This window comes from Acidobacteriota bacterium (assembly GCA_012729555.1).
In the GTDB taxonomy this organism is placed as follows: domain Bacteria; phylum Acidobacteriota; class UBA6911; order UBA6911; family UBA6911; genus UBA6911.
On sequence record JAAYCX010000008.1, the window covers coordinates 1 to 57,671 of the forward strand.

Sequence of the window (57,671 nt, forward strand, 5' to 3'; positions counted from 1 at the left end):
AAAATGTGTTCCGAAAAGTACAGGCTGTGTGGTAGATTGAGTCATCAAAAAGCCTCTTTTGTGGTATGCAACTTGATTGGTCTCAAGTAGTTATACGCACGAAGGGGCTTTTTGTTTTATCTCTTCACGAATAATTTGGGTTAGTCCTCGGTCGGCTCCTTCTCAATGTGATCGATGATCAGCGTCTCGGTGGGCATGTTGCGCGGATCGAGCTTCAGGCCGAGCTTTTGCACCGCGCGGAACATGCCCGCGCCCGACGGGTCCGACGCGGCGACTCCGGCCAGACCGCTCCCGGGAGCGGCCTGGCCGGGGACGGCTCCGCCGCCGACCAGTCCTCCCAGTTCCGGCATCATCTTCTTCGCAAGCGCCATCAGTTCCTGCAGCGGGAGCTCCAAATCAATTTTGTAGGCACCGTTTAATTCGGTTTTGTCGACGACCTGGCGGTCGGTGAACTGCGACAGCAGTTCGGCAAATTCCGGCATCTTCATTTTCGACAATTCCATGCGCATCGATCCGTCCTGGCCCATGGTCATGCGCATTTTACCGGCTGCGCCGGCGTCGACAGTCATGCTGCCCTGTTCCGGTTTGATCTTTACTCCCCCTTCCGGCGTGGAAAACGACATCGCTTTGTCGGCGTCTTCCCCGCCCTCCGGCGGATTGCCGGCGGCGGTCCTGGGTTCCTCCTCTGCGACTTGCTCCAGCTTCGGCCCGTCTTTCTGCACGATCAGCGCATAGACCGGCTGTTCCCTGGTTTCAGCGTGAGAGGCGAGCTTGAATCGCTCCTGGAGAAGCGACTGCAGCATCTCCGGGATCTGTTCTTCGTTGCTCCCCTCCGGAAGCTTGGCCTGGATCTCGAACAGTTGCGAATCCATCCACTCCGGGCCGGTGATCTGGTGGGGCTTCATCTTGTACGCCATCCCGACCAGGGCCTTCAAAGAGACGAATTTGACGTCCATGCGGGCTCCGTCCATCCGCATCGCCCCGAGGTCGATCTTCCCGGTTCGGGCCTGCTCGATCAGGCTCGAAAGGGGAGGCGAGGGTTTCACCGATGCAACCTCGAACTCGAGTTTGGCCGGCGCCTGGGCAAACAGCCCCGCGGTCAGGCACACAAGAAGGCTGCACGCACACGCAATGCTGAAGATTTTCATATGACTGCTCCTGACTTCAGGGGATCAGCACCACAGGCGCCTGCCAGAAGGCTGCCTTCTGCCCCGTTGGATCGGTAATCGTGACCTGGCAATTGTATTGGCCGGGCAACAGGTTTTGCAAAGAAAGACTGAATTTCAGCGGCATGGTCCGGAGGCGGTTGTCCAGCGCCTCGGTCACCATGAGCGGCGGCGTTTCGAATGCCTTCACCTGCCCGCGGTAGAAGCTGACGAAGGCGACCAGCGGCCGCGCGCTTTCGACCCCCTGCTGATAGGCCTGCAGATACACGTACATGTCGCGGCCCTTGCTGAAAACTCGGGTGACACTGGGGATCAGCTTCTGGCCTTCCTGCACCAGCGGGTTTACGGATGCCGTCTTCCCCTTGTCTTTGGAAGCGTCATACAGGGCGTCGCGCAGATCCACCCTCTGGCTGCTCAGGACCACGGAACTGATCGGGATCCGTTTCTCTTCTTTGTTCAGGTTCGGGATCACAAAAGGCATTTCGTATGTCCCGATGCGGCCGGTCTCCGCATCCCGCGCGAGGAACTTCAGCCTGTACTTGCCCGGCAGCAGGGTGAACCCGGTGTCGTACTGGATCGGCCGCCCGGCGAGCTCCGCGGCTGTCGCGTCGCTCAGCCTGATGTCTACCTTGTCGCGGACGTTTGTCACCGTGATTCCGTATTCGTCTTTGATTTCCCCGATGAAATCGAGCCGCGTACGTTCGTGCCCGCCGCGCTTGGCCAGCACCAGCTCGCTGCCGGGGATTTTGACCACCAGCGGCACGTAATACTCGGCGCGGTTCAGCTGGAAGTAATCCAGTTCCATGGCGATCGTGAGGTCGGTGACCGGGTCTTCCAGCATCAGCGCCTCTTCCAGCTGGCGCTCCTTTTCCGCGTCGTTGAATTTCCCGAATTCCTTGCGGGCGTAATAGCCCTGCCGGTAATCCAGCTTCCCGGCCAGTTCGTTGTTCAGCGAGACCTTGATGCGCCGGAATTTGCCGTCGAGATTCTGGTTCGTGGTGTAGTAGCCGAGGATGTAATAGCTGGAGACCGCCTCCTGGGCCTGCCGGATGCCGCGCGTCAGGTCGTTGTAGTCGAGGAGCGCTTTTCCTCCGGTGTCGGCGGCGAGCGACCACATCGTGTCCTGCGAGCGCTGAAAACTCGTCATCATCCCCATGGCGATGGCGCCGGTATACATCCCCGCGCCGCCGGGAGAACTCCGGGTGGCATCGCCCAAGGGGGCCTGGGCCGTCAGCCCGCGCGCGTCGATCGGCCAGAAAGAGACCCCCGCACGGATTGCGGCGTTGATCGTCGCGCGCAGTTGCGCCTGGTGTAATCCTCCCCGAAATTCCTGACGATTTTCAGCGATAAATCAGTAGAGAAAATGGCTCCTCCGAAGTGAGCAGGGCGACCTGCAAAAGGAGGGGAGATGGACGAAGAGAGATGGGATAAGGAAGCCTGTGATCTCTCTGAAGGGACGGAGTCCGTCCCTTCAGAGAGATCAGTGGAGGATTGTGAGGGAGGAGGAAAACCGGAAGTAGAAGAGGGGAGCAACCAATGGGTGGGTGATGAGGAAGAGTGCGAACCTGACCGGGGAGGGATCAGGGAATCGGACGAGGTTTCGATGCCGAGGCTTCCGCTGCAGTCATGCCCTCCCAAGAGGCGGCGACTGACGAAAAAGGAGGACCACCCGCGGGTGGTCCTGACGGGGGCGCAGCGGCTGCTCCTGCTGGACACGTGGCGGCGGAGCCAGTTGCCGGCCGGCGATTTTGCGCCGCTTGTAGGGCTGACGAAGCATTCGTTGTATGCCTGGAAGCGACGTTTTGAGGATGAAGGACCGGCGGGGCTCGCGGACAAGCCGCGCGGCTCGCGGCGCGGGAGCCGGGTGCCGGAGGTGACGCGGCGCTCGATCCTGATGTTGAAAGAGGACAATCCCGACTGGGGCTGCCAGCGGATCACGGATGTATTGGCGCGCGGACCGGGATTGGGCGTAAGCGCGGGGTCGGTGGCGCGGGTTCTGCACGATGCCGGGTATGAACTGGAGGAACGGCAGCCGCGCATTCATCCAGACCGGATCCGGCGCTTTGAGCGGAGCAGGGCCAACGAGTTGTGGCAGACCGACCTGTTTACGTTCGTGCTCAAGCGGCAGAACCGGCGGGTGCACCTGGTGGGGTTCATGGACGATTACAGCCGCTTCATGGTGGGTTACGGGCTGCATGCGACAGCCTCGGCGGCGCTGGTGATCGAGGTGCTGCGGGCGGCGATCGCAAATTATCAGGCACCGGCGGAGCTGTTGACGGATAATGGGACTCAATACGTGACCTGGCGGGGAAAGAGCGCGTTTGCCCGGGAGTGCGAAGCGCGCGGGATACGGCAGATCGTGGCGACGCCTCGGCGACCGCAGACGCTGGGAAAGATCGAACGGTTCTGGGGGACACTGTGGCGCGAATGCGTGGGCACGGCGGTCTTTCTGGACCTCGAGGACGCGCGGCGGCGCATCGGGCACTTCATCGATCACTACAACTTTCAGCGGCCGCATCAGGGGATCGATGGCCTGGTCCCGGCGGACCGGTTCTTTCAAGCGGCGCCGGAAGTACTGAAGGTACTGAAAGAAAGGGTGGCAGCCAACGCGCTGGCGCTGGCCCGGAACGGGATTCCCAAGGATCCGTTCTACCTGACCGGACAGGTGGCGGGACGGAGCTTCAGCGTGCATGCGGAAGGCGAGCGGGTGATTTTGACGCGGGAGGAAGGAGAGCGTCGTGAAATCGAACTGGTGGGACCGCGGGAGAGAACGGCGGAGCCTGTGGGCATGCCGGACCCGATATGCCCGCAGGGAGTAATGCCGGGCGGTGACGGGAACGAGGAACCGCAGGCCCCGGGAGAGTCGGTGCTGGATGAGCTGACGGGAGGTCGCCATGAATGAAACTAGAAAAAAGAAAGGCGTGGGTCCGCGGTTGGACGGGGGAAGCGCCCTTGCCCGGCGATGGGCGGCGGCGATTCTCGAGGTGCTTGCGGGGGAATGGACCCCGGGGGATGGAGCTGCGGCGCTCGGAGTCACGTTGCCGCGTTATTACGCGCTGGAGACGCGGGCCATGAACGGGCTGGTGGCGGCCTGTGAACCGCGGACCGGAAGGCGCGGGGTTCGGGCCGAGAAGGAAGTGCTGGAACTGAAAAAGCAGGTCACGCGCCTCGAGCGGGAGTGCGCGCGCAAGCAGGCGCTGCTGCGCGCTTCGCAGCGCACGGCCGGCATCCAGGTTCCTGTGGCGAAAGCCAGAAAGAAAAGAAAACGGCGGCCCGTAGTCCGGGCGCTGAAGATGGCGGAGGCGCTGCGCAAAACGGAAGCGGCGGAGCCCCAGGAGAGTACGGCTGTAAACCAGTCATAGTCATGGAGGAGGGGCCATGAGAGGAAGACCTCCATCGGGAATCGATCTTGTCGGTGAAGTGGAAGGATCGGGACAGGCGCGTCGGCGGCTGAAGGTCATGCTGGAAACGCTTGCGGGGTCGAAGAAGATCTCCGAGGCCTGCGAAGAGCTGGGGATAGGAGAGGCTCAGTTTCACAAACTGCGGCACCGGATGATGGCGGGTGCGGTGGCGAGTCTGGAACCATCGCCCGCGGGGAGACCTGCGGCGGACAGAGGCGAGAGAGATGAGCGGCTTGCGGAGGTGCAGGAAGAGAACCGGCAGCTTCGGATCGAGCTCCGTGCGTCTCAGATCCGGGAGGAGATAGCGTTGTTGATGCCGCACCTGGTGAAGGTCCCGGAGGCGCCTAAAAAAAACAGGACAAGCAAGAGCCATCCGACGGCGGGAGCGGCGGCACGCAAGGTTGATCGGGAGGATCTGCGCGGTGAAAACCGAAGTGCGGATTCCGGCGAAGTTGGCCACCCATTCCGGTGATGTTGGCCACCCCCCGGAGCGAAGCGACGCTGGGTTGTTTTAATATTCACCTACATGGCCAACTTCCGTCAATCAAAACCCAGGCGGCACGGGCAACATCATTCCCTTTCTTCATAAAAGGCCTGCAACATAGTAGAACATCTACTATGTTGCAGGGCATCCCCGGTTCGGGATTTCTCAAGACAACTCCATGCCAGAAACGCCGGCATCTTCTTTTGGTTTCGAAGAGGACTGATTGCGTTGATGCTTCCACTCGTTTTCCATGCGCATGAGCCGGTAGCGCAGGTAGGCGCAATATTCCGAATCGGGCTTCATCGTCTGGACTTCTTCAAGAACCGGCGCGAAGTACTTCAGGCTGACGATCATGGTGCGTGTTTCGTTATTGCGCCAGGAAACGTATTTACGGACGCATCCGATCAGAATCGCCCACTCAATACATTCGAGGCCTATCCCACGATCAAACCAATCGCGCGCAAGAATCTCGTCTGCCGCGGAAGCCGTCGGTTTAACGCAGGCGCGATCCTGCAGCATCTTTCTGATTTTCGACATAAACTCGGCAAAATCGTTGGTCGCCGCCTCCTGTGTATGTCTTTGATAAGGCCAAAAGTCTTCCTCAACTTCAATCGCCCCGTTGCCCAGAGGGCTTTTGCCAAAACGGAACCGGCAGATACCGGCCGTTTGCATCTCACGAAGATAGAGCCGCACGGTGTGCTGTGCTCTATTGACGCTTTTTGCCAGTTGCGTGAGGCTACCTTCAAGCACTCCGGTGTCTCGTCGCGCGTTCAGGCAGAGGTAAATAAAGAGCCGGAAGGCTCCATCGCTGAGCAGATCCAGTGCCTTCTGCACTTCGGCTCCGGCCGCAAACCAACCTCGAGGATTCTTCAGGATAAGAGTCTCAGAGCTCATACACCCTCCTTCCCAGAAGCCTGCAGGGCCTTCTTGACCGGCCGCATGGTATCGCCGGAGAGCGTAAGTCTGTAACTGTTGGAAAGGATCCGCTCCATGACCGCATCCGCCAGCGTGGGGCTGCCAATCAGGTTATGCCAGTTCTCCACCGGAAACTGGCTGGTCAGCACGGTAGAGCGGGACCCACCCCGATCATCCATGACCTCCAGGAAGTGGCGTCGTTCCATTTCACTCAGCGGCGTAAGACCCCAGTCATCCAGGCCCAGAACATCGATTCGCGCCAACTTGGACAGAAGACGATCAAAGCTGCCATCAGCATAGCCGATGGCCAGCTGCCGGAAAAACTTGGGAGCCGAAGCATAATAGGCCGTGTACCCTTTGCGACAGGCCTGCTCCAGCAGCGCACAACACAGGTAGGTCTTGCCGAGACCGGAGGCGCCGCTAATGGTGATGTTGTGATGCTGCTTCACCCAATCGCACGAGGCCAGGCTGCGCATCAGCGACTTATCCAGCTGTCGCTGATGCCGGTAATTGATATCTTCCATGCATGCCGGCATCTTCAGCCGGGCCTTGCGGAGCCGCGAAGCCACGGCACGGTTTTCGCGCCAGAGCCACTGCGCGTCCACCAGCACGGCGAGGCGGTCTTCAAAGCTGAGTGAAGATGCTTCGGGATTCCGGATCTGCTCCTCAAGCGCTTGCGCCAGGCCGTGCAGTTTCAAACTGTAGAGCTTTTCGAATGTTTGTTCTCGCATCAGGCTTCAACCTCCTTCCCGTAGTAGGTCGCGCCGCGGACATTGGCGTGGGTCTCCTGATGGGCTGGGGGAATGTCGGGCTCTTCCAGCGGTTGGCGATCAAACCCGGTTGCGAGCATGGATTTTATGCTGCGGTAGGAACAAGCGTTCATGGCAACGGCACGGTGACAGGCAGCTTCGAGGCGCTCGTTCGTGTAGCGGCTGCCGAGGCGAAGCACTCCCAGGCAGGATCTATAACCGAGTTCGGGATGTCTCCGGGATTGAAGGATACGTTCGATCAGGACTGCGGTCGACGGTCCGACGGCCCGCCCCTTTTCCACAAAGCGCTCCATCGTCCACTCCAGGTCCTGATGCTTCGGAGGACGGTGTTCGGCCAAGGTGCTGTGCTTTCCGACAACATTGCTGCGAACATGTGTAGCGATGCGACGTCCTTTACGGACAATCTCAATGCTGGTCTCCAGGATGCGGGCTTCGAGCTCTTCGCGAACATATTGGTAAGGAACGCTGTAATAGTGACCATCGATATCGACGTGATAGTCCATGTTTACTCGGACGTTCTTATATCGGACAAAGCGGAACGGTTCCGGCGGCAGGGGCTTGAGCATCGGCTTTTCGAGCGTCTCAAACAGCTTGGCGCGCGTGGTGTCCAGTTTGCGAAACCTGCGGTTGTTCAGGCGGACGAGCAACTCGCGGATGGCCGCATTCAGCTCGCTGAGGGAAAAGAACGTGTGGTGACGCAGCGCCGCCAGGATCCATCGCTCCACAATCAGAACCCCCGCTTCCACTTTCGCCTTGTCCCGTGGTTTGCGAACCCGGGCCGGAATGACCACGGTGCCATAATGAGCCGCCCAGTCGGCATAGGTGGGATTAAGCTCGGGATCGTAGTAGCAGGCATCCTTGATGCCCGTTTTCCAGTTGTCGGGAACGGTGATGGTCGCTACACCCCCGTAAAACTCCGCGGTGCGGGTATGCGAACCGATCCAGGAGAACAGATCGCGCTTCCAGGTTGCCTCGGCGTACGTATAGTTGCTGGCGCCCAGCACAGAAACGAAGATGGAGGCGTTCCGAATCTGGCCGGTATCCTGATCGACAATAGGTACGGTCGGCCCGGCATGGTCCACGAACATCTTTTCGCCGGCGTGGTGCTCCTGGCGCAGGACAACATCGATCTTGCGGGCCCAGCGCCGGTAAAGCTCACAAAACTGGCTGTACTGATAACCGTCAGGATGCGCTTGTTTGTATTCGTCCCAAAGCAACTGCAGGGTCACATGCTTGTGGCGGCGGAGCTCCTCGTGCATCCAGGCAAAATCCGGAGTGACCGATTTTGGGGGGGCCACTTTAACGATCCCGGGCGGAAACAGGAGCTTTTCCAGTGCCTCGTCGTCCAGGTCGGGGACCAGGGGCCACGCGTTCAATCCGGCCTGGCTTGCCCTGTAAACGTAATTGGCGACACTACTTCGGGGAATGGAACAGCTGCGGGCGATCGCCCGGTCTTTTAAACCCAAACCGAACTTTAAACGTAAGACTTCTCGTATCTTGCGCATGGACAATCTCCGTGCTGGCATCGGATTCTTCCTCCTTTGGGAAGTACCCTACCAGCGGTTGTCCAGCGCCGCTTACGCTTTTCAAAGCATTCCGGGATGTTGGCCGTCTATTCCGGTGCGATGTTGGCCATCCATTCCGGAGTGACCTCCAAAATGGCCAACTTCCCACCGGAATGGGTGGCCAACTTCAGCGCGGAATCAGTGGCCAACTTGACTCCGGAATCGACGGCCAACATGGTCCGGAATACGCACCGAAGAGACTGAGGACCGGATAGTCCGTGGTTTTGCCGCCCAACAATCGCGGCGGATGCTGGAGAAGAGCGTGCGTTGGGAAACCGTCGCCTTCGTCCGTTGGATGCATCTGCAGCGGGTCGGCCGCCCTCAGGCAGCGCACTATGTAGGACTATCGGTCAGTACCGTGGGCAACTGGGAGGAGAACTGGAAAGCGGTCCACCTGGAAACCGAACCCCGAGGCCGGCCGGTGCACACGGCCGACCGGGAAACGCGCGAGACCGTCGACGCCATTTTCGACCTGATGGGTCCCGGAGTCGGGCTGGCGGTGTTGCAGGAGCTCTTCCCGGAAGTGGCGCGGCGGGAACTGGAGTATATGCAACACTTGTACCGCAACAGCCATTGGAAAAGGAGCCGGGCGCTGATCCATGCGCTGCGCTGGAAGCGCGTGGGCGCGGTCTGGGCGATGGATTATGCCGAACCCCCGGTTCCGGTGGATGGCATCTATCCCTGGATCCTGGTGGTGCGCGATCTCACCAGCGGCAAGCAGTTATTATCGCTGCCCGTTGAAAGGGCCGACGCTCCGACAACCATACTGGCCCTCAGGGCCCTGTTCCGGCAATACGGCGTTCCGCTGGTGATCAAATCGGACAACGGCAGCGCCTTTATCGCTGAGGAGATGGAGGATTTTTTGAAGCAACAAGAAGTAGATCATTTGCTATCGCCGCCGCGCATTCCGTCCTATAATGGAGCGTGCGAGGCCGGCATCGGCTCCCTGAAGACCCGGGCGCATCACGAATCCGCCCGGCACGACCGCCCGGGTGAATGGACATGCGATGACGTGGAGGCGGCGCGCCTCAGGTCCAATGAGACCAGCCGGCCCGGCGGCTTTCATGCACCTACACCAAATGAGCGCTGGAACCTTCGTCTTCTGATTTCAGCGGACGAAAGGCAGCAGTTCCGAGAACGAGTGGAAGCTTTTCGCGAGGAGGTTCGGGTTGAGCGTGGCTATGCGATCGGTGCCGATCTCGGCCGATCGATGCGCGCATCCATGAGCCGCCGCGCCATATCACGGGCCCTCGTGGCCCAGGGAATCCTGGAGTTCAGGTGGAGGCTAATTACTCTACCGATTTTGCATCAAAAATCGGCAACAATTTCGTAGAGGGCACACACCAGCGATCTGCGCCGTTGGGGCGCACTGAATTTTCTCGGGCTAAGAGGCTTGACATTGAAAGGAAACCGAGAAGCTCTTTAATAATTTAAAGGTAAACCCCCGCATAGCCGGGGGTTTACCTTTAAGCAATTATTGGACTTTTTAGACCTTGACATTCAAATTCGGCGGTATATACTCAATGGTATAGCTCACCGATTTGGAGGACAAAATGGATACTGCAAAATTATTTACTAACGGGCGAAGTCAGGCAGTGCGTTTGCCCAAGACTTATCGATTCGAAGGTAAGGAAGTATATATTAAAAAAGTTTCTCAAGGAATTTTAATAATACCTAAAGATAAATCAGTATGGGGTGTTTGGGAAGAAAATTTAAAAAAATATGACGAACCATTTATGACCGACAGGAATCAGCCTGATTCTCAACAGGATAGGGATGGTTTAAATGATCTATTTGATTGATACCAATATCTGTATTTATTTAATGAACCAAAAACCTTCCAAAGTAATTCAAAAATTTAAAAATACAGAAGTTGGACAAATCGGCATATCGACTATCACAGTATCCGAATTAAATTATGGTGTTGCAAAAAGCAATTTTAAAAAACAGAATGCTCAACGACTTGAAGAGTTTCTCACCCCATTTGAAATTTTGCCATATGATGAGGCTGCATCAAAATATTATGGAATGATTCGCACTGAGCTTGAATCACAGGGCAAAGTAATTGGCCCACTTGATATGCTTATTGCTGCTCATGCTCTAAGTAAGAATTTGGTATTAGTCACAAATAATGACAAAGAATTTCTAAGAATTAAATCATTAAAGGTTGAAAACTGGGCTGAATAGAAAGGAGGCGCTCCCGTTCCTTTTAATGTGGGGATTAACAGGACCCCCTACATATTGTGGTTCATCAATATCATGGCAAGGTGCTTTCAAGATTCGGATATTGATCGAAACCTCCGCAGTGGAAGTAGATCGCAAGGATAGGAAGGATCAGCTGCCGTATTCGTCAGGGCGCCGGTATTCCCTTCCCCCTCCCCTATTCCGATAAGTCTCCTTATGTCGACTCAGGCGGTATCATCTTGACTATGGGGGTATTGTAAAAAAATGGGATTGCTTCCCCTATTCACCTGCTGCCACTTTGCCCGGCACCGCATACATTTCTACCTTCTTTTCCGTCAGGACAGCAAGATATCGACCATCCGAGGATAATGCGCAACCTAGGATGCCTTCTTCTGCTTTTGTTTTTAAAAGGATTTTTTGAGTCACCAAGTCATAAACGACAATCCAATGTAATGGATTTTTATCGAGCAATAACCTAAGACCACTCAATTTCGAATATTCCATTGCAATCACAGAAGCCTGCCGAGCAGGCATGACTCTCATGATTCCTTCATGTTTCGACAAAATTACAGGCTCACTTCTCTTTCCTCCATTTATCGAAAACCAATAGCTACGAAATTCAGAAGTATTTGGTATCTGATAGGTAACCGCCATGCCTAGAGTAGTATATTGCACTTGAGAATATTGCCCCACCTTGATTCCGAAAGGTTCCCAGGGACCGCCAATACGTTTCTCCTTAAGAATGTAATTATCTGGTCCTTGTTTTTGAATTCCCAGAATATGGTCTCCCCAGATATCTTGAACATCCAGATCCGTGACATCTTCCTGCTCAACCGTCTTTGAAATGCGCGAGTCGATGACCTCTATTCTTGAGTTGTAGAGGGTATAACCTAGCTTCAATATAAAAAACGGCCCGGAACGAGGTGTAATTAATTCGTATGCCCAATATTGTCCTTTCGGTAGATCAAGGATCCTGTCACTAAGCATTTTTAGGTTGGAATCTAACACTTGCAGGTGGCCATTAATTATTCCCGCATATACACCTGATGAAAGAGGTTGGATTCGTGAACCATATCCAATTTGGGCTAAATATCCTGACTCACCTAAGACAGGCCACTCCGATTTCTTTATGAGCTTTCCGTCTGTCTTGTCTATAAACAGTGAAACAAAGTCAGAACCAGCTTTCTCAGGACTGCTCTTGGTTGCCAGTTCGATTTGCCTATTTTGCCGAAACCAACTGATTATGACTTCATCCGCGGCAGAAAATTGCAGACTTATACGCGAATATCGCGACTCCGATATATCCGAACGCCATATCCAATTTGGAGGGACATTAAGTGTACTTAAATCCAATGACCAAACCGGTTTATCTATAGCAAACAAAATGCCTTGATATCCCAATACAAAAAAGCCCAAGATGACAATATATCTACTCATTATCGTGGAAATCCCATAGGCGAAAATATTGTTTCTCCCAAACCTACATCGATTGCTCCATGAATAAGCCATAGTCCCATATCTTTCAATGAGCCATACCAGGGGTTCCCTCCTGATGCAGTATCCACGTGAAAATGATGAGATGGTTCACTATGCAAATGAAGGGAATTCCAACCGGGATACCGCTTATCTTTTGATACATTCACCATTTGCCGCAATCGGACGGGGGCATTTTCATTAAGTGTAAAGTTCCAGTTCCCTCCGGCAAGCCAAGGACTTCCTGTTTCGCCATAGCTTCCTTGATTTATCCATCCCAAAGCTTGATCAACAGAAGATCCCATCAAATTTGCAAGCTCTTGCGCGTTAAGATTAAGATGTTGCTCATAAGTTTTACTTGCGCGTTGTATATCATAGAACTGCTCATTCGTCAAAAACCTTCCATTCCATTCATTCAACATGGAAAGCGCCGAAAAGCTCGCATATGTCAGGGGTGTTTCCGCACCTACGATAAGCAGATTAAAGCTCTTTCCGTCATAAAAGCTAAGTGGCATATCAGCTGGAATTACTACTCCCGCACCAGCTGTCAGCCATGTATTGGTAGCATCACATGACATTGCTGCGCCATCTTGGTAACACCATTCAGAAAGCCCAAAGGGATCAACATATCTCAATGGATTATTAAGCACATATGAATATGCGTTCCAGCTCTGCGGATTGGCGACTCTGGCTCCGAAATTTGCCGGATCCGGGGATAGAAACCTGCCTTGTGCCCCAGAGTAATTTCTAAATAGAAAGTAATCCAGCCCGGTCTCATCCCGTTCTTTGCCGGTAAACTTCTGCGGGGCATTGCTATCGATCCAGGCATCAGGATTGGCCGGGAAATTCATATTCGCCCGGTTATAGTCCGAACTGCTCAGCATCCGGCCAAATGGTAGATAGTCGTAATTTTCCACCACCGTTCCGCTCGAATTCGTTATCGTCCGCACGCTTCCCAGCATATCCGCAAACAAATAGGATGTTCCAGCGCTTGCCGGCGCCTGACTGGAGTATTCCGCCGCCAATTTACCCAGCGCGTCATAGACATAATAGGTCGTCGTTGCCGCGCCGCCATAGGGCGTCCAGACCTTCTTTACCCGTTGGCCGTCGCCGTCGTAAGCAAACGCTCCGTTGCCGTTCCCCGTGCTCGTGACCGCTATGTTCCGGTTTTCGGCATCATAGGCCAGATCATAGGGAGTGTAAGTCGTCTGATTGCCAGCCGCATCAAACTGCGCTCCGGCGGTCGTGAGCCGATTTGTTGCGTTACTGAAATGACTCGGCAAGGTGGGTTCCCGTGAATCCGCATATGCCAGTCCCTGCGACGATGCTACCCAGCGGTTTCCGTAGCGGTCGTACCCGTATTCCCGACTCCAGCTGCCGCTCTCATTCGCCGTAAACAGCCGGTTCAGATTGTCATACGTGTAATTTTGCGTCCAGGTCCTTCCCGGGCGGTTGATCACCTGGCTGGCCACATTCCCATTATTCTCCGTGGCCCAAAAATTGTAACCGATTTCCACTACGTTTCCGCTTCCCAGGGTCGTTCCCAACCTGTAATGCGTCGTCGTCCCGGGCGCCTGGTAATCCATCGTCTCCCAGAGATTGTTGCCAAGTTTCATCTGGGCGACGCGGCCTCCGGCCGTAAAGGGATAGTTGATTCCCGCAGCCGTCATATCCGCATAATTCAATGCGCCAGAATAGACCTTGTTCGTCCTTCCCGCGTCATCCACATCATAATTCACTTCTCTTCCCGAAGGGTACTGCATCCCCCTAAGCGCGCCATTGAGATACCAGTCGTAGCTGAATATCAGGTCTCCCCCATATCCGCTGATACCATGGGCGCTGGCCGCAACATTGCCAAGAGAATTGTAAACGTAATAGGCCGATGCCACGCTCGAACTGGCGGACTTCAGGTTTCCGATGTCGGGAGCAGTCGATGTAGCGGAAGTGTGGTATTCATAGGTTACATCCGGCGTGCTGTCACTATAGTCCTTTGTCAGGAGTCGCTGCAGGGCATCGTAGGAATACGCGGCACTTATATTGCGCGCATCGGTCCTCGTCAGCAGATCTCCGCTTTCCATATAGGAGTAATTCGTATTCCCGCTCTCGGGGTTGCTCGCCTGCAGCAATCGGCCCAGTGTACTATAGGAATAATACCGATTTTGGACCCCCTGCGTCACCTGCAGGAGGTTATCCGTAACATCATAGGCGTAGGTGGTGCCATAATTGAGCGCGCCGGGATCCTCCACGACCTCGACCATCCGTCCCATGCCGTCAACCCTTTGCTTTCTTGCCTTTAGCGCAGGATCGGTCACCGTCGTCCATTCGGCGTCGTACTCCATGCGGGTAATTCCTGTGCGATTTGTGGTCTGTTCGCAGCTTGTGGGTTGTGCGGCACCCTTGAACGCAGCCGTTGCTATTATGCGCCCCAGCAGATCATATTGCGTGCAGGTCCACTCGAATCCCGGATCGCTCCTGTCCACGTTCCTGTATGGTGACGTGCTGAATACCCGGCGCCCGCCCGATGGATAGGAATATATCGCTGCGGTCTTTATTCCATCGCTGCTCCCCGTTATCGGGGATCCGTCCGATGTTTGGTTTAAGTAGGCTCTGCCCAATTGATCATAATGTGTAACCGATTCCAGTTTCCCGTCTGCAGGATAGGAAGGATCAGCTGCCGTATTCGTCAGGGCGCCGGTATTCCCTTCCCCCTCCCCTATTCCGATAAGTCTCCTTATGTCGACTCAGGCGGTATCATCTTGACTATGGGGGTATTGTAACCGAAGATCGGAGCGATCAATATTGGATTTTTGACACGGCGGTATTTATTGCAGGGGCGGATTGGCTGCCGGGGCGGGTCAAAAAAACAGCGATTCCGGGTCGGGCACGGCCGGGGCCACGGGTGGCGGGCGGATCGGGAGGCCCAGGCAGGCAAGGATTTTCGTGATGGCCTCCGGTGAGTCGATGGCGGCCATGATCCGCATTCTACCCCCGCAGCGGGGGCAGCAGAAGACGTCCAGTTCGAAGACCCGTGCCATCAGTTGAGCCCAGGAATAATTTCTCTTTTTTCCCTGCCCCCTGTTTTCGGCTTCCGGACTTGCCTGGCTCTCCGCGGAAGCCCTGAGGCTGCCCTGAGAGCCGTCCGGGGATTCATCCGATTCCGGTTTCGACCGCGGGACAATCCTCGGGCGGAAGGCGGACCGGGGAGCCAGCACCCCGTAATAACTGATGATGTTGTAGCGCGGCGGCGGCACCAGGGCCGCCAGGCGTTGCATCAGTTCCAGCGGATGATAGACGACGTGGCTCGTCCCGTCGCTCCAGCGCCTCTTGAGGCGGTAGAGCAGCCGGCCGTCCTCCAGGCGCGACAGCCTCCCGGTGGCGATCGGGGGACGCGCGGCGTAGCGTGCCAGTTGCTCCAAACGTTTGCGGTCATGGGCGGGAGCAGCGACGCCGGCATGAACACTGAACCCGCCGGAGGCCGCGCAACCGGCTTTGACGGGCTCGACCCCTTCACCCGGCTGCGCTCCCAGCATGATGACGCCTCTTCCGGCACGCGGTCCCGTGGCCACCCGCCCCGAAACCGAGGCGCTGTACAGTTCGGCCAGCAGAGGCTGCTCGTCCCACAGCTGGTCCACACCGTACGCATCGGCTTCTGAATCCAGTCCCCGGGCCTTCAGAAGTCTCCCGACCCGCTGCCGGACGCGCCGCGCCACGCGCGCCACTTCCCTGTCATCGGGCGCCAAAACGCGACGGAAGACGGGAACCTCTTCGCCGTTTTCCAGGTAGATGCCGTCCAGGGCAAGCATGTGGAAATGGGGGTCGAGATTGAGCGCATCGCTGAAGCGCTAGATGAAGAGGACGGCGCCCGAGCGGGCGCGGCGGTTCCGAGACCGCATCCCCGCCCGGCGGCGGATGGAGGCGAATACAGTCCGCTGGAAGATCCTGGCGACGGCAGTCACCAGCGAAGCGTCATAGGCGAGGCGGTAACGCAAGGGATAGGGAACGGACAGCACCCGTCGCCGGACCGGTTCCTCGGGAAAAACCCGGTCCGCGAGGTGCGCGGCCGTATCCGCCATGCGCCGGCCGCAGCAGGAGGGGCAGAAGCCGCGGCATTTGCAGGAATAGGGCACGATCCGGTCGATCCCGCAACCGTCGCAGTGCATGCGCAGAAATCCCCCGGCCGCCGCACCGCACTCGAGGAACTTGCGCAGTTCGCGCTCGACGAAGCGGGGTACCGGCCGGCTGCGCTCGCGCTGCCGGGCCAGGAAGGTTGCCAGGTGCCCGGCGACCGTTTCATGGAGCACGGTTTTCTCCGGCCGGCGCGGGAGATAGGCCTCGGCCGACTCGCGCACGGCACAGCAACGCCAGGCTTCGAGCACAGCGGCCGGACAACCCATAGGCCTGCCCTCCCGGCGGTGACCCTGCCGGACCTTCCGGCTATGTATCTAATGAGGCCAGGGGTGGTTTGAGCGAAGGATTCTGAATTCAGGGGCCCGGAGGAATTCTCCGGTGAGGGTTCTGCTTGAGATGGCTGGGGGTTCTGGTGAGCCGTGAAGGAATCGAACCTTCAACCTGCTGATTGGTCCGCTCCTCCCCTTCCGCTGTTGGTTCCACCCCGAGATTCGCCTGCGGGGATTATAAAACGGCGCCATCCACACCGTCAGCACAGGTATGATGGGGATAGAGGCTTCGTCCGGCTACGGTGCATGCCTTGAGCGAACTATGGAACCTGTTCAAGATCGACCTGGAGTCCGGCGAAATCTGTTGATGCGCGAGCGCTGATTTCCGAAAACGGCAGCAGATGCTTCCTGTAATATCCCTATGCTTCCTAGCGTTTGTACCGCGTCCCTCAACGTCCCGGATGCGATTCCTATTTCTTCATGGCGTTGTAGACATCATCCTGCGACTCTAGCAGGGATTGAACCGCAGGGGAGATCCGGAAGTCGGCAGATCCCGATGAGCCCTCGCGATCCTTGACCGATTGCAGGAGTACTGTTTTCTCACGGTCCGACGGCGTGGTTTCGGCATATTCGTCAGGAACATCAAAAAAGGAGCCGTCCGGATCCCCTGGAAGGACGCGGGTCGTTTTCTTTACGAACAGCCCGGTGAGGGTTCCTTCGGAATCGTATCTTCGCCCCTCCGCTTGAATGCACCAGCAGCCGAGGCCGGGAGCATACCACTCGGTGGCCTCCACCCTGCCGTCACCCAGCGGCGTTATGCGCTGGTATCGGAAGGTGTCGTACCCTTCGACCCTCCCGGTCCCCAGGAAGGAAACCGTGGCATCGGGGCGGCAGTCCGACAGCTTCGATCGTGAAGGAATGGCGATCCCAAGGTTGGAAAAATCGACCGTAGTCTTGAGCTTGTGAAAATCCGACAGCGTAACGTCGCGCATCCCTCGGATGTCTCGTATGTTGCGTTGCCCATGTCGCTCGTCGAGCCACCCCGTGGATATCGCTCCGTCGCTTCTGAGGGCCCAGTAAAGATTTTGCTTTTGCGCCGTGTGTCCCGTGGTCGGATCTGTGGATGTTTCATTGTAGAGAGCCGTAAAGGGCAAACTGGGTTCCTGCCCCCTTACCGTGGAGTTGAGCGCAAAAACAACCAGGACACATAAAGCCAGCGCAAATCCCGTATACAGTCCGATCCGTTTTCTGAGCTGATTCATGGTTTCCTCCCCTTTGCTGGAAACAACACTGCGACCAGAAGATGAGGCAATGCTACAGTCCGCACAGCCACCATGGACAGGGGCACCATATGTAGCCCATATTGCCAGGTCCACAACCGCTGAGGGTGTTGACTTCCGAACACAGCAAGCTGGCACTCCAGCACGGAGCTACCCAGCACACATAATACGGCGGCCCGATCTCTTCGCAGCCATGCGGATCGCAGTCGCATGAAGCAAACCACATGACTTGCCCGCTGTTGCATGCCCCATGCGGATTCATTGGGCAACTTTGCGACATCAATGGACTGCCCGGCAGCAAGACCGCTGCTAGAAGCATAAAGCTGACAATCAAACCTCTTTTTTGTTCAAACATGGTTTTTTCCTCAGCCAGATGGAGAAGAAACACAACTGAGTGAATGCATTTTAATTCCGTGCCGCGCAAGAATCAACTATTAAACAAATGGATTCGCAGCTGCCCGTTTCCGGAAAGCCTCATCGGGGTGCCGGGTCACGATGTGTTCGGTGAGCGGAGGGGGCGGACTTAGACCGGATCCGCATATGCAGCCCGGGCTCAGTAGCGGACTACATATGCAGGTCGGCGGTTAATCCATTGTCGGGCGGGGGCGATTCCCGGTAGAATGATCTTTCGGGCCCTTGGGCCCCGGGAGGAATCGCATGTATGTGTTGAGCCCCGTCACCGACCGCGTCGCCGCCATCCGGGAGAAGTACCGCACGGCGAAACCGAGCATCTGCACCGCCCGCTACCGGATCGTCACCGATTTCTACCGCGAGCACCCGCAGCTGCAGGGGATCCTTAAACGGGCCAGGAATTTCCGCAACATCTGCGAGAAGCTCCCGGTGCTCGTCAACCCCGGCGAGGTGATCGTCGGCTGGCAGGCCACGCGCTACCGCGCCTGCGCCCTCTACCCGGAGATCTCCTTCGGCTGGTTTCTCGACGAACTCGGCGCCGGCACCATCCCGAAGCGCGACACCGACCCCTACGACATCTCCGAGGAGGACACCCGCTACCTGCTCGAGACCGGCGACTACTGGCGCAAGGAGTGCCTGAGCGCCAAGGTGGACGAGTACATCCCCCCCGGCTACTTCGCCGCGGCCGGCAGCGGCGTGACCTATTTCGGGACGACGGGCACCTGCTCCTCCCCCACCGGCCATTTCGTCGCCAACTTCGAGACCGCCCTGCGCCGCGGCTTCGGCTCCATCCGGGCCGAAGCGGAGGAAAAAATGCGCGAGCTCGAGGGGCGGATGTACGGCACCGGGGCCGAGCGCTACAACTTCTACCGCGCCGTCACGATCGTATCGGACGGGATGATCACCCTCGCGCGCCGCTACGCGGCGGAGTGCGCGCGCCAGGCGGCGGCCGAAACCGACCCGGAGCGGAAGGCCGAGCTTCTGGAGATGGCCGACAGCTTGGGCTGGATCATGGCCAACCCCTGCCGGTCTTTTCACGACGCGATCCAGTGCATGTTCCTCTACCAGGTCGGACTCTGCCTCGACGCCCAGCAGCACGGCATCAGTTTCGGGCGGGTGGACCAGTACCTCGGGCCTTTTTACCAGGCCGACCTCGCCGAGGGCCGGATCACGGCCGCAAAAGCTCAAGAATTACTTGATCTTTTTTATCTTAAAGTCGCGGAAATGAACAAAATCTGGCCATACTTCGCGACCCTCTCGGGCCCCGGCTACACCAGCGGGCAGCTGATGACGCTCGGAGGGGTCACCCCGGACGGCCGGGACGCGACCAACCCCGTGACCTACATGATGCTGCAGTCCTCGGGCCGGCTCCTGCTTCACGACCCGCCGCAGTCGCTCCGGATCCACAAGGGGACGCCGCCGGAACTCTGGGACGCCGCCATCGAGACGACGCGCATCGCCGGGGGGGTGCCGACGTTCGAGAACGACGACGTCATCATTCCCGCCCTCATGGCGCGCGGGCTCCCCATCGAGAGCGCGCGCAACTACTGCCTGATCGGCTGCGTGGAGCCGCAGGGGTGCGGGGACGAGTGGGCGTGCCCGGGCGGCAACGGGACCGAGTCGTTCTTCAACCTGCTGAACGCCTTCCTGCTCGCCATCAACGACGGGCACAACCCGATGCCGGGCCCCGACGGCCGGCGCGGGGGCCGGGTGGGGCTGCCGACCGGGTACCTGTACGAGATGGAGACGTTCGACGAGGTCCTCGACGCGGTCAAACGGCAGATCGAGTACTTCGTCGGCTGGCACGTCAGTTTGGTCAACACCTGGGAGATGGTCGCCTCGGAGCAGATGCAGCTCCCGCTCCTTTCGGCCACCGTCGACGGCTGCATGGAATCGGGCCGGGACGTCATGAAGGGGGGCGCGCGGCACAACTCCACCGGCAACGCCGCCATCGCCATCGGCAACATCGCCGACAGCCTGGCCGTGGTCAAGCGCCTCGTCTACGACGAGCGGAGCGTCACCGCCCGGGAGCTGTACGACGCCGTCATGGCCGACTGGGAAGGGCACGAGGAGCTGCACCAGCGGATCCTGGGCGAGGGGCCCCATTACGGCAACGACGACCCCGACGCGGACCGCTTCGCCCGCTGGGCCACGGATGTCTACGGCGACGCGGTCAACGCCGCCACCGGCCCGCGCGGCCGCTGGGCCGCCGGCCTCTTCCCCGTCACCGCCCACGTCCTGTTCGGCATGTCGACGGCCGCCTCCCCCGACGGGCGCAAGGCGGGGACCCCGCTTTCGGACGGCATCTCGCCCGTGCAGCAGATGGACCGCTCGGGACCCACGGCCACCCTCCGGTCCGTGTCGGTCATCGACCAGAAGAAGTTCTCGAACGGGACGCTGCTCAACATGCGCTTTCACCCCACGGCGCTGGCGAGCGAAAGCGGCAAGGGGAAGCTCATCGCCCTGATCCGGACCTATTTCGCCCTGGGGGGGATGGAGATGCAGTTCAACATCGTCGGCGCCGACACCCTGCGCCGCGCGCAGGAGGTTCCCGAGGACTACCGCGACCTGGTGGTGCGGATCGCGGGCTTTTCCGCCTATTTCGTCGAGCTCTACCGGGCCAGCCAGGACGACATCATCCGGCGCACCGAGCTCAACCTATAGCCCATGGAAACGGAGCTCACGGGGAAGGTCTACGACATCCAGGGCTTTTCGATCCAGGACGGCCCGGGGATCCGCACCACCGTCTTTTTCAAGGGGTGCCCCCTCACCTGCCCCTGGTGCCACAGCCCCGAATCGCAATCGTTCGCCCCGCAGCTCAGCTGGCTGGCCGTGCGCTGCATCGGTATCGAAAAGTGCGGCCGCTGCCTCGCGGCCTGCCCCCGCGGGGCCCTCTCCCCCGGCGACACAACCCGGAACGCGGCGAGCGGGGAGGAGATCCGGCTGGTCCGGATCGACCGTTCCTCGTGCGACGCCTGCGGCGCATGCACCCGCGAGTGCTACCCGAAGGCGCTCGAGATCTGCGGGACGGACTACACCCTGGAAGAGCTCCTTGCGCGCGTCCTCAGGGACCGGCCGTTCTACGAGAATTCGGGCGGCGGCGTCACGGTTTCGGGGGGGGAGCCCCTCTGCCAGCCCGAATTCGTGCTCCGCTTCCTCGAGAAGCTGAAGGAGCAGGGGATCCACACCGCCCTCGACACGACCGGGCACGTGCCCGCGGGCGTCGTGGAGCGAGCGCTCGCCCACACCGACCTGTTTCTGTACGACCTCAAGCAGATGGACGCGCAGATCCACCGGGCGGCGACCGGGGTATCGAATACCCTGATCCTCCGCAACGCCCGGCTGATCGCCGCGCGGGGGGGGAAGATGCAGGTCCGTATCCCCGTCATCCCCGACTTCAACGACTCGGACGCCGCCATCCGGGAGATCGGCGTTTTCTGCCTCTCGCTCGGCGCGGCGGTCGAGGTGGTGCAGCTCCTCCCCTACCACAACCTCGGCGTCGTCAAGTACCAGCGGATCGAAAACCGGGGGAAGGTGCTCGAAGCCGTTCCCCCCTCCGAGGCCCGGATGCGTGCCCTCGTCGCCCTGCTGGAAGACCTGGGCCTCCCCACCACCCTCCACTGAAACCGGGGACGGCCATGCCCTTGGAATACCAGGTATTTACCAAGCCGGTGGGGACCTGGTGCAACCTCGACTGCGCCTATTGCTACGCCATCCCCCACGGGGACTCCCGCCGGATGCCCGAAGAGGTGCTCGAGGCGGCCATCCGGCAGCAGATCGACTGCGCCCCGGGCGGGGTGATCCCCTTTGCCTGGCACGGCGGCGAACCCGCCCTCTACGGCCTCGGCCGCTTCCGCCGGATCGTGGCGCTCGAGAAAAGGCATTGCCCCCCGGACCGGGAGATCCAAAACGGGATCCAGACCAACGGCCTGCTCCTCGACGGGGAGTGGTGCCGCTTCCTGGCCGACGAAGGGTTCCGCGTCGGCCTCAGCCTTGACGGGCCCGCGCGCTTTCACGACCTCTATCGTGTGGCTCCCGGCGGCGGCGCCACCCACGCCCTCGTCATGGGGGCGTGCGAGCGCCTCAGGCGCCGCGGGGTCCCGGTCGAGGCTTTGGCCGTCATCCATTCGGGCAACGCCCCTTTTCCCGTGGAGGTCTACGATTTTTTTGTGGACGCGGGGTTCGGGGACCTCTCCTTTCTGCCCCTGGTGGAGCCGGTTCCCGGAGGGGGGGTGAGCGGCCGCTCGGTCACCGCCGAAGGGTGGGGGGGGTTCCTGTGCGCGGTTTTCGACCGCTGGCTCGAGCGCGACATCGGGCGCGTCCGGGTACAGCTCTTCGAGGAGGCGGCGCGCGCGGCCTTCGGGCTCGGGCACACCCTCTGCGTCCTGCGCCCGGAGTGCAACGTGCCGGTGATCGACCCGCGCGGCGACGTCTACAGCTGCGACCACTTCGTCCGCCCCGACTGCCGGCTGGGGAACATCCTCGAGACGCCGCTCGGGGAGCTGATCGGCGGGGAGCGGCAGCGGCGCTTCGGCCGGGCCAAGACGGAGACGCTGCCCGGGGAATGCCGCCGCTGCCCGGTGCTCGACATGTGCGGCGGCGGCTGCCCGAAGGACCGGATCCTCCCCTCACGCGAGGGAAAGCGGAACTATCTCTGCGCCGGCTACCGGCGCTTTTTCACCCACTGCCGGCCGTTCGTGGACGCTCTCGCCACGCTTCACCGGGCCTGATCAGAGCTTCTCCTTGAAGAAGTCGACCGTCCGCTTCCAGGCCAGGGCCGCGGCTTCCTTGTGGTAGCGGGCCCCGGTGTCGTTGTTGAAGCCGTGCTCGGCCCCCTCGTAGACGTGGATCCGGCAGTCGATCCCCGCCTTTTTGAGCGCCGCCTCGAACCCCGGGATCCCCGCGTTGATCCGCTCGTCGTTGCCGGCATAGTGGCAGAGCATGGCGGCCCTGATCCTCGGCACGTCTTCATCGGCGGGGACGGTGCCGTAGTAGGGGACGGCGGCCGCGAGGTCCGGGGCGTGGACCGCCACCTGGTTGGTCATGGCCCCCCCCCAGCAGAAACCGGTGCAGCCCACGCTCCCGGTGGTCTTCGGGTGGGTTTTCAGATAGCGCACCGCGGCGGTGAAATTCCGCACGGTCTCCGCCTGGTCCAGCTGCCGCATCTTCGACATGATGTCCTGGGAGTTGGCCGCCGTTCCCCCCGAGGCGGTGAGCGCGTCGGGCGCGATCACGAAAAAGCCCTCCAGGGCCATCCGCCGCGCCACGTCTTCGATGTGGGCGTTCAGGCCGAAGATCTCGTGAATGACGATGACGGCGGGGAACTTCCTGTCCCCCTTGGGCCGGGCGAGATAGGCCTCCATTTCCCCCTCCCCCGCGGGGTAGCGCACCCGCTCCGTTTCCAGCCGCGGGTCGGAGGGGGCCACGCTATGCTCCCCCCCGCGCGCTTCCGGCCCCGTGCCCGAAAGAACCACGCAGCCGGCGACCCCTGCCCCGGCCAGCGTCATGCAGTGCTGGAGGAACTCCCTTCGGTCCGGCAGAATCGAATTCTCTCTCTCTTCCATGCCCCCCTCCCCCGCGTGAACGGGAGCGGCCCGGCGCGGCCGGACCGCCCCCGGCGTGTCAATACACGATCTGCAGCGCGTCGGAGATCCCCTGTTCGTAGGTGCTCCACCCCGAGTTCATCCCGAAGGCGGAGCGGTGGAACACGGCCTCGATGCGCCGGATCTGCCCCTTCTCGATCTTGAACAGCTCGGCCAGCTGCCAGGTCCAGTTGATGTCGTGGTGGTCGAAGAAACCGAAGGCGAAGACGATCCCGCGCTCCCGGTCGACGGCCACGAAACGGCGGTCGCGGATGCGCGAGACGAAATTGAGAAGCCCCGACTCGAACTGTTCCCGGCAGCTCCAGGTCGCCGAGTAGGTCTTGGCCGTCTTCGGGTCGGGCCGGGTCTCCCCCTCCCTGAGCGGGACGTTGGTCGAGGGGAGCCCGTTTTCGATCCGGTGGCAGTCGTCGCTGAAGGGATAGTAGCCCTTGCCGTCGTTCTTCTGCATCCCGGTGAAGTAGTAGTTCGCGGTCTTGATCATCTCCTCGCGCGACGGGCGCTCCGACTCGGGGATCACCTCCAGGTAGACCGGGTGCGGCGATCCCATTTTCTCGACGCTCTCCCCGGTGGGCGGGAAGGAGGGCGCCCCGGGCGCGCTCGGGGCCGCCCGCTCCGGCCGGATCACCAGCTGCTCGGCCTCGGAGATCCGGTCACCGGCGATCTTCAGCCGGATGGCCACGGCCACCATGTCGGCCCCCTCGCGCACCGTGCCGATGAAGGCCACCTGCTGCGTTTCGATGTCGGGGACGTAGAACCGGTAGGTCCCCTTCCCCGACATGTTCACCCAGAGGCCTTCGCCGCCAAGCGGGAGCCGGACGCCGTTTTCCGTAAAGCGGCAGTCGCGGGTGAACAGCTCGAGCGACGGCTTGTCCGCGTCCATCGCCTCCAGGTAACGGTCGATATAGCTCTCAAGGCAGGCGCGGTCGCACGCCGGCTTCGCGGCCGGCTGCGCCGCGGCCCAGGGCAATCCCGAAAACAGAACCATCGTCAAGACCAGCGGTATCCTCCGCATCAGCTCTCTCCTTTTTCCGTAGTCATCGTTGATTCAGATCTTCCCCAGCGCCCTCAGGACCCGGTCGGGGGTCAGGGGGTAATCGAGCGCCCACTTCCCCGTGGCGTTATGGACGGCCCCCGCGGTGATCCCCGAAAGCGACGCGCCGGTGTCCTCCCCGATGCCGCAGGCGCCGTAGGACGAATACCCGAGGTGGCTCTCGTTGAGGACGCAGCGGATGGCCGGGTAGTCGTTCATGCCGCCGATGTGGTAGCCGATGTTGTCGAAATTGAGCCCCACACCGGTGCGCGGGCAGTAAACCTTCTCCTCGGTGGCGCTCCGCCCCAGCCCCATGATCGCGCCGCCGTACTGCTGCGCCTCCGCCCCACGCCGGTTGAACAGGTGCCCGACGTCGTTGACGCAGACGAGGTCGAGGACCTCCACTTCCCCCGTTTCCGTGTCGACCGCCACCTCCATGAAGTGCGCCTGCCGGCTCATGATGTACATCTCCGGGTGGGGCTTGCCCCGGAAGGTGAGGCCCGTCACCGACGCGGCCGTGGGATGCACGATGGCCGGGTCGTCGCCCCAGAAGGGGGAGGCGACCGACCGTACGCTCCTGCGGTTGGCGGGGTCCGCCCGTTCGAAGACGAAGCCGTCCCTGACGTCGAGTTCCTCCTCCTTCCTGCCCGCGAAGAAAGCGGGCGCCGGGGGGCCGAACATACCCGGGCGCGCCCGCACGGCGTAGGAGAGGATCTTGCGCTTCAGTTCCCGGGCCGCCACCACCAGCTGCGGCGTGGTCTGGCTGATGCCCATGGAGCCGCCCGGCACCCAGAACCGGTACGCCCCGGCGTCCGCCCGCTGCTGCTGGATGACGGTGTCCTCGTAGCGGAGCCCCGCCTCGGCCGCCACCGCGTGGCGGAAGGCGGACTCGGTGTCCATGCCGAAGTCGGCCCGCAGCCCGATGATCGTGAGTTTCCCCTCCTGGAGGGTGAGGCAGGCGAACTGTCGCCCGGCGATCCAGCTCCATTCGTTGATCGAAACGAAGCCGAGGCCGTGCATCCTCCCGTCCGGGAGGCGGCGCGCCCCCGGTGCGTGCCATTTCCCGTCCCACCCGATCGCTTTTTTGCCGAGCGCGATGACTTCCGCGAGGCTGTGGCGGGCGGGGAAACCGTTTTCCTTCTGGTATTCGGTCACCCATTCCCAGTCGTGCCCCTTGCAGCCGTCGTTGCGGAGCGCCACCTCCGTCGGGTCGAGCCCGAATTCGGCGGCCACCCGGTCGAACATCACGTTGTGCGGCACGCAGCAGTGGGCGCCGTGGCGGAAGCAGATGTGGTGCCCGTGGTTGACGAGGGCCCAGCGCTGGGTGTTGCGATAGTTGGGGATGCGGGTCGATTCGTGGGTCTTGTCCACGTGCAGTTCGCCGAAGGGACCGGTCACGTCCCAGTCGCAGGCGGTGATCGTCCCGTCCTTCTTCGCCCCGACGCGGCAGCGGTAGACCCCGGCGTCGTCCCCGTTGACGTAGAAGTTGCTTTCGTCGTACAGCAGCTTCACCGGCCGCCCTTTCGCCCTGCGGGCCAGGATGGCGGCCATGCGGATGAAGGCGGTGGAATAGCCCAGCCAGGCGATCCCGCCGTACCACGCCCCCTGGAAGGGGACGGTCACCGTGATCTTGTTGTGTTCGGCCATCGGCTCGAGGCGCTTGAACCGCCCCGTCGCCGAAGGGTCGTCGGGAATATCGGGAACACCGTAACCGAGCGCGACCCCCGAAAGCCCCCTGGCCGGGGTGCTCGGGCTCGCCAGTACCGGCTGCATGTGGGCCGTGTGGTGAGGCCAGATGTCCAAAAACTCCCCCCGCCAGCGCACGACGCACGCCATCGCCTCGACGCCCGCGACCGTGTTGGGCGCCCGGGTAATGGTGTATTCCAGGATCCGGTCCGCCTCGGCGAACCCCCGCTCGACGTCGCCGATTTCGGTCGTCTGCGTCCGGAGCGTGTTCGGCTCCTTCGCCCCCCGGTCCATCCTCACGACCTCGGGCATGAGGGGAGAAGCGGAGGGCTCGAGCGCCTCCTCCATGTCGAGGATGAAGGGGAGTTCCTCCCACTCGATCTCGACGAGCCGGAGCGCCCGGTCGCAGATCTCCTCGCTGTCGGCCACCACCACCGCCCCCATCGGGTGCTGGTAGAAATCGCCGGTGCGCGGGAGCGCCAGGATGTTGTAGGCGGCGGAGCAGTAGCCCCCGGTCGAATTCTCGAACTCGATGTCGGGATCGTCGAATTTCAGGATGTCGCGCACCCCCGGAAGCGCCGCGGCCCTGACGGTGTCCATCCTCAGGATCCGGGCATGGGCGTAGGGGGAGACCAGGATCTTGGCGTAGAGCATCCCCGGCAGGCTCACGTCGCGGGTGAAGACGGCTTCTCCCGACACCCTCTCATACCCGTCCTGGCGCCCCGCGCCGTAGTCGACCGCCGACGCGCCCTCGGGCGGCTTCCATGTCCATGGCCTGAAATCCATCGCATCCCCCTGTCGCCGTCCGGATCGGAGCCCCGGACCTTCGCTCCACTCTAAAACGGATGGCGCGGGAAGCGCAACAGATTAAGCGTCGGGGGATGGGACGTCAGCGGAGGAAATAGACGACGGCCAGGACGAGGCCGAGGGTCACCACGGTCCAGCGCAGGCGATCGGGTCGGATGCGACCGGCCAGCCGCCCCCCCACCGTGCCCCCCGCGAGCGCCCCCAGGGCCATGACCGCCGCCAGGGTCCAGTTCACCCGGCCCGAGAAGAGGAACAGGACGGCGGCCGCGCCGTTGGCGCCGAAAGCCACGGTCTGCTTGATCGCGTTGAGGCGCGTGAGCCCCTCGTCGATCATCAGGCAGAGGACGGGGAGCACCAGCACGCTCATGGCCACCCCGAAATAGCCCCCGTAGATCGACAGGAGCCCCACGATCAGGAGCGCCCAGAACTCCGGCCTGCGGCGGGCCTCCAGCGTCAGGGAGCGGCGCACCAGCCAGGCGCGGACGGCCCCCTGGAACGCCAGCAGGCAGGAGGCGGTGAGGATGAGCCACGGGACCATTCCCATGAATGCCCGCTCCCCCGTATTGAGGAGCACCAGGGCGCCGGCCACCCCGCCCGTGGCGCTGGCCGCCAGGAAGGTCCAGAAGCGCCGCCGCTGGCCCGCCAGGTCCCGGATCTGCCCCAGGATCCCCCCGATGAACCCGGGGCAGAGGGCGATGGTGTTGGTCACGTTGGCCGAGATCGGCGGTACCCCCAGCCCCAGCAGGAGCGGGAAGGTGATCAGCGTTCCCCCGCCCGCCAGCGCGTTGATCCCCCCGGCCGCCGCCGCCGCCAACCCTGTCAGTGCGTAATCCGCCCCGTTCAGCATCCGTGTATTATAGGGGACAGTCACCACCGTCCTCATCAAGTTCTTGGCTTTCCGATCGACATCCAAAGGGGGACACTGGTGACTGTCCCCTGTTCGTTTTTTGGAGATATTGCCGGTTCGACCGAAACTACCCGCGCATGGGACGCACGGCCCGCATCGTAGTCCCCGGCTGGCCGCACCATGTCACCCAGCGCGGGAACCGGAGGCAGACGGTCTTTTTCAAGGACCGGGACCGGGCCGTGTACCTGGACATGCTGGCCAGGTACCTCGACCTGTACCATCTCACCCTTCCCGGGTACTGCCTGATGACCAATCACGCCCACGACGCCCTGATCCCCGAATACGGCGATTCGCTGGCAAAGGGGGTCGGCCGCACCCACAACGATTACTCCCGCTGGCAGAACATCCAGTGCCGCCAATCGGGCCACCTCTGGCAGGAGCGTTTCTATTCCTGTCCGGTGGACTTCGATTCGTTTGCCGAGGTGCTCGCCTATATCGAGCTGAACCCGGTACGCGCGCGCCTGGTCCAGCGGCCGGAGGACTATCCTTGGTCGAGCGCCCGGGCCCATCTCAGCGGGGTGGACGAAACCGGGCTTCTGGACATGACGTGGTGGCGGGAGAATTTCACCCCGGAATCCTGGGCCCGTTTCCTCCAGGAGAGGCTCGAGGACGATCGCCAGCTCCACCGGATCCGCCGCGCCACGGCGACGGGCAAGCCGCTGGCGACCGAATCGTCGATCCTGGAACTCGAGCGCCGGTTCAGGAGGCGCCTGAGATTACGGGGACGGTGGTGACTGTCCCCCTCACGAGAGGAGGCGCAGGGTGAAGGGATAGGGCCGGAATTCACCCTTGCTGGCCGCGACGGCGCCCATGATCAGGTTGATGAGGGCGTACAGGCCGAGGAGCGGCAGCAGGATCAGGCCGATGACGATGAAGGCCAGCAGCGAACATACGACCCCGGCCAGCGTCATCGTAATGCAGAAATTGAGGACCTCGATGCCGTGCCTGGCCACTTCCCGGGACTGGTCCTTCTTCAGCAGCCAGATGACCAGGGGTCCCACGAAGTAGGTGAAGATCGCCAGGATGTGAATGAGCACGCACAGATTCCTGTCGTCCTGGCTCATCCCGCCCGAGGATTCCGTTTGTCCGGCCGGTGTCTGATCGATATCCGACATCGTATATCTCCCTTGATGGTGGGTTGAAAAGTTGGTTCCAGTCTGGCCCCGCTTCCCGGGAAAGTCAAGCAAACCCCGCCGGGGGGACAGTCACCACTGTCCCCCTTGACCCCGGCGGCCCGCCCCGTCGATAATATGTTCCATCCGTAGAGTCCGTTGCCCCGAATCCGTCCCCGGCCGAGACACGCACGCCAACCGGGCCGGGCGAGCAAGGGAGGATTCACCAAGATGAGGACCACGCGTCGGGCATTCATCCGTTCGGGCCTGGCCCTGCCGGCGGCCGGATTCCGGCTTTCGGCGGGGTCGGCGAAGACCGCCGTCTGGCACCCCGGGAGCCCGGGGGGCGAAGGAGCGACCATGGAAGCGTTCAAGCCGGAATATATCATCACCGAAATGAAGAAAAGCGTGGTTCTCGCCTGGGGGGTTCCGGGCAGGCCGCTGGAGCCCTACTCCCCCGGAGAGAACCGTTCGATGGAGCACGTGCTCTACATCGACGGCGAAGTCGGGCCGGGTACGCTCTACTCCGAGTGCCTGTGGTTTTTTCCACCGTCGATGGTCAGCCCCAGGGCGGCCGCGGAGGCGGCCGCGGTGATGAAGGGGCTCGCCCCCGGAGTCAGGCTTGGACCCCGGCCGCACATGCATCCCTTCGACGAGCTCTTCACCTTTTTCGGCAGCGACTTCGACGATCCTTCCGACCTGGGCGCCGAAATGGAGTTCTGGCTGGAGGACCGCCCCGTGGCGTTCAACAGGAGCTCGATCGTCCATATCCCCGCGGGGATGAAACATTGCCCCCTGAACATGGGGGAGCTGACGCGCCCGGTGTTTCATTTCAGCATGGGATTCACCCCCTCCTACACCCACACGGTCCTGGACGACGGCCCGGGCAAATACGCCGGGGAGAGGGACGTCGGCAAATACTTCGTCTTCGGCAACGGGGCGCGGCACCCGCTGCCCCCCTACCGCAGGGAGATGCCGGAATCGATCCTTCACCCCGTGGCTCATCTCGATGCGGACGTGGTGCCCGGGTCGGGTTTCCGGGCGGAAACCTGGTGGATCCGGCCGGAGAAGGATTCCGGGACGCAGGAGCGGGACCTCGTCCTGGCGGACCCGCACTCGCACCCCTGCCCACAGGTCATCGGCTTTTTCGGCTCCGATTTCGGCGACATTCACCGGCTTCACGGCGAGGTCGAATTGCGGGTGGCGGGGAAGCCCTACATCCTGAACCGAAGCTTCGCCGCCTTCATCCCCGAAGGGGTGGAGCATGGACCGCTGACGGTCAGAAAGGTGAGCAGGCCGATCTTCCACTACACCGTGGGGCGCGGGTAGGGGCGACGGCGCTCCCACTGGAGGAAGGAGAGGGAGAGCACGAGGCTGAGGATGTCCGAGGCCGGCATGGCCATCCAGACCCCCGTCAGCCCGAACAGCTGCCGCAGCAGCAGGACCAGGGGGACGAAGAGGAGGAACTGGCGCGCCAGCGACAGGAAGAGGGCGACCCCCCCCTTGCCGAGCCCCTGGAAGGTCGCCACCGCCATCACCCCGGGCCCGATGAAGACCAGGGTGGAGAGCATGATGCGCATGGCCGGGACCGTGGCCGCGAGCACCTCCGGGTCGCGGCTGAACAGGCCGACGATCCCGGGCGCGAAGATCTCGACCAGGAGGGTGCAGACCCCGAGCAGCAGCGCCAGGCCGAGGGAGCAGAGTTTGACCGCCCGCCAGAGCCGGGCGCGGTCGCCCGAGCCGAAGTTGTAGCCCACCACCGGCAGGAGCGCGTGCGACACCCCGATGATGGGCATGAACATCAAATCCGCCACCCGCAGCGTCAGCCCGGCGGCCGCTATCGCCACCGATCCGTAACCCGACACCATCCGGTTGAAAATGACGAAAGCGAAGCTTTCCGTCATTTCCTGCACGGACGCCGGGGCGCCGATGCGATAGATCTCGCGCACCAGGAGCCGGTCGGGGAGGACGTATCCCCGATCGATCCGGTACGCCGTGCGCCCGCCCAGGAGATAGTAGAGCGCGATGGCGGCGCCGCAGACCTGCGCCATGACGGTCGCCAGGGCGGCCCCGCGGATCCCCAGCTCCGGAAACGGGCCGACGCCGAAGATCAGCAGGGGGTCGAGCACGATGTTGAGCGCGCTGGCGGCGCCGATGATGACCATCGGTTTGACGGCGTCGCCCGAACCGCGGATGAGCTGGCTCGCGAGCATGGAAAAAATGAACAGCGGTGCGCCGCAGGCGGTGATCACCAGGTAGTCCGATGCGAATTCGACGACGTCGGGGGTGGCCCCGAAGGCGGCGACGATGCGGCCGGAGCCGAGCCGGGCGATGAGGGCGAAGAGGAGGCCCCAGAAGAGGCTCAGCGAGAAGACCTGCCCGGCGATCCGGTTGGCGGCCTCGAGCTTTCGCTCCCCGAAGCGCCGCGATACCAGGGCGCTCATCCCGACCCCGGTGCCGATGCCGACGGCGATGGTCAGTACCTGGTACGGGAAAACGATGGTGAGCGCGGCGATCGCCTCATGCCCCAGCCGGGCGACCCAGAAGGTGTCCACGATATTGTAGATGCTCGTGGCCACCATCGCCCCCATCCCGGGGAGACTCAGCTTCACCAGCAGCGCCGTGAGCGGCGCACTTCCCAGTCGTTCCGTATGCTTTGCCAAATCGTGCTCCGCGCCTCCACCGCAACCTCCCGGGCGCGGCACACCGCTGCGCAGGGCCCGCCGGCGCCTCCCGCCCCTAGAGGGAGCCGCTTACGTGCGGTATGGTTTCCATGGGTTGTCCGCCGCCGACGCTGACCTCCACGGGGGACTCCGGGAGCTCCCCGGCGTCGAGCGCGAAGCGCACCTGGCGGCTCTCGCCCGCCCGCAGGTGAATGCGCTGAAATCCGCGCAGGCTTCGTATCGGAGCTTCTGTTCCGGGCCCGCCGGCGACATAGAGCTGAACCACCTCATCCCCGTCCAGTGGCGAGGTGTTCCTGACCTGCGCCCTGATTTCGGCCCCGTTCGATGTCCGCCGCGCGCTCAGGCCTGAATAGGCGAATTGCGAATAGCTCAACCCGAAGCCGAAGGGGTACAGGCTCTCCCCCTTGAAGTACCGGTAGGTGCGCCCTTTCATCGAGTAATCGGTAAAAGGGGGGAGTTGATCAGCGCTTTTATAAAAGGTGACCGGAAGCCGGCCCGCCGGGTTGTTGGCCCCCGCCAGGGTCTCCGCGATCGCGGTGCCGGACTCTTCGCCGCCGTACCAGGCCACAAGCAGCCCCGCCGCGTTGCTGGCCGCGTAATTCGCGGCAATCGCGCTGCCGCTTGTCAGGACGACCACCACGGGGGTTCCCGCCGCGATGGCCCCCCTTACCAGATTTTCCTGCGGCTCCGGCAGGTCCAGGCTGGTACGGTCGCCGCCGGAAAAACCGGGGATGTTCACCCCCGGCATTTCTTCTCCCTCCAACTCGGAGTTCAAACCTACAAAAACCAGGGCGACATCGGAATCCTTTACGAGGGTCACGGCCTCGTCGAGCGTGGCGGCCGCAGGCGGGATCCATCCGAGTTGCGCGGTACCGCCGGAACCCGGTTGCCTGTATTCCAGGCGCATTGCGTACTTCCGCCCCCCCTCCAACCGCACCCTGCCGCTTCCGCCCATCCGAGGCCCCGCCGCCGCCTGCGTCGAAGTCATCCGGGTGGATGGCCCTCTCCCCGAGGAGAGCTCCTCCCCGTCGAGGAACAATCGGGCGTTCGCGGTGCGCTCCCACATGCCGGTGCGAACGGTCATGGCATACTCGCCCGTCGCGGTCGGAGTCAGCGTGCCCGTCCAGCGAACCGAATAGTTTTCGTGGCCGATGGCCGCTTCGACGGCGGGGTCTTCCATGCCCATGTCCATATAGGCTCGCGCCTCCACCCGGCGGAGCCTGGGTTCCCCTCGAAGATCCGGATTATCGAAGTATTCGGCCAACACCCCGCCGCTCCCCCCGGGAGACGTCAGGAATGTGCTCGAAACCAGCGCGTGCGTGCCGGCCGTATAGGTCGCGCCGAGCGCGTGCCTCACCTGTACACCCGGAAATTGCCGCACGATGCCCTCGAGCGGAGTCACCTGCCTGGAGGAGATGCCGTTATAATTCCCCAGCAGCGCGACCGGGTCGTCGGCCGACGGGCCGATGACGGCGATCCTGCGCACCGACCGGCCCAGAGGCAGGATGCCTCCCTCATTCTTCAGGAGCACGATCGCTTTCCGCTGCGCCTCCCGCGCGACCTCCCGGTGCGCGTCCGAATCGTTCACCTCGATCGAAATCCTCGAATAGGGCACCCTCTCCGGAGGATCCAACATGCCCAGACGGAAGCGCGCAACGAAGAGCCGCTCGAGGGAGCGATCGATTTCCGCTTCCGTTATGCGCCCGGAGTTCACCTCCTCCACCAGGGTTCGATACTCCGTGCCGCAGGTCAGGTCCGTGCCCGCCTTGACGGCCGCTACGGCTGCGCCGCCGAGCGTGGATGTGTATTGGTGATTCCTGAAGATGTCATTCACCGCGCCGCAATCGCTTACCACGTATCCCTGGAACCCCCACTGCTCCCGCAGCCGTTTTTGCAGCAGGTCCGTGCTGGCGCACCCGGGGACCCCGGCCACGGCGTTGTAGACGCACATGACCGAATCGGCCTTCCCCTCGACGACGGCGTCCCGGAACGCAGGCAGGTAGGTGTGCGTCATGTCGTATTCGCTGATCCTGGCATCGAAAACGTGCCGTTGCGGCTCGGGGCCGCTGTGCACCGCATAATGCTTCGGGGTGGAGACGACCTTGAGATAGCGGGGGTCGTTTCCCTGCATCCCGGTGACGAACGCGACACCCATTCGGCCGGTCAGGTGGGGATCTTCACCGTAGGTTTCCTGCCCGCGTCCCCACCGGGGATCCCTGAAAATGTTGATATTCGGAGACCAATAGGTCAGCCCGGCGGTGCGTCCGGGCAGGACGGCGCCAGCCCCGGGTCCCGGGACGGCCGGACGCGTCAAAGCATGATGGTATTTCGCGCGCGCCTCGGTGGAGATGACATCCGCCACCCGGTACATCAGAGCGGTATCCCAGGTGGCGGCAAGCCCGATGGCCTGGGGGAAAACCGTTGCGCGTCCCTGGGCGATGCCGTGCAGGGCTTCATTCCACCAGTTGTATCCGGGCACGCCGAGGCGCGCAATGGCGGGGGCGGTGCTCTGCATCTGGAGCACCTTTTCCTCCAGCGTCATCCGGGAAACGATGTCCGCGGCACGGCGCTCGGGAGAGAGTTCCGGATCCAGGTACGGCACGTCCGCCGGCGGCCGTCCGAACGACATCGATCCCAGCAACCCGATCAAAGCCAACAGGAATCCTTTAGGCTTCATCCTGACATCCCCCATGGGGCAACCGGCCCGCCCCCCGCCCCCCGGAACTTCATACTAAGACGCCTGCGCGGATTCTGGCGATTTCCAGGGCCTCCGGGTCCAGTTCCATCTGAAGCGGCACGAGGCGCGGACTCCGCCTGAGCCCAACCGGCACCTGGTTCAGCGCGCCGGGAGACACCAGGACGCGGTCATAGCAGGCCCCCTTCAGGAGGCTCGGGAAGTCCGTGACCTTGTGGACATCCATCCAGGCGATCTTCCGTTCCTCCCCCTTCATCCATTTTCGCAGGTGCTCCACGATGAAGCGGGCGCTCGCCAGGGCAGGCCTGGGAAGGAGCACAAGCAGCGTCGACGCCCTGATTTTCGACAGTACCCGGATCGTCTGCGCCGTGTAGACTATTTCGATCGGGATGACATCGATTTCGCTTCCCCACCGGGCGCGCCGGACGCTGTCGAAGGTGAGATGGTTGACCAGAACCTTGCGGATCCCGCCGCCATGGGCCAGCGCACGCTTGCATTCATCAATCGTCAATCCGATCACCGAAGCGTGCCACATCCCGGAAACCTGTTCCGCCCTTCGACACGCAATTTCCTTATCCGAATCCACGTAGGCTATGAACGGAGCCCTCCGTTCCTCTTCCCGCGCATACTGGCTGAGATACCTGGCAAAAGCGATCGGGGACACTCCGATCCCCCGGGCCCTCCTGAGGGTGTTGCGGGTCAGCCCCAGACACTGCTCGTTGACGGAATCCGACGCCGCAGCGGATATGGCGACCGCAATTCTCTTGCCCGGAGCGGGAGCGAGCAGCCCGGACCGATGCAGGGCCAGGTAGGCCCTGTGAACCCGACCCCGATTGACCCCCGTTTGTTTCTCCACTTCACGGATCGAGGGCAGGATGTCGCCCCTTTTGAGCGCGCCCATGGCGATGGAAAGTTTGATCTGTTCCTGGATCTGTTTGATGACGGGAACGGGGCTGTTCTTCTCGATTCGAAATTCCATGGAATCCGCCAGCAATCAAAAGCGTGTCGGTCCGCACGGGACGCGATGCCGGGTGACGGCGTCCCCCCGGGCGCCGCGTTCCGCGCGCGATTGCGTCCGTTATGGTCAAGGCACCGCGACAGGCACAGAGAAGTCCTGTTTTTGAGAGACGCATGCTGCCACACAAATACGTCCAAAGTCAATCGCGGTCCGGACCCGATGATGGGTCCGCAGGCGCGACGCCCCGCCGACGGAACCCTTTCCGCGCCGTGGACGGCACCGGGAGGGAGCCCGACTCCCCGCTGTCACACATTTGTGTCCGCGTTCTTGACAAGGGACAAAGGGGTCGGATAGTTTGGTGCTCGCGGCCCTGCGCTCCCGTCTCGTTCCCGTTCCATCGGGAGGTCCGCCGGGGGTGCGGCACGGGGCGTCCTTCCGCCCGGCTGGGCGGGAGCAGCCACAAACCGGCACGGCACGGGCGGGCGGGGCACCACAACCGGAGGTTCCGATGCAGGGAGATGCGCCGAAATCAGGCCGTGTCGGCCGTCGTGAGTTCATCAGGGCAACGACCCTGGCCGGTATGCTCGGGGCTCTTCCCGGGGCAAGCCTTCCGGCCCGGGATGCTCCGATCCCCTCGAGACCGGGGAACACCGGGAAGACCCGGAAGGTGCTTTTCGTAAGCGATTCGCCCTCGAGCCACGAAAAGCTGATCGACGCGATCCGGGCCATCCGGGAATATGAATTCCAGGTGATCCCCGTCCAGGAGAGCGTGCAACGGAACCCGCAGGAAGTGTCCCGGCTCGTGCGGGAACACGGCCCGGATATTCTCCTGGTCCGGCCGACCGTGAGGACAGCGGTTGGAAATATCGGCAATATTCCCGTATCCATGGGGGCCCTGGACATCCCCGTCGTCCTTCTTCCCGTAAATCTCGACCTGATCATGATGGATACGGATCTGGTGGCCGCAATGCGGACCAGGGGCGCCAATGCCATCCTGGCGAATTCGGAAGCGCACGCCGTCGAACTGCTGAAAATTCTGGCCGTCCCGCGCATTCTCGCCGGCCGGCAGGCCCTCATTTTCGGCAGACCCTTCGACTCGACCAGCGTGCCCATGGGCCATCTGAACGCCGATCGGGTTTACGCCAGGACCGGCCTCCGGATCCGGTACCGGCCGGTGGACGATTTGATGCCGTTGCTGGAAACAGTCGACGATGCCGCGGCCCTGAAAGAGATGGAGCGCTGGAAAAAGGAAGCGGCCCGGGTCCTCGAGCCTTCCGACAGGACGGTACTCGACGCAGCCCGGCTCTATCTCCTGCTGCGCTCCCTCGTGGAAAAGGAACGCCTGGCGGCCGTCTCCATCGACTGCCTGAGTTTTTCGTTCAGCGGCGATCCCCCGCTGCCTCTCCCGTGCCTCGCCTTCACCAGGCTGCGGGACGAAGGGGTCACGGCGCCTTGTGAGGCCGACGTGTGCGCGCTGCTGACCTCCATGGTCTTGCAGGAAATCAGCCGGAAGCCGGCCTATCAGTGTAACGTGTCCGAGGTGGATTTTCGGAAATCGACGGCGGTTCTCCGTCATTGCGTCGCGCCGGTGCGGTGGATGGGGGCGGAGGCCCCGCCCCTCGAGTACAATCTCCGGGATTATCACGGGATGGGAAAAGGGGCGACCGTGGAAGTACAGTTCCCGGCAGGATTCGACGTCACGCTGGGATTGTTCAGCAAGGACCTGGAGAGCTTCGTCCTTTGGCCGGGAAGGACCCAGGCCAGAGTCAGCGATATCGAGAGTTCTCCCGTTCCCAATGCGCCGGCTTCTTCCGCCGGGATACGCAAATACTGCTCCAACCAACTGGCGGTGAAGTTCAAGGATATCGAACAACTCCAGCAGCGTCTCGCGGGCTGCCATCACGTGCTGATCGCCGGTACCTATGAAAAAGCGATCCGCGAAGAAATGACGCGGATGGGGGTCGGCGTCATCGGGCCGTCTGACATGTCGTCACCGTCCTAAGGACGCGGCTGCTTCCCGCCTTCCTCCCCGTTCCGGGCGGCCTTTAGGGTCTCGATTCCCCGCAGCACGGCGAGATCGACGGCATCGGCCATCGCCTGGTAGCCGGCCGCGCTCGGGTGCAGATGGTCGCCGGAGTGATACCCGTCACGAAAACGCGTTGGATGCCCGGGATCGCGCACTGCCTGGTCGAAATCGAAGCAGCCGTCAGCCGCTCCGCCGGTCCGGATCCACTCGTTGACCGCCGAGCGAATGGTTTCCCCTTCCCCGGTGTAGTAGTCCGCGCCTTCATAGGGGAGCAGGGTCGCCAGGAACACCCTGATCCCGTGCTGGTGGGCGCGTTCGATGATCTGCCGGTACCCGGCGATGATATCCTGCGCGGTCACCAGCTCCCCGGCGAACGGGGATGCGGCCGGCGCGGAGCCCGCGGCCGCATCGCCCGGACCGGGCGCGGGAAGCTTCATGCGGGGCCAGCCGATGTCGTTGATCCCCTCGAGCAGGATGACGCCGGCTATGCCGGGTTGCGCCAGAACGTCCCTGTCGAACCGGGCAAGGGCGCTCGGGCCGGCGCCGTCGTGAAGAACGCGATTGCCGCCGATCCCCGAATTGACCACCGCCATCGGGGGCAGGGATTCCTGGGCGGCCAGCCGGTTGGCCAGGAGATTGGGCCAGTCACGGTAGTCTCCCTGCCTGGCGCCGACCCCGTCGGTGATCGAATCCCCCAGGGCCAGAATCGTCACGGTCTTGTCAGGCGCATGGACCTCCAGGCCGGACAGAAAGAACCACGAGGGTCTCGTCGTCGCGTTCGGGATGTCCACCGCCGCGGTGAAATCTCCCGGCTCCGAAATATAGGTCGGCCGCTGTCCCGCCAGGTGAAAGGTGACATCCCTCACGTGCGCCGGAAGGAAGACGCTGACCGCAATTTCCGCGAAGGGCTGAAATTGCAGGTCCACCGGATCGCTCAGCATCGGAGCGCCCGGAGGAATGCGGACCGAGCCCCTGCCCGAAAATGTCAGGGGACGATCCGACGCCGCCAGGATCCTGTCGTCCCCGGACACCAGCGCGATGCGGGCGGCGCCTATGTCCAGCGGCCGAGTCCCGCAGGCGTTGGAGAAACGAAGGCGCACGCGCCCGCCGCCGATTGTCGGGCGCACGATCATGCGCAGCGTCCGGTTTTCCAGGACGGGAACGGCCTGCTCCGGCATGAATGCCAGGGGCGCGTGCACGGCGCTGCTCCAGGCGCTCACCCAGTGATTCTCATTCCCCGGGGTCCGGGAGCAGGCGGCCGAGGTCAACAGGATCGCCGCGAGGGCGGCGAGCGTCCAATTCAAGGATCGGGTTCTTGTCACCTTTCTTCTCCTTACCTGTCCCGCACCCTAATCGATCTTTTCATGACCGATGAATTGCATGTACCCCGTCTGGTAGTACCCGTTAAAGTAGGGGGCCAGATGCAGCGGCATGAACAGCAACGGCTTCCCCACCCTCCTGATATCCATGGGGTTGTGCTCGAATCCTCTGGGGATATAGAGGATGCAGGGTTTGGTGATGATGTGCCTTTCGTACTCCGGGCCCAGGAATATCTCGATTTCCGCATCGAAGTTGGCGGTCAGATCGGGCAGCTGGGCGCCCAGGAAAAAGATATATTCGTCGACATCATGGTGATGGGATTGCAGTTCCATCTTGTAGGGTTTGACATAATAGCGGAATCCCATGTTGATCCCGGCTCCGGGAAGGTCGCTCGCGCCGCGGAAGCTGATCGTCGGGCTGAGGATGGTGTCCGTCAGCGGTTTCTCTTTCAGCCTGGTGCAGAACAGGTGGTCGTATTTGTTGCCCGTGGTTCCCTTGGGCCAGGGGGGAACGTCGGGCGGCACCCCCAGGCTGTCGAGGGGCTTCTTCGGCTCCTGCGCCGCCGCCGGCGAGCCCAGTTGGGCCATGGCCAGCGCGGCCAGAGCGCCGGAGGCGGTCACGTCACTGAAAAACGCCCTGCGGGTTTGATTCCTCTTGCTGTTTTTGGACCTCATCGGCTCTCTCCCTTCAGTTTGTTCCCCGGGACCCCGGGCGCCGGTTGAAGAACCGGACCATTTCCGGCATGCCCTCCCCCTTCCCTGCAGTGGACCGTATTCGTGCTCTCCCCGCCGGGCCTCTGGCCGCTTTTACGACAGCAGGATCCTGCGCACTTCCCCTTCCGGATCGTCGACCATCCGGCAGTGGTCGTCAAACACCATCGTCTGGCAGCGCGCCGGATCGAAGGCATCCCAGGCGAGCCCCGGCTGGCTGGGGTTGCCGGTGCGCGCGAATCGGGCCCAGGCCGTGGCCATCTTCCTGGCCAGCGCCTGCGCCCGGGGCCCGTTGCCCGTCCCCTGTTCACACCGCTTCGTGTTGTCGAAACAGAAGGCGAGTTCCGCCGTGTGCCACGCTCCCGCGTCTTCCAGCATCGGCGACTGCCAGGTGAAATACCACAGGAACACCGGCGCGCCCTGCTGGCGATGTTTCATGCCGGCCATGCGTATGGCGTTGTTGCAGATGTTGAAGGTGTTCAGCCCGCTGCCGTTGCACATGTAGGACAGGGTGCGGATGCTCTTCTCCGGGTGCGTTTTCTTCATCGCCGCGATCAGCGCCGTGGCCTTGGCCTCGCCGTAGCTTCGGGCCAGGGAGGCCCGCCACTCGGCCTCCGTCGGCCGGGACAGCATGGAATTCCCTTCCTCGCTCACCGACCCGAACAGCATCGGTATGTCCCTGGAGGTTTCGGGGGCGGCGTCGAAGAAGGACTTCAGGGTAACCACGCGGCCGTCGACCGTCGGCCCCCAGCCAACGCGCGGCTTCTCCGTGCCCGGGGGCGCGATCGGCCCGTACACCCCCATCGGGGGGTTCATCGCGGCCGCCACGGCACCGCCCACCCGGTCGAGCCTGGACCATTCCATTGCCTGGAGCGCCGCGATGTCCCGGACGCCGAGTTCGGCGAGGACGCGCCGGGCGTATTCCCCGGACTGCCCGGCGTCGGGAGCGTCGCCGCCGCCGCCCGACTGCGCCGACGCACGGTGAATCAGTCCCGCCGCCGAGGGCATTCCCAGCAGCGTCGTCACCTTGGAGCCGCCGCCCGACTGGCCGTAAATCATGACGCAATCGGGATCGCCGCCGAAAGAGGCGATGTTGTCCCGAACCCAGCGGAGCGCGGCCACGAGGTCCGTCATCCCCACGTTGGCCGAATCGGCATAGGCCGGACCGCCGATCGAGGAGACATCCAGAAATCCAAGGATGTTGAGACGGTGATTGACCGTCACCGAAACGACGTCGTGATGCCGCGCCATCTGCGCCCCGTCCTGCGAGGCCAGTTCGTAGGCCGAGCCGAAGGCGTAGCCGCCCCCGTGGATGTAGAACATCACCGGACGCTTTCCGGTCAGGCCCGGCGTCCATATGTTCACCTTGAGCATGTCCTCGCCCTGCCACCCGTCGGTCCACTGCTGCAGGAAAGTCTGCTCGCTCGACCAGGTGTGCAGGTTCTGCGGACAATTGGGGCCGTAGGTCAGGGCCGGGTATTCGCCCTCCCACGGCGTGGGCGGCTTGGCTGCGAGCCACCGGTTCGCCCCCCCGGTGTCGGCTCCGTACGGGACGCCCTTGAAGGTCAGGACGCCCTCCTCGACATACCCGCGCACCTTTCCGTATTGCGTGCGGGCCACCGCCGTCCGCGGCGTGCTGCAGCTCGCCGCCGCGGCCGGAGGCGCGGCCTTCCCGGCGCCGCCTCCCGGATGGCAGGAGGACCCCGCCAGCGCCGCCAGACCCGCCGAAGCGGTCAGCATCATGGCCTGCCGACGATTGAGCCCGGCACCCCTTTTCGATTTCGTCCTGGACATTTTGCCTCCTCCCGGTTTCCCGCCGGGATTTCGTCATGAACCGGCAGATGGCCCCGCGCCCCGCCGGCTCGAAGGATGGACGGGGGGACGGGCCAACAGAAGCGCGGCCAGCCCGATCGCCAGGATGAGAATCGCGAGTTCCCACGCCCCCCTGTAGCTGCCCGTGACGTCGCGGATCCATCCCGCGAGCGGCGAGCCCGTGCTCCCGAGAATGGTGGAAAACGGCAGGGCGATGCCCATGATGCGGGGATAATGGGTCCTGCCGAAATAGAGCGGCATGAGGTTCATGATCGCCACATAGGTGCCGCCCAGGCCCAATCCTATGAGGGTATTGTAGAGGAAGATGACGGGCAGCGTTTCGGCCTGCAGGAGGATCACCATTCCCGAAATCATCAACAGCATGGACAGGGTTGCCAGCGGCCGGGTCGGATATCGCGTTCCCAGAAAGCCCATTCCCAGGCGGCCGGCGGCGCTGACTCCCACGAACAGGCTGTAGGCGCCGGCGGCGACGGCTGAGGAGATCCGGATGTCCAGGAGAAAGGCCACCTGGTGGAGCATGAATCCCTGGATGCCCATCATGAAGGCGGTGGCGAGGACCGTCAGGTACCAGAATGCCGGAGTCCGGATCGCCTCGCCGGCGGTGAAATCCACCGGGGTCCCGTACAGCTTCTGCCTTTCCGGCGCAGCGGCGGGAGCGTCCCCGGCCGGGACCCCGTCGGGCGCCTGGCCCACGTCTTCAGGCCGGTTGACCAGCAGCCGGGCCGGCAGGAGGACGAGCAGGAGGAGGATCAGGGCCGCGATCACCAGGTAGGCGCTGCGCCATCCGAACCGGTTGATGAGGGCCATGATGAAGGAAACCATGACCAGGCCGCCCAGGCCGCCCGCGGTCAGGAGGATGCTGAGGGCCAGGGGCCGCTTTCTCACGAACCAGTTGTTGACGACCGTGGTCAGCGCGAGCATGCCGCAGAGACTCCCGCCCAGTCCGAACAGGAAGCCATAGGCCAGGTAGAGCTGCCACAGCTGATTATGGAAGCTGGCGGCCACAAAACAGAGGACGCACAAAATACCGCCGGAGGCGATGGATTTCCTGGCCCCGTAGCGCGCGACCGCCATTCCGGCAATGGGGCTGGCGAGCCCGGTGACGATCATGGCCAGGGAATTCGCCCAGGACACCGAGGCCCGGCTCCATCCGAATTCCGTGCAGAGGAAAGGAAGGAATACGGGAAAGGAATAGAGCAGGAGGCCCGTCAGCGCGAAATACATGACCGCGGCGACCACCAGGGCTTTCCAGCCGAAAAAACTCTCGGCCGCCTTCAGGGCAGAAACCATGTCTCCTCCCAACCCGCGCCGGCCGCACTCCCGCCGGACCGCGGATCAGAACATCGGGGGCTCGTAGACGGCCACGGGCCCCGCCGCGCTTTTCTCGTATCCGGCGGGACAGGCGCCCGGCAGCGGCACATTCTGAGCCGTCAACCGCCTCCGCAACGAAGGGTACTCCAGATTACGGACGCTCACCCCCTGCTGGACGCTGAGGGCGGCCGCGGTCCCGGCGGCTTCGCCGAAAGCGACGCAATGGGGGATGAGGTTGAAGAAATTGTTCACCTCCTGGTCGGAGGAGAAAGCGCGGCAGGCCACCAGCATGTTCTCGACCCCTTTCGGCACCAGCGAACGATAGGGGATGAACAGGTGCGGATGCGCCAGCGACGCTTCGCCCCGGTCCAGGTCGGGGAATATGGCGACGGTGTCTTCAGGAGGCTCCCCGGACAGCAGGTCGCTGGAAGTCACCATGTACTCGCCGTGGACTCTCCGGGCGCCGCGCGTGCCCAGCTGCGGGCCGGAAAGAACGATGAAGCTCTCCTCGAATCCGGGAATATGCTTCTTGTAGAACTCATGGGTGAGGAGCATCTTCTCCCGGCCTAGGAATTCGACCCGGGTGAGTTCCTCGACGTCGGTCTGGCTCGAGGCGGCGTAGCGCGGATGTACCCAGACGATGTTCTCCTGGCCCTTGAGGTTGCTCCTCATGAAAAACGGATGCCCCCCCCGGCCCGCCAGTTCGCGCATCAGGCCGTCCCACTCCGCGGGCCGGGTCTTGCGGAAATCGTCCACCTTGAGGAAATGGACGTTGTCGATCCAGTAGCTCAGCGAAAGGTTGGCGATCCGGAGGCCGGGGTCGATATCCGCATCGAATCGGGCGCCGGCGCCGGGGAGCAGGTCCCCGTCGCCGGTGGAGTCGATAACGACCTTGGCCATGATCGCCCGCCGCCCCGATTTGCTTTCGAACACGACTCCCGTCGCCCGGTTCCCGTCCATGATCGGCAGGGTTCCCCAGGAGTGGAGGTACGTCTTCACCCCGGCTTCGGAGACCATGTCGTTGAGCACGCACTTGGAAATCTCGGCATCGATGATGGAGGCATACACGATATGCCCCTGGCGGACGGTGAAAAAGGACCGGTCGTTCCAGTAGGCGAGCAATCGCCTGTCGGTCGACCCCCAGGTTTCCCTGGGCGGATGCGTCTCCGCTTCCCGGAGGGTGAGGCGCTCGATCCACTCCTGGTTGATCCCGCCGATCTGCAGGGTGCCGTCGAAATCGGACAGACAGGGGATGATGGTCACCAGCCCGCCGGTACCCATCCCCCCAAGGCATCCGTAGCGCTCCACGAGGACCGTATCCGCGCCGTTACGGGCCGCGCTGACAGCGGCGCCGACCCCCCCCGGACCGCCGCCGACCACGACGACGTCACATTCACGCACCACGCCCACCGTCCGGTTCGGTTCAGGGATGGTTCTGATTATGTTTGTCACTGCGCCCCCCTGGATGGCGGGCGGGCGCAGGCAGTGCACGGGCCCCATGCCACCCTTTTTTCGGCCATGCTATTTCAAAAGGCAATTTTATGTCAACGTGTTTATATGACTGTTTAATATTATATGTAATGCCTTTTGCACGGCGGCCCCAATCAAGTTGGCTATCCATTTCATTAAATAAGTATTGACATATGGGAAAACATGCTGCTATTGATGGGCCCGCAGGTCCAGGATGGGAATGTTCCCGCACCGCGGCGGCATTATTCCGGAAGCGTTCCGAATTTCCGGGAGCGCCATGGCTCACCCGAGAGAGCGATCATGAAGAATCAGGTCCAGCTCATCGCCTATGTCGACCGCCTGTCGGGCGGGGGTTTTCGCGAACTCCACCGCCTGCTGCAGGGTGAACTGGCCGGCCTGTTCGGTGGAGCCCACCTCCTCCCGTTTTACACCCCCATCGACGGCGCCGACGCGGGGTTCGACCCGATCGACCACACGGAGGTGGACCCGCGCCTGGGTACGTGGGATGACGTGCGGGCCCTGGGCGGAACGATGGAACTCGTCGCGGACCTCATCGTGAACCACGTTTCCTCGTCGTCCCCGCAGTTCCTCGACTTTTCCCGGAACGGCCCGGCCTCGGAATACGCGGACATGTTTCTCACCTTCGGCCGCGTCTTCCCGCAGGGCGCCCTGGAATCGGATATTCTCGGCATCTACCGGCCGAGGCCCACCCTTCCCTTCACCCCCGTGACGCTGCGGTCGGGCGAGAGGAGACTCTTGTGGACCACCTTCAACCCGGAGCAGGTGGACATCGATGTCCGTCACCCCCGGGCCGAAGCCTACCTGGATGCGATCCTCCGCAGGTTCGAGGCCTCGGGCATCAGGATGATGCGTCTCGACGCCGTCGGCTACGCGATCAAAAAGCCGGGAACGAGCTGTTTCATGATCCCGGAAACCTTCGAATACATCGCCGGGCTGACCTCCAAGGCGCGTACCCGGGGGATCGAGGTCCTGGTGGAGATCCACAGCCATTACCGGAAGCAGATCGAAATCGCCCGCCGGGTCGATCGGGTCTACGACTTCGCGCTGCCGCCGCTGGTGCTTCATGCGCTCTTCAGCCGCGACGCGCGTCCGCTGGCGCGCTGGCTGTCCATCAGTCCCCGCAACGCCGTCACGGTCCTCGACACCCACGACGGCATCGGGGTGATCGATGCGGGCGCCGACGCCGACGGGAGTCCCGGCCTGCTGTCGCCGCGGGAGATCGATGACCTCGTGGAAACCATCCACAGGAGAAGCCGGGGCCAGAGCCGGCGGGCGACCGGGGCGGCCGCCAGCAACCTGGATCTCTACCAGGTCAACTGCACCTTCCTGGACGCCCTGGGAGGCCGGGAAACCGATTACCTGATCGCCCGCGCCCTCCAGCTTTTCGCGCCCGGAATCCCCCAGGTCTATTACGTCGGCCTGCTGGGGGGGACCAACGACATGGAACTCCTCGCCCGGACGGCGGTCGGGCGCGACATCAACCGTCATTTTTACACCGCCGCCGAAATCGCCGCCGCGCTCCGGCGCCCCGTGGTACAAAAACAGCTGCAGCTGATCCGACTCCGGAACAACCACCCCGCATTCGCCGGCGAGTTCCGGGTCGAAGCTCCGGCCGATAGCCTGATCGAGCTTCGGTGGAAGCTGCAGGAACATTGGGTCAGACTCCACGTGGATCTGTCCGGCCCGTGCGCCTCCATCACGGGCACGGACCTGGCCGGGACGGCGGCGGAGGCGGTTTTCATGTGACGCCACGGGGCCCGGGGCGTCCGGGTTTTTGCAGGAGGAGCACCGATGAGCAGAGAGGCCGCGCCCGGGCATCATTTGAGGGCCATCAAGTGGCTCACCTATCTGATGTTCCTGATGTTCGCCATGACCACGGATTCCGTCGGCGTCATCATCCCGGAAGTCATCAGGGAATTCCGTTTGAGCATGGTCGCCGCCGGGGCCTTTCACTATGCTCCCATGCTGGCGATTGCAATGGCCGCCATATTCCTGGGCTACCTGGCCGACAAGCTGGGCCGCAAAAGGACCATCGTTCTCGGCCTGGTGCTTTTCGCGCTCAACTCGTACCTCTTTGCGGTGGGGAACGCCTTTTTCTTCTTCCTGCTGCTGCTCGTCATCTCCGGCGCGGCCATCGGGATCTTCAAGACCGGGGCGCTGGCCCTCGTCGGCGACATCTCGCGCTCCACCGCGGAACATACCGCCACCATGAACACGGTCGAGGGATTCTTCGGGGTGGGTGCCATCATCGGCCCGGCCGTCGTGGCCAGACTCCTCGCGACAGGGTTTTCCTGGAAGTGGCTCTACCTGATCGCGGGGACCGTCTGCGTCCTGCTGATCGTGACCGCTTCCATGGTACGCTATCCGAAGACGGTGAGGTCCGTGGAGGAACCGATCGACTTCAGGCGCACCCTGCGCATGATGAAAGACCCCTATGCCCTGGGGTTTTCGCTCGGCATCTTCCTCTACGTCGCGGCGGAATGCGCCGTCTATGTCTGGATGCCCACCCTCCTGGAGGGTTATTCGGGATCCTTCGCCCTCCTGGCCGCCTACGCCACCTCCGTCTTCTTCATCCTGCGCGCCCTCGGCCGTTTCCTGGGAGCGTGGATCCTCGCGCGCTACCCGTGGACCTCCGTCATGGCCCTCTTCAGCCTGGCCATCCTCCTCTGCTTCGCCGGTTCCGTCGCGGGAGGCCTGTCCTGTGCCGTCTGGCTCCTTCCGCTGTCGGGCCTCTTCATGTCCATGATCTATCCGACTCTCAATTCCAAGGGCATCAGCTGCTTTCCGAAGACGGAGCACGGCACCGTGGCCGGCGTCATCCTGTTTTTCACCTGCACGGCGGCCGCCGTCGGGCCCCTCGCCATGGGCGGCTTGAGCGACCTTTTCGGTCACGCCAGGTACGGCTTCGTCCTGGCAACGGTCTTTGCCGCCCTCCTCTTTGCCGGGCTCCTGCTCAACTGGATCTACGATCCGGCGCGCCAACGCCTGGCTGCGCTGGATGCAAGCGAATACGACGCCGAAGCCTCGCTCTGAACGGGGAGCAGGCGCCATTGCCGGGAGATAAAAATGAAAACCGCAAGAATCCTCCTTTGGACCCTTCTGACCGCCCTTCTCCCCTGTGCCGCACGGGCGCAAGCCCCGGTGCACTCCTTCCGGGCGGGGGCGGCAAAGGTCGACATCACGCCCGCCCTGTTGCCCAAAAACAGCGAGGGAATTCTCGACCGGATCTACGCCCGGGCGATCGTGGTCGATAACGGCGTCACCAGCGCCGCCCTGGTTTCCGCGGATACGGGCATGCTGGGGGAACAGGTGTGGAAGACGGTGTCGCAGAGAATCGAGCGGGAGCTCGGCGTCCCGGCCCGGAACCTCATCCTGAACCCGACGCACACGCACAGCGCCTTTGCGGGCTCGGCCGATCAGATATTCGAGGCCGTCAGGGCGGCCAAGGAAAACCTCCGGCCCGCGCGCATCGGGTACGGGACGGGCGTGTCCTACATCAACGTCAACCGCAACATCATCGACCGCGGGACCCGCAAATGGTGGGAAGGCCCCAACTACGAGGGCCCGTCGGACAAGACCGTGGCGGTGATCAAGTTCGAAACGACCGCCGGCGAGCCGATCGCGGTCTACTACAATTACGCCTGCCACGCGGTCGTCACCGGCAACACCGACATGATCAGCGGCGATTATCCCGGCGCCGCCTCCCGCTATATCGAAGACTCCTTCGATGACGGGCTGGTGGCGGTTTTCTCCACCGGCGCCCAGGGGGACCAGAACCCGCTCTACTTTCAGCAGACCTTCGACCTGAGGGATATCCGTATCAGGGATTTCGCCCGGCGCGGGGAGGACATCAGCAACGCCATGCCTCCGGGAGGGCAAGGGCTCGACAAGCAGGACCCCACGGTCAGGAAGCTGCTCGACCAGCAGAAGCGGATGATCCTGTCCATGGGCCAGTTCCTGGGGGAGGAGGTCAAGCGCGTGATGCGCGAGACGACGCGGATGTCGGCCGACGGCGGGATCTACGCCGCGCAGCGGATGATCAGCTTCCCCGGGCGGGACCGGATCGGGCAGGGGCGTGCGGGGGTCGAGGCCGCCTACAGGGACGGACCCGACGTCCAGCTGCGCCTAAGCCTGCTGATGATCGACGACATCGCGATCGCGGGAACCAATGCGGAAATCTTCAGCCTGATCGCCCGGCGATTCAAGCGGGAGTCGCCCGTCGGCCGATCGATCTTCGTGTCGATGGCCAACGGCAGCGGCAATTCCGGATATGTTCCGAACGATGCGGCCTTCGGCACCCAGACTTTCGAGGTGCTGTCGTCGCGCTGCCGGCCCGGCTATGCGGAAAGCGCCATCGTCAACGGGTTGCTCGACCTGCTGGCGGACGTCAAACGCATGCGCTGAGGGTCACCTGAGGCCCGAGCCACAGGACTGCCGCACGATGAGGGTCGGCTGCGCGAGAATATCGCGGGGGGGAGACGCCGGGTTTTTTATGCGCTCCAGCATCGCCTGCATGGCGATGGTGCCGATATCGGCGCAGGGCTGGTGGATCGTGGTCAGGGGGGGACGCAGCAGTTCCGCATAGCGGACATCGTCAAACCCGGCCACCCGTACCTGCTCGGGAACCGGACAGCCCAGCCGATCGAGGGTGCGCATCAGATTGGCCGCGGTCAGGTCGTTGGCGCAGATGACGGCATTCGCTCCCCCGGCCACCATCCGCTCGACCGACCGCTCGTCCGCGGGCTCGCCGGTGTGGACCCATCCCGGGTCGGGCGTGATTCCGCGGTTCAGCAGGGCCTCCCGGTATCCCGCGATACGCAACATCACGGTGGGCGCGGAGCCCGGTCGGGCCAGGAAGTCGATCCGCCTGCACCCCAGCCCGATCAAATGCTCCGTGATCAGAAAGCCGGCGCGCCGGTTGTCGATGCCGACGAGGTCGAAATGGCTCCGCTGGGGGAAAGGCACGCTGTCGCGGTCCAGCAGGACGATGGGAATCCCAGCCGCCTCCAGGGCACCGATGACGGATTGGTTGATCCGGTCCTTGTCTTCGGTCAATTCCAGGGGGGCGAAAAAGACCCCCGCGACCGTCTGCCGGATGTAACTCTGCGAGACCTGTTCGATCCATTCCCGATCCGCCTCGCCCCGCCTGCCGCCGAAATCGCCCCAGAGAAGCGTATGGTGCTGCCGCTGGGCCAGAAAGGCTAGCTGGCCGCAGATCGGCTCGAAGATCTCGGTCCCCCCCAACCCGGGGATCAGCAACCCGAAGCGCCACGAATCGGCCGCAGTCCGGCTTCTGCGCACGTAGGTGCCGGAACCGATCTTGCGCTCCACCAGCCCCAGGTTCTGCAGATCGCGCAATGCGCGGGCGATCGTGGGGCGGGAGGTGGCGAACTGCTTCACCATGGCCATCTCGGACGGAAGGCGTTCCCCCTCCTTGAGTCTTCCCGACTCGATCTCCGCCCGGACATGCTCGAAAACCTGGCGATGCTTGGTCTGCCGCGCCGCCGGTTTTTCCTGCCCGCTCACTCCCCTGGCCCCATGGTCGCTCACCGGTCCCCCTCGATAAAAGCTGATATTACAAATTAAGCTCCAAAAATGTCAATACAGCTTTCCCGCAGAGGGACAAACGGGAGGATTCGGGGGTTTTCACCCTAGCCTTGCCCGACACCTTTTCGCTCGGTGCCATCCTATCTTGAGTAGCTCCCCGGTCCGGATCTGCCTCATAATCTATTTACAAATAAACCAGAAATATGCAATCATTTTTGCCGATATTATGCTCACTTTTATTGCGCAAATAATCTGACATTATGACGACGGGTCGAGCGCAGCGTAAGGTGTACCGATGAAGCCGCTGATTTTCGTTGGCATCGGGGAAGCTCTCTACGACGTCTTCGAGGATGGAACGGAGACCCTCGGGGGCGCCCCGCTGAATGTGGCGGTCCATGCGCATCAAGTGGCCCACCGGCTCGGGATCGGTTACGGGGTGCTGGTCAGCTGCGTCCACTCCGATCGCAGGGGAAAGGGGATCGTCGATTTTCTGTTCCGGCTGGGGATGTCGGGCCGCTATGTCGGGAGGGATCCCGGTCACCCGACGGGGAGGGTGAGCGTCTTCATGAGCGGCGGGGAGCCGGGATACCAGATCGAGCCCGATGCGGCCTGGGATTACATCACGGATCGGCCGGGACTCGCGGAGCTGGCCGGTCGCTGCGATGCCGTATGCTTCGGCAGCCTGGCGCAACGCTCCCCCGTATCCCGCGACACGATACGAAGGTTCCTGCAAAACGCCCCGCAGGCGATCCGCCTCTACGACGTCAACCTGAGGCGCAACACGCTGACCGCCGAGGCCGGATATTCCCCCGAAATCGTGGAGTTCGGCTGCCGTACCGCCACGATCCTCAAGACCAACCAGTCCGAGCTCTTCGTGCTCCTGGACCTCGTGGGGATCCCCTCCCCCGCCGACCGCTCCGTCGAGGGGATCCGGCGCGGGATGGAATCGCTCCTCACGCACTTCCCCGCGCGGACCGTCGTGGTCACGCGGGGGGCCGAGGGAACCGTGGCCCTCGGCCGGCAGGGGGAATTGGATCTGCGCACGCCCGTGCCCCCCGCGGAAGTGCTGCATCCCGTGGGAGCCGGGGACGCCTGCGCGGCGGGCATCCTCCTGGGAACGGCCCTGGGCTGGGATCTTCCGGCAACCATGGAACTGGCAAACCACCTGGGAACCGATGTCGCCTCCCACCCGTCGGCCACGCCCCCCCTCTCGGACAGGACGTTGCAGTTCGCCGCCGGGCGCCTCGAGGCCGCAAGAAGTCAGGGGGGCGACAGATCCACTCCACCGGCGGACGGCATCGGGCGAACCGCCCCGTGAACCGTTCTCTTCCCCTCGATCTTATCGGCAAAACCGATGCGGCCCAGGCCGGGGAGTTTCAACGCGGGCGGATGGAAATCCATGCCGGCGCAGAGGCCGATGAGGTTGAGCTCGATTCCTTCCTGCGGCGACAGGATCAGCCCGAACACGCCGAACAGCGAGAACTGGAAGCCCGACCCGCTCGCCGGACGGCCCACCATTCTGCCCCCGGGAAGATAGTCCTTGCCGACCGCCGTCGGCGGCAGGTCGATGGAAAGCTCAGGCACGCTGCGGCCGAGAGCGGCGATGAAGGTGTTGCTGTTCGGTCCCGGCCAGAGGCGATAGACCCGGTCGTACGGGTAGTCGCGCGCAGCCGCGTGAAGGCGCTCGATGAGACGATCGACCTCCTCTCCGCCGCGCACCTCCCTGATCAGCTCCGGTTCGGCCCCGTACCAGTAGCCATCGGGCACGCCGGTCCGGACACGCACCGCGCTCCGGCCGCGGGCGACCCCGAACCCCATGACATCGAAGCGCGTATACTCCGGCGCGCCCTGTGCTTTTGCGGCGATCCAGGTATGCACCCCGAAAGCCCCCCGCCACCGGACCGCGGGCGCGGCATAGACCTGGATAACGGCCTCCGGCGTGGCGGCGGCGGGCGGCGCGATCCCCGCGCTGTCACGCCTCGCGGTGCGCCAATCGGCCGGTTGCGTCCCGTCGGCGTACCACAACGCGACGGCCATCGCGAGCGGCAGCACGTAGATCGCCGCGACCGCGGCAGCGACCCCCTTTCCGAATCTTCCTCCTCGCTGTCGTGTCATCACCGCGCTCCGCCCCGTTTACCGGTCGTTCCCATCGGTTTTTCCGACTGCCGTCAGGTAGAGGATGGTTTCCGCCACACCGTCCAGGCCGAAGAGGCTGTTGACCTCGTCGTCGAGGAAGGCGCCGACATTGACGCTGCCCAACCCCAGCGCCACGGCCGCGAGCTGCAGCTGCCCGCCCAGGTGCCCCGCGTCGAGGTACAGGTAGCGGTAGCAGCGGTCGCCGTATTTCTGCGCGCTGCGCTGAACCACCGCGCCCCACGCGAACACCACCGGCGCCGTCGCGCAGAAGCTCTGCCCCAAGCACGCCTCGGCGCATAATCGACCCATGCCACCCGCGCGGATCAGCGCGAGCGCATGATCGCGCACGTCGTAATGCGCGATGCCCGGCGTCACCCCCGCGACGTCGTTGATGACCAGGTAGGTCTCGTTCGGGTAGAGGGCTCCGGCGGATCCCGCCGCGCGGAAGCGGAAACCGTCCCGCTCCCCCGTGATCCCCTGGATCGCCCATAACAGCTGCGACAGGTCCGCGAGGCTGAGACTCTCCGCGGCGTACACGCGCTGCGACCGCCGCGCCGTGATGGTTTCCCACAGCCCCGCGCCCCCCGTTGTCACCGGCCGGGGCAGCGCGACCCGGGCGACAGGGTCGGCATAGCGCTTGAACGGCGGCGTCGGCCCGGCCCACGCGCACGGAGGGGGCCGACGGTCGCGGTAATATTTGGTGTCGTACTGATACCCCGGCCCGATCCCCTCCGGTCTGGTCCGATCCTGTTCCATATCCCCTCCCCGGTGCCGTGAGCATTGACGCCACAGACAGAACAGGTAACCGCCTGGAGCCAAACCGCCATAGGGTACCGGGCGCCAGCGGTTCCCGACAACGGATTCCTGCATGAAGGAACGAACGGCTAAGCCAAAACTACCACCATTTCCGCGTGACCGCCAGAATCCCCGAAGTTGCCAGGGCTGCAACAAGGCTGAAAACGGACAATCCTCCCCCATGGCGGCCGTGGTCGGATTTACCGTAAGTGGAGTTAAATCAGGGGGTTTGTCTGGAGCGGGAGACCGGGATCGAACCGGCGACGTCCAGCTTGGGAAGCTGGCATTCTACCGCTGAATTACTCCCGCTTTTACTGACGCTAAATGTACCCGGGCGCGCGGCTTTGTGCAAGTAAAATTGCGCCCCCTCTTCCCCGGAACCTCCCGCGGCGGGGGGACCGCTACCGGGGCTCGAGCCAGCCGAGGGCTTCCGCCGCCTCCTTGCGCACGATGTAGGCCCGGTCCCATTCGCCGGAGACGTCCTCGCCGGTAAGGTTGCGGCAGATGACGCGGAGCGTGCCGCGCTCCCCCTCCGTCAAATGCCCGTGGCGCGCGAGCTTCCCCATGCTCCGGACCGCCTTGGCGCGCACGGAGGGCTCCTCGTCCGCGAGATTCTCCTGGAGCCGTTCGAGGCACCTGCGCCTCAATTCGGCCGGCAGCCGCCCCGGGGGGATCGACTCGGCGAACTTTCCCAGCGCCCGCGTGGCCGTGTCGCGCAGCTCGATGTTGGGGGAGGCGGCCGCCTCCAGGGCCAGGGGCACGGCCCGCACCACTTCCTCCGAACGGGTCTTGCCGAGAGCGTAGAGGATGAAGGCGTGCATCATCGTGTCGGTGGCCGATTCGTAAGCCTTGATCAAGGGAGGAACGGCCGGGGGGCCGACGCGCCCCAGCGCGTGGGCTATGGCCCACTGGGCCTTCATGTCGGCGGCATCCAGTCTTTTCACCAGCAGCGGGATCAGCCGGTCGCCCAGGCGCGCCGTGAGCGAGAGCGCGCGGTCGAGGGCGGGAACGAGTTCGGGGTGATCGAGGGTGTCGATGTAAAAGAGGGGAGAGACGATCTCCAGCAACGCCTCCGCCTCGTCCGGACCGATCCGGTCGATTTCCGCCTCGAGCAGCCCCAGTCCTTCCTCTATGGAGTCCGGTTGCGTACCCGCCAGCAGGCCCCGTATCCGGGCCCATGTCTCGTCCGTCATGAAAGCCCTCCCCCCGTAGAAAACGTCCCTGCGTCCATTATACCCGGCCGGAGGGGGTTTGGCGACCATGGCGGTGGGCAGGGGCGGTTCAGAACATCTCCGTCCGCCACAGGTCGTGTACGTGGATGACCCCGCGGAGGCGGCCGCCGGGATCGACGACCCCCAGGCTCGTGATCTTCAGCTCCTCCATCCGGGCCAGGGCGGCGGTGGCGAGTTCCCCTTCCCCGATGGTCTTCGGGCTCCGCGTCATCACTTCTCCCGCCCTCCGCCCGAGCGGGTCGGGGGTTTTCTCGAGGAGCCGCCTCAGGTCGCCGTCGCTGATGACGCCCAGCAGATGCCCGTCGGCGTCCGCAACCGTCGTCATCCCGAGCCCCTTGCGCGACATCTCGTAGATGACGTCGGCCATCGGCGTGTCGGCCCCCACCCGGGGGATCTCCTCACCGCGGTGCATCAGGTCGCCGACGCGCAGGAGCTTCTTCCCCAGGGTCCCGGCCGGGTGGACGCCGGCGAAATCCTCCCGCCCGAAACCCTTGCGTTCCATCAGCGCCAACGCCAGTGCGTCTCCCATGGCCAGGGCGGCAGCCGTGCTCGTCGTCGGCGCCAGGCCGAAGGGGCAGGCCTCCCCGTCCACCCCGACATCGATGAAGACGTCGGCGTGGCGCGCCAGCGTCGAGTTGCCGTCCCCCGCCATGGCCACCACGGCGAGCCCCAGCCGCTTCGCCACGTTGAGCAGTTCGAGGATTTCGCCCGTTTCGCCGCTCTTGGACACGGCCAGCACAAGGTCGTTGGGCGCGAGCAACCCGCAGTCCCCGTGCAGGGCGTCGGCCGCGTGCAGGAAAATGGCGGGTGACCCGGTGCTGGAGAGGGTGGCCGCGATCTTCTTGCAGATCAGGCCCGATTTCCCGAGCCCGGTCACGGCGATCTTCCCGGTGCAGCGGGCGGCCAATTCGACCGCTTCGAGGAAGGGCTCCCCCAGGCGCTGCACGAGGGCGCGGATCGCGTCGGCCTCCGCCCCGAGCACCCTGGCCGCCGTCGCGATGGAGGGATGGGTCTTTTCCGCGCTCATGACCGCTCCCCCAGGGCGCCGCGGATGGCGAGGATCTCCCGCACCAGGCGGGGAAACTCGGAGAGCTTCAGGCTGTTGGGGCCGTCCGAGAGGGCCCGGGCGGGGTCGTCGTGCACCTCGAGGAAAAAGCCGTCCACCCCGATGGCGGCCCCCGCCCGCGCCAGCGCCGGCACGAAGCGGGAGTCCCCCCCGGAGCGATCCCCCTGCCCCCCCGGCGCCTGTACGCTGTGGGTCACGTCGAAAACCACCGGCTGGCCGAAGGAGCGCATGACGACGAAGGAGCGGAAATCGACCACGAGGTTGTGGTAGCCGAAGGTGGTCCCGCGCTCGGTGAGCAGGATGTTCCGGTTCCCCCCCTCCCTCGCCTTTTCGAGCACCTTGCCCATTTCGGCCGGCGAGAGGAACTGCCCCTTCTTCAGGTTCACGCAGCGGCCGCTCGCCGCGGCGGCGCGGATGAGGTCGGTCTGCCGGCAGAGGAAAGCCGGGATCTGGAGCACGTCGAGCACCTCGGCCGCCGCCGCCACCTGCGCCGTTTCGTGCACGTCGCTCAGGATGGGAAGGCCGCTGGCGGCCCGCGCCCGCTCGAGGATGCGCAGCCCCTCCTCCAGCCCCGGTCCGCGGTAGGAACGGACCGACGTCCGGTTGGCCTTGTCGTAGGAGGCCTTGAAGAGGATGGGAACCCCCAGCCGCGACCCGTACCCGGCGAGCCGCTCGGCCATCCGCAGGCAGTGGCTCTCGCTCTCGATCACGCAGGGGCCCGCGATGAAGAAGGGGCCCTTTCCCAGTCTCAGGCGACCGGCCTTGACCTGTACCATGTTCCCGACGACCTCCGACGCCTATTGGGGCGGGGTGTCCCGGACGGCGCCGCCGTCCGCGGCCTCCGCCCGGACCCTCAGCCCGTTCCGGTAGGATGCCTCGATGAAGCTTGCGAAGAGCGGGTGCGGCTCGAGCGGCCGGGACTTGAACTCGGGGTGGAACTGGCAGCCCAGAAACCAGGGGTGTCCGGGAATTTCGGCGATCTCCACGAAGTTCCCGTCCGGCGAGTTCCCCGAAAACCGCATCCCCCGGCCCGTGATGGCCTGTTCGTATTCCCGGTTGAACTCGTAGCGATGCCGGTGCCGCTCGGAAATGTCCTTCCTGCCGTAGACCCGGAAGGCGAGCGAATCCTCGTCGAGCACGCAGGGGTAGGCCCCCAGCCTCATGTTGCCCCCCATGATGTCGCTCCCGAGCAGTTCGGGCAGCAGGTAGAACACCCGGTGGGGGGCCGACGGGTCGAATTCCGAGCTGTCGGCCTCGAGGTTGCAGACGCTGCGCGCGTATTCGATCACGGCGCACTCCATGCCGAGGCAGATGCCGAAATAGGGCACCTTGCGCGTGCGCGCGTAGCGGGCGGCGAGCAGCATGCCGTCGATGCCGCGCTTGCCGAACCCCCCCGGCACCAGGATGCCGTCGTAGGGCGCGAGCTGCCGGTCGAGGGTCCCCTCCTCGAGCTGCTCGGCGTCCACCCAGCAGAGCTCGACCCGGAGCCGGTTGGCCAGGCCCCCGTGATAGAGCGCCTCGTTCAGGCTCTTGTAGGAATCCTCGAACTCCACGTATTTGCCGACGATGCCGATCCTGACCCCGTCCCTGGGGGAGGCATCGAGTTTGAGCACCGCCTTCCAGTCCGCGAGCCGGGGCTCGTTGGGGGGGAGGCGCAGGTAGCTGATGATGGCCTCGTCCAGGCCCTCGTCATGCAGCCCCAGCGGCACCTCGTAGACGTTCTTGACGTCGACGGCCGTGATGACGTCCCGTTCCGAAACGTTGCAGAAGAGGGCGATCTTGGCCTTCACGTCCCTGGGCAGGAGCTGGCTGGTGCGGCAGAGCAGGATGTCGGGCTGGATGCCGATCCCGCGCAGCTCCTTGACGCTGTGCTGCGTGGGCTTGGTCTTCAGCTCCCCGGAGGCGCCCATCCAGGGGACCAGGGTGAGATGGATGAAGAGGGAGTTTTCCCGGCCGTCCTCGTTGCGCATCTGCCGGATCGATTCCAGGAAGGGGAGGCTTTCGATGTCCCCCACCGTCCCGCCGATCTCCACGATGGCGACATCGACGTCCCGGGCGACCCGGCGGATGACGGCCTTGATCTCGTTGGTGATGTGGGGGATCACCTGCACGGTCTTGCCGAGGTACTCCCCCCTGCGCTCCTTCTCGATCACCGTCTGGTAGATCTTCCCCGTGGTGGAGTTGTTCTCCCGCGTCAGGCGCACCCCGGTGAAACGCTCGTAGTGGCCCAGGTCGAGGTCGGTCTCGGCGCCGTCGTCGGTGACGAACACCTCGCCGTGCTGAAAGGGGCTCATGGTCCCCGGATCGACATTGATGTAGGGGTCCAGCTTGAGAAAATTGATCCTGAAACCGCGCGCCTCGAGCAGCCGCCCGATGGAGGCGCTCGCGATCCCCTTCCCCAGAGAGGAAAGCACTCCGCCCGTGACAAAGATGTACTTCATTATCCTACCCCCGTGACTCGACGACCCCCCGGAATTCAGTCCTGGAATGAAGATCGCAGATTAGCAACACGGACCGCTCCGTGCAAGCGCGGATCGGGAAGACGGGCCGGCGGACCCCGCAGGTCCGCGTAACCCGCCGACGGGCACGGCGGGCGCTTCCGCCCTAGAAGTTGATCAGCTCGACGTCGCGCGTGTCCTTGACGTAGGGCTGATCCGCCTGCGGGTAACGGTACTC

The 57,671-nt window shown here is 63.2% G+C and carries 46 protein-coding genes, 1 tRNA gene and 1 pseudogene (1 of these 48 running past the window's edge); 16 read left to right on the top strand and 32 right to left on the bottom strand.

All coding sequences use genetic code 11. The annotated features are described in order from the left end of the window. Positions 1–140: 140 nt before the first annotated feature. Both GXY47_00780 and GXY47_00785 read right to left on the bottom strand, forming a co-directional pair. Positions 141–1,148: a TIGR03435 family protein gene (locus tag GXY47_00780; protein ID NLV29661.1), complete on the bottom strand. Its 1,008-nt coding sequence runs from the start codon at positions 1,146–1,148 to the stop codon at positions 141–143. A gap of 16 nt (positions 1,149–1,164) precedes the next feature. Continuing rightward, a complete protein-coding gene (locus tag GXY47_00785) occupies positions 1,165–2,514 on the bottom strand; it encodes a VWA domain-containing protein (protein NLV29662.1) in 1,350 nt (449 codons plus the stop codon). 327 nt (positions 2,515–2,841) lie between these two features. Here GXY47_00785 and GXY47_00790 point away from each other — a divergent pair, with 327 nt between their 5' ends. Genes GXY47_00790 through GXY47_00800 form a run of 3 tightly spaced genes read left to right on the top strand, consistent with a single transcriptional unit; the run spans position 2,842 to position 5,039 of the window. After that, positions 2,842–4,068: a transposase gene (locus GXY47_00790; GenBank protein ID NLV29663.1), complete on the top strand. Its 1,227-nt coding sequence runs from the start codon at positions 2,842–2,844 to the stop codon at positions 4,066–4,068. Beyond that, complete coding sequence (locus GXY47_00795; GenBank protein NLV29664.1) at positions 4,061–4,528, top strand: hypothetical protein; 468 nt, start codon at positions 4,061–4,063, stop codon at positions 4,526–4,528. Before GXY47_00790 ends, GXY47_00795 begins: the two co-directional genes overlap by 8 nt. Before the next feature lie 16 nt (positions 4,529–4,544). Continuing rightward, complete coding sequence (locus GXY47_00800) at positions 4,545–5,039, top strand: hypothetical protein (GenBank protein ID NLV29665.1); 495 nt, start codon at positions 4,545–4,547, stop codon at positions 5,037–5,039. A 177-nt stretch (positions 5,040–5,216) separates the two neighbouring features. On the opposite strand, the gene GXY47_00805 is transcribed toward GXY47_00800, so the two are convergent. The 3 genes from GXY47_00805 to GXY47_00815 are packed head-to-tail and all read right to left on the bottom strand — an operon-like array spanning position 5,217 to position 8,241. Continuing rightward, the gene (locus GXY47_00805; GenBank protein ID NLV29666.1) at positions 5,217–5,945 is read right to left on the bottom strand and encodes a hypothetical protein; all 729 of its coding nucleotides are present in this window, start codon (positions 5,943–5,945) and stop codon (positions 5,217–5,219) included. Continuing rightward, a complete protein-coding gene (locus GXY47_00810) occupies positions 5,942–6,700 on the bottom strand; it encodes an ATP-binding protein (GenBank protein ID NLV29667.1) in 759 nt (252 codons plus the stop codon). Before GXY47_00810 ends, GXY47_00805 begins: the two co-directional genes overlap by 4 nt. Further along, on the bottom strand, positions 6,697–8,241 hold the full coding sequence (locus GXY47_00815) for an IS21 family transposase (protein NLV29668.1): 1,545 nt from the start codon (positions 8,239–8,241) through the stop codon (positions 6,697–6,699). The genes GXY47_00810 and GXY47_00815 overlap by 4 nt, the downstream gene beginning before the upstream one ends. A gap of 307 nt (positions 8,242–8,548) precedes the next feature. Here GXY47_00815 and GXY47_00820 point away from each other — a divergent pair, with 307 nt between their 5' ends. From GXY47_00820 to GXY47_00830, 3 genes are all read left to right on the top strand, one after another. After that, positions 8,549–9,634, top strand: a complete 1,086-nt coding sequence (locus tag GXY47_00820) for a transposase family protein (protein NLV29669.1) — start codon at positions 8,549–8,551, stop codon at positions 9,632–9,634. Positions 9,635–9,854: 220 nt separating this feature from the next. Then, positions 9,855–10,103 (top strand): AbrB/MazE/SpoVT family DNA-binding domain-containing protein, encoded by a 249-nt coding sequence (locus GXY47_00825; GenBank protein ID NLV29670.1) that lies wholly within the window; start codon positions 9,855–9,857, stop codon positions 10,101–10,103. Then, positions 10,087–10,488: a type II toxin-antitoxin system VapC family toxin gene (locus GXY47_00830; protein ID NLV29671.1), complete on the top strand. Its 402-nt coding sequence runs from the start codon at positions 10,087–10,089 to the stop codon at positions 10,486–10,488. The genes GXY47_00825 and GXY47_00830 overlap by 17 nt, the downstream gene beginning before the upstream one ends. A 276-nt stretch (positions 10,489–10,764) precedes the next feature. Here GXY47_00830 and GXY47_00835 read toward each other — a convergent pair whose 3' ends face one another. From GXY47_00835 to GXY47_00855, 5 genes are all read right to left on the bottom strand, one after another. Further along, entirely contained in the window at positions 10,765–11,922 is a 1,158-nt protein-coding gene (locus tag GXY47_00835) for a hypothetical protein (GenBank protein NLV29672.1), read from the bottom strand. Further along, on the bottom strand, positions 11,922–14,297 hold the full coding sequence (locus GXY47_00840) for an RHS repeat protein (GenBank protein ID NLV29673.1): 2,376 nt from the start codon (positions 14,295–14,297) through the stop codon (positions 11,922–11,924). Before GXY47_00840 ends, GXY47_00835 begins: the two co-directional genes overlap by 1 nt. Positions 14,298–14,813: 516 nt before the next feature. Continuing rightward, complete coding sequence (locus GXY47_00845; protein ID NLV29674.1) at positions 14,814–15,761, bottom strand: hypothetical protein; 948 nt, start codon at positions 15,759–15,761, stop codon at positions 14,814–14,816. A gap of 39 nt (positions 15,762–15,800) precedes the next feature. Beyond that, positions 15,801–16,352 carry a hypothetical protein gene (locus tag GXY47_00850; protein NLV29675.1) on the bottom strand — a complete coding sequence of 184 codons (552 nt, stop codon included), beginning with the start codon at positions 16,350–16,352 and terminating at the stop codon, positions 15,801–15,803. 473 nt (positions 16,353–16,825) lie between these two features. Continuing rightward, complete coding sequence (locus GXY47_00855; protein NLV29676.1) at positions 16,826–17,617, bottom strand: hypothetical protein; 792 nt, start codon at positions 17,615–17,617, stop codon at positions 16,826–16,828. Between the two features lie 675 nt (positions 17,618–18,292). Here GXY47_00855 and GXY47_00860 point away from each other — a divergent pair. From GXY47_00860 to GXY47_00870, 3 genes are read left to right on the top strand one after another with little or no spacing between them, the layout of a single operon-like run. Then, positions 18,293–20,710, top strand: coding sequence for a hypothetical protein (locus tag GXY47_00860; protein ID NLV29677.1), 2,418 nt, complete (start codon positions 18,293–18,295; stop codon positions 20,708–20,710). Between the two features lie 3 nt (positions 20,711–20,713). Further along, on the top strand, positions 20,714–21,670 hold the full coding sequence (locus tag GXY47_00865; GenBank protein ID NLV29678.1) for a glycyl-radical enzyme activating protein: 957 nt from the start codon (positions 20,714–20,716) through the stop codon (positions 21,668–21,670). Positions 21,671–21,684: 14 nt separating this feature from the next. Beyond that, positions 21,685–22,776, top strand: a complete 1,092-nt coding sequence (locus GXY47_00870) for an SPASM domain-containing protein (GenBank protein ID NLV29679.1) — start codon at positions 21,685–21,687, stop codon at positions 22,774–22,776. Here the strand turns inward: GXY47_00870 and GXY47_00875 are convergent, their stop codons facing one another. The 4 genes from GXY47_00875 to GXY47_00890 form a co-directional block, all read right to left on the bottom strand. After that, complete coding sequence (locus GXY47_00875) at positions 22,777–23,610, bottom strand: dienelactone hydrolase family protein (GenBank protein NLV29680.1); 834 nt, start codon at positions 23,608–23,610, stop codon at positions 22,777–22,779. Between the two features lie 58 nt (positions 23,611–23,668). Next, on the bottom strand, positions 23,669–24,661 hold the full coding sequence (locus GXY47_00880; protein NLV29681.1) for a hypothetical protein: 993 nt from the start codon (positions 24,659–24,661) through the stop codon (positions 23,669–23,671). Positions 24,662–24,694: 33 nt separating this feature from the next. Beyond that, positions 24,695–27,151 carry a molybdopterin-dependent oxidoreductase gene (locus tag GXY47_00885; GenBank protein ID NLV29682.1) on the bottom strand — a complete coding sequence of 819 codons (2,457 nt, stop codon included), beginning with the start codon at positions 27,149–27,151 and terminating at the stop codon, positions 24,695–24,697. Between the two features lie 103 nt (positions 27,152–27,254). Further along, positions 27,255–28,019 (bottom strand): sulfite exporter TauE/SafE family protein, encoded by a 765-nt coding sequence (locus GXY47_00890; protein NLV29683.1) that lies wholly within the window; start codon positions 28,017–28,019, stop codon positions 27,255–27,257. 137 nt (positions 28,020–28,156) lie between these two features. On the opposite strand from GXY47_00890, the gene GXY47_00895 reads away from it, so the two are divergent. Beyond that, positions 28,157–28,813 carry a transposase gene (locus GXY47_00895; GenBank protein ID NLV29684.1) on the top strand — a complete coding sequence of 219 codons (657 nt, stop codon included), beginning with the start codon at positions 28,157–28,159 and terminating at the stop codon, positions 28,811–28,813. Between the two features lie 9 nt (positions 28,814–28,822). Here the strand turns inward: GXY47_00895 and GXY47_00900 are convergent, their stop codons facing one another. Continuing rightward, the gene (locus tag GXY47_00900; protein NLV29685.1) at positions 28,823–29,194 is read right to left on the bottom strand and encodes a DUF4870 domain-containing protein; all 372 of its coding nucleotides are present in this window, start codon (positions 29,192–29,194) and stop codon (positions 28,823–28,825) included. Positions 29,195–29,422: 228 nt separating this feature from the next. On the opposite strand from GXY47_00900, the gene GXY47_00905 reads away from it, so the two are divergent. After that, positions 29,423–30,520, top strand: a complete 1,098-nt coding sequence (locus tag GXY47_00905; protein NLV29686.1) for a hypothetical protein — start codon at positions 29,423–29,425, stop codon at positions 30,518–30,520. Here GXY47_00905 and GXY47_00910 read toward each other — a convergent pair. The 3 genes from GXY47_00910 to GXY47_00920 form a co-directional block, all read right to left on the bottom strand. Beyond that, positions 30,499–31,854: an MATE family efflux transporter gene (locus GXY47_00910; GenBank protein NLV29687.1), complete on the bottom strand. Its 1,356-nt coding sequence runs from the start codon at positions 31,852–31,854 to the stop codon at positions 30,499–30,501. The genes GXY47_00905 and GXY47_00910 overlap by 22 nt on opposite strands. Before the next feature lie 76 nt (positions 31,855–31,930). Continuing rightward, positions 31,931–34,504 carry a glycoside hydrolase family 3 protein gene (locus GXY47_00915; protein ID NLV29688.1) on the bottom strand — a complete coding sequence of 858 codons (2,574 nt, stop codon included), beginning with the start codon at positions 34,502–34,504 and terminating at the stop codon, positions 31,931–31,933. Positions 34,505–34,601: 97 nt separating this feature from the next. Next, the gene (locus GXY47_00920; protein ID NLV29689.1) at positions 34,602–35,549 is read right to left on the bottom strand and encodes a GntR family transcriptional regulator; all 948 of its coding nucleotides are present in this window, start codon (positions 35,547–35,549) and stop codon (positions 34,602–34,604) included. Positions 35,550–36,195: 646 nt separating this feature from the next. Between GXY47_00920 and GXY47_00925 the strand changes: the two genes are divergently transcribed. Next, the gene (locus GXY47_00925; protein NLV29690.1) at positions 36,196–37,530 is read left to right on the top strand and encodes a hypothetical protein; all 1,335 of its coding nucleotides are present in this window, start codon (positions 36,196–36,198) and stop codon (positions 37,528–37,530) included. On the opposite strand, the gene GXY47_00930 is transcribed toward GXY47_00925, so the two are convergent. From GXY47_00930 to GXY47_00950, 5 genes are all read right to left on the bottom strand, one after another. After that, positions 37,527–38,876 carry an SGNH/GDSL hydrolase family protein gene (locus GXY47_00930; GenBank protein ID NLV29691.1) on the bottom strand — a complete coding sequence of 450 codons (1,350 nt, stop codon included), beginning with the start codon at positions 38,874–38,876 and terminating at the stop codon, positions 37,527–37,529. The two genes, GXY47_00925 and GXY47_00930, sit on opposite strands and share 4 nt — an antisense overlap. 27 nt (positions 38,877–38,903) lie before the next feature. Continuing rightward, entirely contained in the window at positions 38,904–39,548 is a 645-nt protein-coding gene (locus GXY47_00935) for a hypothetical protein (protein ID NLV29692.1), read from the bottom strand. A 132-nt stretch (positions 39,549–39,680) separates the two neighbouring features. Beyond that, positions 39,681–41,378, bottom strand: coding sequence for a carboxylesterase/lipase family protein (locus tag GXY47_00940; protein ID NLV29693.1), 1,698 nt, complete (start codon positions 41,376–41,378; stop codon positions 39,681–39,683). A gap of 33 nt (positions 41,379–41,411) precedes the next feature. Beyond that, positions 41,412–42,707, bottom strand: a complete 1,296-nt coding sequence (locus tag GXY47_00945; GenBank protein NLV29694.1) for an MFS transporter — start codon at positions 42,705–42,707, stop codon at positions 41,412–41,414. A gap of 45 nt (positions 42,708–42,752) precedes the next feature. Then, on the bottom strand, positions 42,753–44,180 hold the full coding sequence (locus tag GXY47_00950; protein ID NLV29695.1) for an FAD-dependent oxidoreductase: 1,428 nt from the start codon (positions 44,178–44,180) through the stop codon (positions 42,753–42,755). A 318-nt stretch (positions 44,181–44,498) separates the two neighbouring features. On the opposite strand from GXY47_00950, the gene GXY47_00955 reads away from it, so the two are divergent. From GXY47_00955 to GXY47_00965, 3 genes are read left to right on the top strand one after another with little or no spacing between them, the layout of a single operon-like run. After that, complete coding sequence (locus GXY47_00955) at positions 44,499–45,965, top strand: sucrose phosphorylase (protein ID NLV29696.1); 1,467 nt, start codon at positions 44,499–44,501, stop codon at positions 45,963–45,965. Between the two features lie 45 nt (positions 45,966–46,010). Next, positions 46,011–47,252: an MFS transporter gene (locus GXY47_00960; protein NLV29697.1), complete on the top strand. Its 1,242-nt coding sequence runs from the start codon at positions 46,011–46,013 to the stop codon at positions 47,250–47,252. Positions 47,253–47,285: 33 nt separating this feature from the next. Beyond that, a complete protein-coding gene (locus GXY47_00965) occupies positions 47,286–48,623 on the top strand; it encodes a hypothetical protein (GenBank protein ID NLV29698.1) in 1,338 nt (445 codons plus the stop codon). 3 nt (positions 48,624–48,626) lie between these two features. Here the strand turns inward: GXY47_00965 and GXY47_00970 are convergent. Then, positions 48,627–49,712: pseudogene (locus tag GXY47_00970) on the bottom strand (substrate-binding domain-containing protein). Positions 49,713–50,061: 349 nt separating this feature from the next. On the opposite strand from GXY47_00970, the gene GXY47_00975 reads away from it, so the two are divergent. After that, positions 50,062–51,084, top strand: coding sequence for a hypothetical protein (locus GXY47_00975; GenBank protein ID NLV29699.1), 1,023 nt, complete (start codon positions 50,062–50,064; stop codon positions 51,082–51,084). Here the strand turns inward: GXY47_00975 and GXY47_00980 are convergent. The 8 genes from GXY47_00980 to GXY47_01015 form a co-directional block, all read right to left on the bottom strand. Continuing rightward, positions 51,027–51,881: a DUF3750 domain-containing protein gene (locus tag GXY47_00980; GenBank protein ID NLV29700.1), complete on the bottom strand. Its 855-nt coding sequence runs from the start codon at positions 51,879–51,881 to the stop codon at positions 51,027–51,029. The genes GXY47_00975 and GXY47_00980 overlap by 58 nt on opposite strands. Before the next feature lie 18 nt (positions 51,882–51,899). Continuing rightward, on the bottom strand, positions 51,900–52,658 hold the full coding sequence (locus tag GXY47_00985) for a SagB/ThcOx family dehydrogenase (GenBank protein NLV29701.1): 759 nt from the start codon (positions 52,656–52,658) through the stop codon (positions 51,900–51,902). A gap of 273 nt (positions 52,659–52,931) precedes the next feature. Then, positions 52,932–53,006: transfer RNA gene (locus GXY47_00990), tRNA-Gly, on the bottom strand. A gap of 92 nt (positions 53,007–53,098) precedes the next feature. Beyond that, a complete protein-coding gene (locus tag GXY47_00995) occupies positions 53,099–53,890 on the bottom strand; it encodes a HEAT repeat domain-containing protein (GenBank protein NLV29702.1) in 792 nt (263 codons plus the stop codon). Positions 53,891–53,978: 88 nt separating this feature from the next. Beyond that, positions 53,979–54,956 (bottom strand): KpsF/GutQ family sugar-phosphate isomerase, encoded by a 978-nt coding sequence (locus tag GXY47_01000; GenBank protein ID NLV29703.1) that lies wholly within the window; start codon positions 54,954–54,956, stop codon positions 53,979–53,981. Then, the gene (gene kdsA / locus GXY47_01005; protein ID NLV29704.1) at positions 54,953–55,771 is read right to left on the bottom strand and encodes a 3-deoxy-8-phosphooctulonate synthase; all 819 of its coding nucleotides are present in this window, start codon (positions 55,769–55,771) and stop codon (positions 54,953–54,955) included. The genes GXY47_01000 and kdsA overlap by 4 nt, the downstream gene beginning before the upstream one ends. A 21-nt stretch (positions 55,772–55,792) precedes the next feature. Then, positions 55,793–57,439, bottom strand: a complete 1,647-nt coding sequence (locus GXY47_01010) for a CTP synthase (protein NLV29705.1) — start codon at positions 57,437–57,439, stop codon at positions 55,793–55,795. A 160-nt stretch (positions 57,440–57,599) separates the two neighbouring features. Further along, positions 57,600–57,671, bottom strand: the 3' portion of a protein-coding gene (locus GXY47_01015; GenBank protein NLV29706.1) for a KamA family radical SAM protein. The gene runs 1,014 nt beyond the window's last position; the window shows 72 of its 1,086 coding nt (coding positions 1,015–1,086); the start codon falls outside the window, past its right edge; its stop codon occupies positions 57,600–57,602.

Bases quoted from the DNA above. Each gene is read 5' to 3' on its own strand.
- GXY47_00780 (NLV29661.1), bottom strand. From the start codon at position 1,148: ATGAAAATCTTCAGCATTGCGTGTGCGTGCAGCCTTCTTGTGTGCCTG.
- GXY47_00795 (NLV29664.1), top strand. From the start codon at position 4,061: ATGAATGAAACTAGAAAAAAGAAAGGCGTGGGTCCGCGGTTGGACGGG.
- GXY47_00800 (NLV29665.1), top strand. From the start codon at position 4,545: ATGAGAGGAAGACCTCCATCGGGAATCGATCTTGTCGGTGAAGTGGAA.
- GXY47_00805 (NLV29666.1), bottom strand. From the start codon at position 5,945: ATGAGCTCTGAGACTCTTATCCTGAAGAATCCTCGAGGTTGGTTTGCG.
- GXY47_00815 (NLV29668.1), bottom strand. From the start codon at position 8,241: ATGCGCAAGATACGAGAAGTCTTACGTTTAAAGTTCGGTTTGGGTTTA.
- GXY47_00820 (NLV29669.1), top strand. From the start codon at position 8,549: ATGCTGGAGAAGAGCGTGCGTTGGGAAACCGTCGCCTTCGTCCGTTGG.
- GXY47_00825 (NLV29670.1), top strand. From the start codon at position 9,855: ATGGATACTGCAAAATTATTTACTAACGGGCGAAGTCAGGCAGTGCGT.
- GXY47_00830 (NLV29671.1), top strand. From the start codon at position 10,087: ATGATCTATTTGATTGATACCAATATCTGTATTTATTTAATGAACCAA.
- GXY47_00835 (NLV29672.1), bottom strand. From the start codon at position 11,922: ATGAGTAGATATATTGTCATCTTGGGCTTTTTTGTATTGGGATATCAA.
- GXY47_00840 (NLV29673.1), bottom strand. From the start codon at position 14,297: ATGGAGTACGACGCCGAATGGACGACGGTGACCGATCCTGCGCTAAAG.
- GXY47_00845 (NLV29674.1), bottom strand. From the start codon at position 15,761: ATGCTTGCCCTGGACGGCATCTACCTGGAAAACGGCGAAGAGGTTCCC.
- GXY47_00850 (NLV29675.1), bottom strand. From the start codon at position 16,352: ATGGGTTGTCCGGCCGCTGTGCTCGAAGCCTGGCGTTGCTGTGCCGTG.
- GXY47_00855 (NLV29676.1), bottom strand. From the start codon at position 17,617: ATGAATCAGCTCAGAAAACGGATCGGACTGTATACGGGATTTGCGCTG.
- GXY47_00860 (NLV29677.1), top strand. From the start codon at position 18,293: ATGTATGTGTTGAGCCCCGTCACCGACCGCGTCGCCGCCATCCGGGAG.
- GXY47_00865 (NLV29678.1), top strand. From the start codon at position 20,714: ATGGAAACGGAGCTCACGGGGAAGGTCTACGACATCCAGGGCTTTTCG.
- GXY47_00870 (NLV29679.1), top strand. From the start codon at position 21,685: ATGCCCTTGGAATACCAGGTATTTACCAAGCCGGTGGGGACCTGGTGC.
- GXY47_00875 (NLV29680.1), bottom strand. From the start codon at position 23,610: ATGGAAGAGAGAGAGAATTCGATTCTGCCGGACCGAAGGGAGTTCCTC.
- GXY47_00880 (NLV29681.1), bottom strand. From the start codon at position 24,661: ATGCGGAGGATACCGCTGGTCTTGACGATGGTTCTGTTTTCGGGATTG.
- GXY47_00885 (NLV29682.1), bottom strand. From the start codon at position 27,151: ATGGATTTCAGGCCATGGACATGGAAGCCGCCCGAGGGCGCGTCGGCG.
- GXY47_00890 (NLV29683.1), bottom strand. From the start codon at position 28,019: ATGCTGAACGGGGCGGATTACGCACTGACAGGGTTGGCGGCGGCGGCG.
- GXY47_00895 (NLV29684.1), top strand. From the start codon at position 28,157: ATGGGACGCACGGCCCGCATCGTAGTCCCCGGCTGGCCGCACCATGTC.
- GXY47_00900 (NLV29685.1), bottom strand. From the start codon at position 29,194: ATGTCGGATATCGATCAGACACCGGCCGGACAAACGGAATCCTCGGGC.
- GXY47_00905 (NLV29686.1), top strand. From the start codon at position 29,423: ATGAGGACCACGCGTCGGGCATTCATCCGTTCGGGCCTGGCCCTGCCG.
- GXY47_00915 (NLV29688.1), bottom strand. From the start codon at position 34,504: ATGTCGTTCGGACGGCCGCCGGCGGACGTGCCGTACCTGGATCCGGAA.
- GXY47_00920 (NLV29689.1), bottom strand. From the start codon at position 35,549: ATGGAATTTCGAATCGAGAAGAACAGCCCCGTTCCCGTCATCAAACAG.
- GXY47_00935 (NLV29692.1), bottom strand. From the start codon at position 39,548: ATGAGGTCCAAAAACAGCAAGAGGAATCAAACCCGCAGGGCGTTTTTC.
- GXY47_00940 (NLV29693.1), bottom strand. From the start codon at position 41,378: ATGTCCAGGACGAAATCGAAAAGGGGTGCCGGGCTCAATCGTCGGCAG.
- GXY47_00945 (NLV29694.1), bottom strand. From the start codon at position 42,707: ATGGTTTCTGCCCTGAAGGCGGCCGAGAGTTTTTTCGGCTGGAAAGCC.
- GXY47_00955 (NLV29696.1), top strand. From the start codon at position 44,499: ATGAAGAATCAGGTCCAGCTCATCGCCTATGTCGACCGCCTGTCGGGC.
- GXY47_00960 (NLV29697.1), top strand. From the start codon at position 46,011: ATGAGCAGAGAGGCCGCGCCCGGGCATCATTTGAGGGCCATCAAGTGG.
- GXY47_00965 (NLV29698.1), top strand. From the start codon at position 47,286: ATGAAAACCGCAAGAATCCTCCTTTGGACCCTTCTGACCGCCCTTCTC.
- GXY47_00975 (NLV29699.1), top strand. From the start codon at position 50,062: ATGAAGCCGCTGATTTTCGTTGGCATCGGGGAAGCTCTCTACGACGTC.
- GXY47_00980 (NLV29700.1), bottom strand. From the start codon at position 51,881: ATGACACGACAGCGAGGAGGAAGATTCGGAAAGGGGGTCGCTGCCGCG.
- GXY47_00985 (NLV29701.1), bottom strand. From the start codon at position 52,658: ATGGAACAGGATCGGACCAGACCGGAGGGGATCGGGCCGGGGTATCAG.
- GXY47_00995 (NLV29702.1), bottom strand. From the start codon at position 53,890: ATGACGGACGAGACATGGGCCCGGATACGGGGCCTGCTGGCGGGTACG.
- GXY47_01000 (NLV29703.1), bottom strand. From the start codon at position 54,956: ATGAGCGCGGAAAAGACCCATCCCTCCATCGCGACGGCGGCCAGGGTG.
- kdsA (NLV29704.1), bottom strand. From the start codon at position 55,771: ATGGTACAGGTCAAGGCCGGTCGCCTGAGACTGGGAAAGGGCCCCTTC.